This window comes from Pseudomonas sp. NFIX28 (assembly GCF_900107395.1).
GTDB lineage: Bacteria > Pseudomonadota > Gammaproteobacteria > Pseudomonadales > Pseudomonadaceae > Aquipseudomonas.
In genome coordinates this window covers 365,842-421,920 of record NZ_FNPW01000002.1, presented here as the reverse complement: position 1 = coordinate 421,920, position 56,079 = coordinate 365,842, and the positions used below count along the sequence as shown (strand labels likewise).

Here is a 56,079-nt window from a genome sequence, read left to right as displayed (position 1 = left end):
CAGTCAGCGACCTGAAACCTTCCTACTTCTTGCTGGCGATCATCGCCAGGAACTGCGGCATCGCCGCATCTTTATCCGCCGCCACCCGCTGCACGTTGGGCATCTGCTCCAGTCGCGCCATCAAGGCTTTGGCTGCCGGTATCTGCGCCAGCAAATCCACACCGAACACTTTCTGCCCCACTGCGCAGGCCAGGCTCACGCTGTACAGGAAATACAGGTCCGCCACACTCAGGCTGCCGCCCGCCACATAAGGGGCGAACTTGCCGTGCCTGGCCAGTGAGGCGAACCCCAGCAGCAATTCGTTGCGGGACTTTTCCTTGATGGCTTCAGGCACTGCCGTCCCAAAAAATGCCTCGCCGTAACAGGCGCGTGCCGGCAGTTCGATGTAAAGCTCGATTTCCTTGGCCAGCGCCAGCACCTGGGCGCGCTCGAACGGGTCGCTTGGCAACAAGGCAGGCCCTGGCTGGCTTTCGAGGTATTCGAGGATCACGCTGGTTTCATTGATAAAGCCCTGCTCCACCCCAAGCACCGGCACTTTGCTGCGCGGGCTGATGGCCAATGCCTCGGGGCTTTGCCCGGCATAGAACGGCACTTCTTCGAAGGGCAGACCTTTTTCCAGCAATGCCAGTTTCACCATGTTGTAGTAATTGCTGACGGCGAATCCATAAAGCTTGAGCATCACGCAGCCTCCAGGCCGGGTACGGGGTTGGCAGCCACTTTTATAGATCCTCGGCAGCCGACTGGCCAGCAGCATCAGGCTCCTGAATACAGGTAGACTGGCGACCTTTCCTTGAGGAGCCTGCCATGAGCGAGCCAACCCAGCACGACGATAACGACGATGAAGAGTTCGCCGAAAACACCCTGATCGAAGCGATCGAAAACCAGATCGAAAGCGACAACCCGCCAGCGGCCAGGGCCACTTTCAACAAGCTGACCCTGGTCGGCTACGAGCGTGACGAAATCCTCAACCTCATGGCTCACGTCCTGGCAGTGGAAATCGACGCGATCCTCGAAGAAGACCGCGCGTTCGATACCCAATGGTACGAAGCCGCCCTGCGTGCGCTGCCCGAGCTGCCGCCCGAGAAGAAATAAGCCCCGCCCCGCCTCGCGCCGCGACCCGCCGGCGCGATTGCGACCCTTGGCTACACTGATTTGCGCCCTGCGGCCAAATACCGCCGCCCAGAGGCGTAAAAGTCCGCAGCGGACACTGGACAGGCTGCGCAACTGCGGTCACCTTAAGGACGCTGTCGTCTAATTCCTAGAAAGTCTGGAGTCCTTATGTCGTATACCCCTGAGTTGGTTGCCGAACTGGAAATCCTTGCACTCTTCAACCTGGACAGTTCCCAGGAAGGCCTGAAAATCCATCAGACCGCTGCCCCCCAAGCCATCGCCGCCGCACAACGCCTGTTCGAGAAAGAGCTCATTACCCAGCCCGATGGTGGTTACCTGACCAGCCTGGGCCGCGATGCCGCCGAGCATGCCCAAGGCCTGCTGACCATCCTGACAGTCAAAGAAGCCGCCTGACCGCTCTCCCCTACAGCCCTCGGAATCCCCGCCTGTCGGATTCCGCGGGCAAGCTCCAAGCGGACGTTGGGAATCTGACGTCAAAAATCAAATTCAGCTTAAGACTCGCCCTCGACTGGCTGTAAACTCCTTCGCATCCATGCCTCCCACGTTCAAGCTTCGCGAGCCTGTTTGAATGACCCGCACCCATGAAATCCGCCCAGATCTGGACGAGGGAATCGATCGCAAGGTTCTCAGCCAACTGCGCGCGCGCTTTCTCAAGCTCAACGAAGGGCGCCTGGGCCGGGCCATGGAGGGGTTGTCGCCACGCCAGCAACTGGTGCTCAACCTGTTGCCGCTGTTCTTTCACGTCAACCACCCGTTATTGCCGGGTTACGTGTCGGGTGCTACACCGGCCGGGCTGTCGAACTATGAGCCCGATACGCCCACGCTCAACGAAGCCCAGCGCCTGACCCGCTCGTTTTCCTACAAGGCTCGGCCAAGCAATGCGCCGCGTCCTATCCATGGTCTGTTCCTGATGGGCAGCCTGGGTACTCTGGCCCAGGCCGACCAGAGCGATATGGACGTGTGGGTCTGCCATGCGCCCGACCTCGGCGAAAATGAACTCGCCGAGCTGCGCAAGAAGTGCCTGCTGCTGGAAACCTGGGCTGCCGGCCAGGGCGCCGAGGCGCATTTCTTCCTGATCGACCCGAGCCGCTTTGTCCGTGGCGATCGCGACACCCAATTGAGTTCGGACGACTGCGGCACCACCCAGCACTACCTGCTGCTGGACGAGTTCTATCGCACGGCGATCTGGCTGGCCGGGCGCACACCGCTGTGGTGGCTGGTACCGGTGTACGAAGAAGCCCGCTATCAGGAATACACCCATACGCTGCTGTCCAAACGCTTCATCCGCGCCGATGAAAACCTCGATCTTGGCCATCTGGCCCATATCCCGCCGGGCGAATTCATCGGCGCCGGACTCTGGCAGCTGTTCAAGGGCATCGAGTCGCCCTACAAGTCCGTACTCAAACTGCTGCTGACCGAGGTCTATGCCAGCGAGCATCCCCGGGTGGAATGCCTGAGCCTGCGCTTCAAGCAGGCGGTGTTCGCCAACCGCCTGGACCTCGACGAGCTGGACCCGTACATCGTGGTCTACCGACGCATCGAGGAATACCTCAAGGCCCGTGGCGAGCCGGAGCGCCTGGAACTGGTACGGCGCAGCCTGTATTTGAAGGTCAACCGCAAGCTCACCGGCCATAACGGCGCGCGTAATCCGGGCTGGCAGCGCTCGCTGCTCGAACGGCTGGCCCATGAATGGGGCTGGGATCAACGCCAACTGGCGATGCTCGACAGCCGCAGCCAGTGGAAAGTCCGCCAGGTCAGCGCCGAACGCCGGGCCCTGGTCAACGAACTGAACTACAGCTACCGCTTCCTGACCCAGTTCGCCCGTACCGAGCAGACCCTCGGGCTGATCAACAAGCGCGACCTGAATGTCCTCGGCCGCCGGCTGTATGCCGCCTTCGAGCGCAAGGCTGGCAAGATCGAGTTCATCAACCCCGGCATCGCCCCGGACCTGGCCGAAGACACCCTGACCCTGGTCCAGTCGCCCAACAAGAAAGAGCCGGGGCAAACCCATTGGGGCCTGTACAACGGCAGCCTGAATGCCCTGGAGTGGGAACACTTCGCGCCGATCAAGCGCAGCCGCGAACTGCTGGAACTGCTGACCTGGTGCCATCGCAACGGCGTGATCGACAGCAGCACGCGCCTGGCGCTGCATCCGGGCAGCAGCGACCTGAGCGAGTTCGAGCTGTTCAACCTGCTGGGCAGCCTGCAACAGACCATTGCCCTGCCCCTGGGCACCGTCAGCGAAGAGCGCCTGCTGCACACCAGCGTGCCCAGCGAGGTGCTGATCCTGGTGAATGTGGGCCGCGATCCGCTCAAGCATCACCGCGACCTGAACATCCTGATGACCACTGAGCGCACCGATTCCCTGAGCTACGCCGGGGTGCGGGAAAACCTGGTGCTGACCCTCGACCAAGTGACACTCACCAGCTGGAACGAAGTCCTGGTAGGCCGTTACGACGGCACCCATGCCCTGCTCGACTGCTTGCGCGACTACCTCAACAGCCTGCCGCGCGGCCTCGAACAACCGAGACTGAGGGTCCGCTGCTTTTGCCACAACCGGGCCCAGTTCATCGCCCAGCGCGTCGAAGAGCTGTTCGACATGGCGCAGAACCTGCTGCTCAGCCAGCTCAACCACCGCTATCTGATCCAGGTGCAGCAGCATTACCACGTGCTGGAGCTGGTGCCGGGCCAGGTCAATCATGTGGCACTGGCCAGCCTGCCGGCGCTGATCGACTACCTTGGCGAAGAACAATCGAGCTACAGCCCGCTGCACCTGGACCCAATGGCCCTGGAAGAGCACGACCTGGCCCTGATCCTGCCGATGGGCCAGCCCGATTGCATCCAGGTGTTCTACCGCGTCGTCGAGGCCCAAGCCGAGTTGTACGTGCTGGATGAATTCGATGCGCTCTGGCAGCAACGCCTGCCTTATCACGACGAACAAAGCCTGCTGGTTCCCCTGCAACGCTTCCTGCAGTCGATCCTCTACCGGCGCGATGCCCAACTGCCGATGGATGCCGCGCAAGCCCTGGTCCCGCTGGACATTTTGTATTACCAGATATTGCCCTCAGGCGGCACAAGGGCCCGCCGGGTCGAGCCGCGCCCGATGCCGCAGACACCGGCGAACAAGCCGTTCTATGACGTGCAGGGGATTATCGGCAAGGCCGCACCGGGACAGGTGCAGGTCACCCTGTATTGCAATCAACGGGAGTTTTCCGAGCTGGAGCATGGCAACCAGCTGTTTGCCGCGGTCGCCCAGGAGATCGTTGGCCAGCGTCACGCAACCGAACGCTATCGCTGCTACATCACCGACCTGGACCTGTCGGGCCTGCTCGGCGACCACCACGGCTCAAGCAATCTTTACCTGCGCTACAAGGCGGACCTGGAGCGCGCCTTGAACGACGCGCTCGAGCAGGTCTAGCCGGTCAGGAGTAGCGGTCAGAGGTGAAAGTCGCCAGCCGCCTCGGGTTGGTATTCCACTTCCAGCAAGGTCAGTTTCAGGGTCTTGCCGCCGGGGGCCGGCCAGTCGATGTACTGCCCGACCTGCAAGCCGAGCAAGGCGCTGCCCACCGGCGCCAGGATCGAGATCCGGCCTTCGTCGGCATTGGCGTCCTGTGGATACACCAACGTCAGGTGATAGTCCTTGCCGCTGCCCTCTTCGCGGCAATGCACACGCGAATTCATGGTCACGACACCGGCTGGGACTTCATCGTGGCCCACCAGGGTTTCAGCGCGATCCAGCTCGGTCTGCAGCGCAATGACGCCAGGCAGCGTGTCGTCCAGGCTGTCGATCAGGCGCTCCAGACGCTGTACGTCGAGGCGGGTGAGAATGATGGAAGGTGCGGTGCTCATGATCCAGGCAGACTCCTTTTTTCGGCACAAAAAAGCAAAACCCCATCCAGATAGGACGGGGTTTTCACTGGCCTCGATGTGGCGAGGCGTAACCGGACACTACCACAGCAGCACAAATAAACAAGCCGCCGGGCTTCCGTGCCTGCGCTAGCCCAGGCCGGGCGCCGCCGCCCGCTTGCGCTCCAGCGCCTGGCGGCAGATCACTCGCCGTCGCTCGTCGTCCGCCGAGCGCCATTCGCGAATGTCTTCGACATGCCGGAAACAGCCCTTGCAGACTTTTGCCTCATCCAGCCGGCACAGGCTGACGCAGGGCGAGGCCACCGCCGGGCTGACGTTGCTGTACAGCGGCTTGGGCGGGCGCGCGGCGGCGGTCTGCGTCACGGTCTCAGAGCCCTTCGAACTCAAGCTTGATGTCGGCCTGCTCGAGAACGATGCGTTCGAGCATTTCGCCCAGCTGCTCTTCGCTCTTGTCGCACATCCAGCGCTCGCTTTCTTCGTCGTAGTCGAAGTGGAAACCACCGGAGCGCGCGGCCAGCCACAGCTGGCGCAGCGGTTCCTGGCGGCTGAAGATCACCTGGCTGCCGTTTTCGAACTTGACGGTGAGCACACCGGCGGAGCTCTCCAGGTCGATATCCAGGTCGCTGTCCTCGAAAATGTCCTCCAGCGTCTGCTGGGTGGCATCGACCAGATCGTGGAAACGGGCTTCAGTCAAACTCATTGCGGGAACCTCGAAAAGTGTCTACTCACGCTCAAGCGCCGCAAGATACGGGCGCATCCGGGCGAATGCAAAGGATACCGATCAAGGGCGCGGGCAGCGGGGAAAATATCCCCGCAAGTGCCGCGCCCAGCGCCTTCGCCCAGGGCAAAGGCCCGCCGGACGGGTGTTCCAGCGCATAGGCAAGCCGTCGGGTGGCCGGTATACTCGGGCGCAATTAACGCATTCTCAAGGATTTCGCCATGAAGCGCCTGATCTCTTCCCTTGCTGCGCTCGTCGCGGTTGCCTGCCTTGTCACTGCCTGCGGCCAAAAAGGTCCGCTGTATCTTCCCGATGACAGCAAATCCGCTGAAGACCAGGGTCACTCGCAGTCGCACAAGCACGACACCAACTAAGGGAACTCCATGGACGCTTTTAACTACCGCGACGGGCAGCTGTTCGCGGAAGGTGTAGCGTTGTCCGCCATTGCCGAACGCTTTGGCACGCCGACCTACGTCTATTCCCGAGCGCACATTGAAGCGCAGTACCACGCGTACGCCGATGCTCTCGCCGGCATGCCGCATCTGGTCTGCTTCGCGGTAAAGGCCAACTCCAACCTGGGCGTACTCAATGTCCTGGCGCGACTGGGCGCCGGTTTCGACATCGTTTCCCGGGGCGAGCTGGAACGCGTCCTGGCCGCCGGCGGCGCGGCCGACAAGATTGTCTTCTCCGGTGTCGGCAAGACCCGTGACGACATGCGTCGCGCCCTGGAAGTCGGCGTGCACTGTTTCAACGTCGAATCCAGCGACGAGCTGGAGCGCCTGCAACAGGTCGCAGCCGAGCTGGGCGTTCGCGCGCCGGTCTCGCTGCGGGTCAACCCGGATGTCGACGCCGGCACCCACCCGTACATTTCCACCGGTCTGAAGGAAAACAAGTTCGGCATCGCCATCGCCGATGCCGAAGACGTGTACATCCGCGCGGCTCAGTTGCCGAACCTGGAAGTGGTCGGCGTCGATTGCCATATCGGCTCGCAACTGACCACCCTGGCCCCCTTCATCGATGCCCTCGACCGCCTGCTGGACCTGGTCGACCGCCTGGGCGAATGCGGTATCTACCTGCGCCATATCGACCTCGGTGGCGGCCTGGGCGTGCGTTATCGCGATGAAGAGCCACCGCTGGCCGCCGACTACATCAAGGCCGTGCGCGAGCGCCTCGACGGCCGCGACCTGGCACTGGTCTTCGAACCCGGTCGTTTCATCGTCGCCAACGCCGGCGTGTTGCTGACCCGGGTCGAGTACCTCAAGCACACCGAACACAAGGACTTCGCCATCGTCGACGCGGCGATGAACGACCTGATCCGCCCGGCCCTGTACCAGGCCTGGATGGACGTCAGCGCCGTGCGCCCACGCGATGGCCAGGCACGTATCTACGACATCGTCGGTCCGATCTGCGAAACCGGCGACTTCCTGGCCAAGGAACGTTCGCTTGCGCTGGAGGAAGGCGACCTGTTGGCCGTGCATTCGGCCGGTGCCTACGGTTTCGTCATGAGCTCCAACTACAACACCCGCGGTCGCGCTGCCGAAGTGCTGGTCGATGGTGAACAGGCTGTTGAAGTGCGTCGCCGCGAGACGGTAGCCGAGTTGTTTGCTGGCGAAAGCCTGCTGCCGGAGTAAAACCATGCTGCTGCGTTTTACCAAGATGCACGGCCTGGGCAATGACTTCATGGTCCTCGACCTGGTCAGCCAGCACGCGCACATCCTGCCCAAACATGCCAAGCAATGGGGCGATCGCCATACCGGCATCGGTTTCGACCAACTGCTGATCGTCGAGGCGCCGAGCAACCCGGATGTGGATTTCCGCTACCGGATCTTCAATGCCGACGGTTCCGAAGTGGAGCAATGCGGCAACGGTGCCCGCTGTTTCGCCCGTTTTGTCCTGGACAAGCGCCTGACCACCAAGCGCCAGATCCGCGTCGAGACCAAAAGCGGCATCATCGAACTGGATGTGCGCAACGACGGTCAGATCAGCGTCGACATGGGCGCGCCGCGCCTGGTGCCCGAGCAGATTCCATTCGTGGCGCCGGCCCAGGCCCTGAGCTACCAGGTCGAAGTCGACGGCCAGACCGTCGAGCTGGCCGCGGTGTCCATGGGTAACCCCCATGCGGTGCTGCGGGTCAACGACATCAACAGCGCGCCGGTGCATGAGCTGGGGCCGAAGATCGAGCATCACCCGCGCTTCCCGGCTCGGGTCAATGTCGGCTTCATCCAGGTCATCGACCGCCAGCGCGCGCAGCTGCGGGTCTGGGAACGTGGCGCCGGGGAAACCCAGGCCTGCGGTACCGGCGCCTGCGCCGCCGCAGTGGCCGCGATCAGCCAGGGGTGGATGGATTCGCCGCTATTGATCGACCTGCCGGGCGGGCGCCTGTCCATCGAATGGGCAGGCCCAGGCCAACCGGTGAAAATGACCGGCCCGGCAGTGCGCGTATACGAAGGACAGGTGCGTCTTTGAATGAGCGAAAACCATGACTGATCAGCCTCAGGTTCCAGCCGAAAAGCCCGACGAGTCGCCTTCCGAAAACCTCGAAGCGGCGGCGATCGCCGCCTATCTGGAGGCGCATCCGGACTTCTTCGTCGAACATGAAGAACTGCTCCCGGCGCTGCGCATTCCCCATCAGCGTGGCGATACCATCTCGCTGGTGGAACGGCAGATGAAGATCCTGCGCGAGCGCAACATCGAGATGCGCCATCGGCTCTCGCAGCTGATGGATGTGGCCCGGGACAACGACCGGCTCTTCGAGAAGACCCGCCGCCTGATCCTGGCGCTGATGGATGCCAACAGCCTGGAAGACGTGGTGATGAGCGTCGAAGACAGCCTGCGCCAGGATTTCCAGGTGCCTTTCGTGAGCCTGATCCTGTTCAGCGACAACGCCATGCCGGTGGGCCGTTGGGTCACCGCGGCCGACGCCCAGGCCGCCATTGGCGGCTTGCTGACCGAAGGCAAGAGCGTCAGCGGCAGCCTGCGCGAGCATGAACTGGACTTCCTGTTCGGCGAAGAACAGCGCCGGCAGATCGGCTCGAGCGCCGTGGTCGCCATCGCCCACCAGGGCATGCACGGCGTGCTGGCCATCGCCAGCCGCGACCCGCAGCACTACAAAAGCTCGGTGGGGACACTGTTCCTCAGCTATATCGCCGAAGTCATGGGCCGTGTGCTGCCGCGCTTCACTCACTCACTACGCTCGGTTCGCTGACCATGGAACGACAACTGGACGCCTACTGCGAGCACCTGCGCAGTGAGCGCCAAGTGTCGCCCCATACGCTGCAGGCCTACCGCCGCGACCTGGAAAAAGTCCTGGCCTTCTGCGCCAAGCAGCAGGTTTGCAGCTGGTCCGACCTGGACATCCAGGGTCTGCGCAGCATGATCGCGCGCCTGCACCAGCAGGGCCAATCTTCCCGCAGCCTGGCGCGCCTGCTCTCCGCGGTGCGCGGCCTGTATCACTATCTGAACCGCGAAGGCCTGTGCAATCACGACCCGGCCAACGGCCTGGCGCCGCCCAAGGGTGAACGCCGCCTACCCAAGACCCTGGACACCGACCGCGCCCTGCAATTGCTCGACGGCGCCGTGGAGGACGATTTCCTCGCGCACCGCGACCAGGCGATTCTCGAGCTGTTCTACTCCTCCGGGCTGCGCCTGTCGGAGCTGACCAGTTTGGACCTCGAACAGTTGGACCTGGCCGATGGCCTGGTGCAGGTGCACGGCAAAGGCAGCAAGACCCGGGTCCTGCCGATCGGCAAGAAGGCCCGCGAGGCATTGCAGCTGTGGCTGCCGCTGCGGGCGCTGAGCAACCCGCCGGACGACGCGGTGTTCGTCAGCCAACAGGGCCGCCGCCTGGGCCCCCGGGCGATCCAGCTGCGGGTCAAGGCCGCCGGCGAGCGCGAGCTGGGACAGAACCTGCATCCGCACATGCTGCGCCATTCCTTCGCCAGCCACCTGCTGGAATCCTCCCAGGACCTGCGCGCGGTGCAGGAGCTGCTGGGGCACTCGGATATCAAGACCACGCAGATCTATACCCACCTGGATTTCCAGCACCTGGCAGCGGTCTACGACAGCGCCCACCCACGGGCCAAACGCAACAAAGGCGGTGAGTAATGACGATCAAGCTGATCACCTTCGACCTCGACGACACGCTGTGGGATACCGCGCCCGTGATCGTCAGCGCCGAAGCCGTGCTGCGCCAGTGGCTGACCGACCACGCCCCGCAGCTGGGCGGCGTGCCGGTGGAACATCTGTGGGCCATTCGCGAACGGGTGCTGAACAACGACCCGGGGCTCAGGTACCGCATCAGCGCGCTGCGTCGCCGAGTCCTGTTCCATGCGCTGGAGGAAGCCGGCTACGCCCAGGACCGGGCCAACGCACTGGCCGAGCAGGGTTTTGAAGTGTTCCTGCAGGCGCGGCATCAGCTGGAGATCTTTCCCGAGGTGCTGCCGACCTTGGAGGCGCTGGCCAACCACTTCGCACTGGGCGTAGTCACCAACGGCAACGCCGACGTGCGCCGCCTGGGGCTGGCGGATTATTTCAAGTTCGCCCTGTGCGCCGAAGACATCGGCATTGCCAAGCCCGATTCGCGGCTGTTTCACGAGGCCCTGCAACGAGGCGAGGCGACACCGGACACCGCCGTGCACATCGGCGACCACCCCGGCGACGACATTGCCGGGGCGCAGCAGGCCGGCCTGCGGGCCATCTGGTTTAACCCGACCGGCAAGACCTGGGAGGCCGACCGGCTGCCGGACGCGGAAATCCGCAGCCTGACCGAACTGCCGAAACTGCTGGCGCGCTGGCACCGCGGCAGCTGACGGCACCCTCGCGGTTACCGCGACGTCGCGCCATCGCCCAACAGACGCCCATGAAAAAGCCCGCAGCGACGGCGGGCTTTTTCAGCAAGCAAGTGGCTGGCGCTTAGATAGGCCGGCTACCGTACTTGTTATCAGGCTTCTTGGGCGGGTCGGCGACCACATTGGCCTCGACTTCCTGCACTTTACCGCCACGGGCCAGGAATTCTTCCATGGCGCGCGCCAGTGCATCACGCTCTTTGTTCTTGGCTTCGACACTCGGCAGTTCGTCTACCGATACGGCAGCCTTGGCCTTGCCTTTGGCGGTCGGGGCAGGAACATCACTGCCATCGTCTTCCACCACATCGTCGGCGGTCGCTTCAAGACCTTCTTCGGTTTCGTCTTCGTCGCCTACTTCGAGGTCGTCGTTTTCCAGATCATCGTCGCTCATGTTCTACCTCATGACTTGCGAAAAGCAGATTAGTTATAGCCCAGCTGAGCCGACTGTCGAAGGCCGCTGGAAAAAAATCAACATCCGCTGATAACCAGCGGCTTATGCCTTATCACCGTGCAAGGTGGCAAGGACTTTGCGGGCACCGCCATGATCACGGTGCTCGCCCAGATAAACGCCTTGCCAGCTGCCTAACGCCAAGCGACCCGCCGAGACCGGCAAGCTCAATTGACAGCCTAGCAAACTGGCCTTGAAGTGCGCCGGCAGATCATCGGGCCCTTCGTCGTCATGTTCATACCCGGCCATGCCTTGAGGCACCAGGGTGTTGAAAAAGCGTTCGAAGTCACGACGAACCGCAGGGTCGGCATTCTCGTTGATGGTCAACGAGGCCGAGGTATGCTGCAGCCACAAATGCAACAGACCGACCCGACATGCCTTCAGTTCAGGCAGGCCGGCGAGCAACTCGTCCGTTACCAGATGAAAGCCCCGGGGCCTTGCCCGCAGGGTAATCAGAGTCTGTTGCCACATACAGTTCTCCGCACATTCGGCGCGCATTCTAGCGTGCTCTGGAAAAAAACAAAGTGCCGAATATTCCTCCAATGCTGTAAGCCATTGACCCGAAAAAAAAGCGCTCGCCAAACTGGCTGACAAGCTCTGGAAAAAACCTTTCAGCTCTCTCAATGACAAAACGCAGGCAAAAAAATGCCCGGCAAGCCGGGCATTTTTTTCTCGCGGGATTACAGGTTGTAACCGCGCTCGTTGTGTTGCGCCAGGTCGAGGCCGACCGACTCTTCTTCCTCGGTGACACGCAGCCCCATGATCATATCCAGCACCTTGAGAATGACGAAGGTCACGATCGCGGTGTAGATGACCGTGAAGCCCACGCCTTTGCACTGAATCCACACTTGCGCGGCGATGTCGGTCACGGTGCCGAAGCCACCCAGCGCTGGTGCGGCGAACACACCGGTGAGGATCGCGCCGAGGATACCGCCGATACCGTGCACGCCGAAGGCGTCCAGGGAGTCGTCGTAGCCCAGCTTGCGTTTCAGGGTGGTGGCGCAGAAGAAGCACACCACGCCCGCTGCCAGGCCGATCACCAGGGCGCCCATTGGGCCGACGGTGCCGGCGGCAGGCGTGATCGCCACCAGGCCGGCCACCACGCCCGAGGCGATGCCCAGTGCGCTTGGCTTACCGTGGGTCAGCCACTCGGCGAACATCCAGCCCAGCGCTGCGGCGGCGGTAGCGATCTGGGTCACCAGCATCGCCATGCCGGCGGTGCCGTTGGCGGCCGCGGCGGAACCGGCGTTGAAGCCGAACCAGCCGATCCACAGCATGGCCGCGCCCATCAGGGTATAGCCCAGGTTGTGCGGCGCCATCGGGGTGGTCGGGAAACCCTTGCGCTTGCCCAGTACCAGGCAGGCCACCAGGCCGGCGATACCGGCGTTGATGTGCACCACGGTGCCGCCGGCGAAGTCCAGCACGCCCCAGTCCCACATCAGGCCGCCGTTGCCGGACCAGACCATGTGCGCGATCGGTGCATAGACCAGGGTGAACCAGATGGCCATGAAGATCAGCATCGCGGAGAACTTCATCCGCTCGGCGAAGGCACCGACGATCAGCGCCGGGGTAATGATGGCGAAGGTCATCTGGAAGGTGATGAACACCGCTTCGGGGAACAGCGCCGCCGGGCCGGTCAGGCTCGCCGGGGTGACGCCGGCCAGGAATGCCTTGCCCATGCCGCCGACGAAGGAGTTGAAGTTGACGACGCCCTGCTCCATGCCGGTGGTGTCGAACGCAATGCTGTAGCCATAAATGACCCACAGGATGCTGATCAGACCGGTAATGGCGAAGCACTGCATCATCACGGAAAGAATGTTTTTAGAGCGCACCATGCCGCCGTAGAACAGCGCCAGGCCGGGAATGGTCATGAACAGCACCAGGGCCGTCGAGGTCAGCATCCAGGCGGTGTCGCCGGAATTGAGGGCTGGAGCAGCCGCTTCGTCCGCCGCCATGGCCAGGCAGGGCATTACGAAGGTCAACAGGGCTCCTAGCCCTGCGTTTTTACGCAGAGTCATATTGTTTTCTCCTGGGGCGTTGGGTTTGGGGCGGCTTAGATGGCGTCGGTATCGGTTTCGCCGGTACGGATGCGAATAGCCTGTTCCAGATTGACCACGAAGATCTTGCCGTCGCCGATCTTGCCGGTGTTGGCGGCCTTGGTTATCGCCTCGATCACCCGATCAAGATCCTTGTCGTCAATGGCGACATCGATCTTCACCTTGGGCAGGAAGTCGACTACGTACTCCGCGCCGCGATACAGCTCGGTGTGCCCCTTCTGCCGGCCGAAGCCCTTGACCTCGGTAACGGTAATGCCCTGCACGCCGATCTCGGACAGCGACTCGCGCACGTCGTCCAACTTGAACGGCTTAATGATGGCAGTGACTAGCTTCATGAAACTTTCTCCCGAATTGGTGGACTTGCCCCAGGAAAACAAACCCGACTCAAGTCTAAGCGCAGTGCCTGGCTTTGTAACGCATCGTCGGCCTTCCTCGGCCAGACCGACGCCAGCTAACCGCTCCTGACGAAACACTTCCCCGCTCCGCCTGCCGCACTGCATTCGTCACAGCGACTGCATCAGTGCATGGGTCATCAGCGACTAAGCAGAAACCTTGCCATATCGTGAAAACCCACTGATTTCAGTCCCTTGGCCGTCGCAGCGGAAATCACTTCGCCAGCATCACCACGGATACGCACAACAACGGTGCGCCACTGCCCGACGCTATGCGCGAAAAGCGTGCATCTCCGCCTGCCGATTGACTATAGACAGTGCGTGATACACTGCCCGCCATTGTTTTCAGGACACTTCCCATGCTCGCGCCCAAAGACCTCCTCGATGCCCTGAGCGGCCATGCCGCCCGTCTGTTCAGCGGCGACACCCCACTGCCCCGCGCCGAAATCGAAAGCCAGTTCAAGGCCCTGCTGCAAAGTGGCTTCAGCAAGCTGGACCTGGTCAGCCGGGAAGAATTCGACAGCCAGATGGTCGTCCTGGCCCGCACCCGGGCCCGCCTGGAAAGCCTCGAGGCGAAGGTCGCCGAGCTGGAATCGAAGCTCAATCCGAGCGAGCAATAAGCCCATTCAGCCGCACTCCTGCGCCCCGGCTTGACCGTGCAACCTTGCTACCGGTCGCGCCGGGGCCTGCCAACAAAGATTTTCAGCCCTGCCCGTTCATTTCACCCTGCCCTGCCGATAACATGTCTGACGCTTGCGATCCTGGCCCCCTCCGGCGCGCCATGACCCGCAACGCCACAAAATAACGAGAATGCTTGCCCTCGACTTATTTCCGTCGTGTACCAGGTAGCCCCCATGACCGCGCCAAAACCCTTCAGTCGCTTGGCTTTCTTCGTTCATACCGCCGAGATGCTCAATCACTATCAGGCGGTCTGGAGCCTGCTGGGGGCCGACGCTTTCGATGTGGTCCTGCATGGCTCCCGTGAAGAGCGTGCGCAAAGCCGCGAACTGATTGGCGCCCTGGGCTACAGCTGTCACGGCAGCCTGGATGTGATCAAGGCCAGCCACCGCTATGACGTGGTGGTGTCCAACCACAGCATGTACGACCACGGCTCGCAGCCGATGATCAAGGCGCTGGGCCATCGCCAGGTGCGTTTCATGTATGCGCTGGGCAAGTACAAACACAACTTTTCCAGCTGGAACCAGCACTACGACCTGATCCTGTGCTTCGGCCCGTGGCAGGCCGAGCGCTTGCGCGAATGCTGCGATGCGGTGACCTTCCAGATGGGCTACCCGCGCTACGACGCCTACTTCCGCGAAGCCTCGCTGCAAGGCACGCGCCCGGCGGACCTGGCCCTGGACCCGGCGAAAAAGACCGTTCTGTGGCTGCCGACCTGGCTGGAACTGTCGTCGATCAGCCGCTTCGCCGACGCCATGGCCGGGTTGTGCGATCGCTACAACGTCATCGTGAAAACCCACCCGCTGTCGGCCGCGGCCGATCCCGAGGCGCTGGGCATTCTCGGGCAATACCCGTTCACGGCGGTGATCACCCGGGTCTATGACAACCTGAGCCTGTTCCGATGCGCCGACTATGTGGTTTCGGACTACGGCGGAACCGCGTTCGGCGCCCTGTACCTGGACAAAAACCTGCTGCTGTTGAACGTGCCGGGCGCCGAGCGGGATGCGCTGACCGGCGAAGAGTCGCCCGACGTGCTGTTGCGCAACGACATCGTCAACCTCGACCCCGAGGCGCGCTGGCAATTGGCTGACCTGCTGGGGGACGAGGCCCTCTGGCAACAACAGGCTGCGGTCCGCCAGCGTCTGCGCCGCCATTACTTCGCTCCCAGCTACGGTTTCTCGGCGGAGCTGGCGGTATTGGCGCTGCGCAACATCGAAAACATACTCAAGCAGGGGTGAAAGCATGGTGATCTGGCTGGTCGGCATGTCGGGCGCAGGTAAAACCACCATTGGCCAGGCCTTGTACGCCAGCTTGAAAGCGCAACGGCCGCAGACGGTATTCGTCGACGGCGACGAGATTCGCGCGCTGTTTCGCCATGACCAGCAGGCGGACGCCTATAGCGTCGCCGGACGCCGGGTCAATGCCGAGCGGATCCAGGCCCTGTGCGGCTGGCTCGATGGCCAGGGCATCGATGTGGTCTGCTGCATCCTGTCGATGTTCCAGGACATCAGCGACGACAACCGGCAGCGGTTCTCCAGCTACCGCGAAGTGTTCGTCGATGTGCCGCTGAGCACCCTGGTCAGCCGTGACAACAAGGGCCTCTACCAGTCCGCCCTGCGAGGCGAACAGAGCAACGTGGTGGGCGTGGACATTGAATACCCGCCGCCGCAACGTCCGGACCTGGTGCTGCACAACCGTCACCAGCCCGAAGATATCGCCGGTTACGTAGAACGCATTCGCCAGCTCTGCGGGTATCCGTCGCCATGCTGAACTACGCCTACAGCGACGGGGACCTGCTGGAAACCCCGCAAACCTACCGCTACAGCAGTTTCCAGGGCCACGCCTTCGTCGACGCCTGGCGCGCCTCGCGCCTGGCCGCATGTGCCGCCCTGCCGGCGCCGGCCTTGCCCGCGCTGCACCCGCACGGCGCGGCGCATGCCGAAGACAGCAAAACGCTGCTAAGCCACCTGTGCCTGGAAATGCGTGCCGGCGTATCCGGCCCGCTGGCCGCTTACTGGCTGCCGCGCCTGCTGAAGAAGTTCGAAGTGAGCAAACGCCTGTATGCCGGCTACGAAGCCGCAGCGCCGCACCGTCCGCTGCCGCAGAGCAGCTACAGCTGCCTACAGCCTTACCTGTTGCTGGCCGAATGCATGCTCCACGGCTGGCAAGCGAGCGGCGCGGCCTATTACCTCAGCGGCCTGCTGAAACTGACCGACACGCTGGTGTCGCAACAGGCGCGCCTGGAACCGGACCAGGGCGCCTACCTGGCCTGGCTGCTGGGCCAGGAGCAACAGGTACTGGCCAGCGTCGCCCGGCAGGCCGGCTTATGAGTCGCGCGCGCCTGTTGGTCCTCTGCGCCCGCACCGCGCGTTCGGTCGCCTATCTGCAAGGCTTGGCGGCGGCGGGTATCGAGCCTGAAGCCGTGATTGTCTACGGCCAGGGCGGCGGCGCCTTGCAAACTACCCGTGAGCTGCGGGTACAACCGCTTGCCGGGCTTTTCTGCCCAGACCTGAGCCAGGACGTCGAGACCTGCCTGGCCGCGCTGGGCTGGCCCCACGAGGTATGCCCGACCCAGGCGCTCGACGACCCGCAACTGCTGGCATGCATTGCCCGCCAGGCCCCAGACCTGCTGGTCTACTCTGGCTACGGCGGGCAACTGGTGCCCGCGGCCCTGCTGAGCCGCTATCCGGTGCTGCATATCCACTCCGGCTGGCTGCCGGATTATCGCGGCAGCACCACTTTGTATTACCAGATCATCGAACAGCGCGAATGCGCCGCCAGCGCCCTGCTGCTCGATGAGCAGATCGACACCGGCCCGGTGCTGGCGCGCAAGGCCTATCCGCTGCCGCCGCCCGGCATGGACGTCGACTACCTGTACGACAATGCGATCCGCGCCGACCTGCTGGTGGAAGTCTTGCGCCACTGGCGACGCGAAGGCGAGCGAGCCCTGCGGCCCCTGCCGGCCGAGGCCGAGAAGCCGCCCTACTTCATCATCCACCCGCTGCTCAAACACCTGGCGTTGCTGACGGTGGACAAGCATGAGGACGCGTCATGAACCAGGCTGCCGACAACACCGTTCGTTTCGGGACCAAGTCTGAAACCCTGGAGCGCCTGCAACCACGGGTCACCCGCTCGCGGATCCTGCCGCTGTATTTCTTCACCGCGCGCCAGTGGCAAGAGGCCCCCGCGGACGTGCTGCAGAACATTGCCCGGATGGAGCATGGCGGTTGCGTGATCGTGCGCAGCAGCGCGCAAAACGAGGACGGCTTCAACAGTTCGATGGCCGGCCTGTTCACCAGCTGCCTGAATGTCAGCGCCACCGCGCCACAGGCCTTGAGCGCAGCCATCGAGCAGGTGATCGCGTCCTTTGCCGAACACCGCTGCGAGGACAACCAGATCCTGATCCAGCCGATGCTGACCTCGATCCAGATGAGCGGCGTGGTCATGACCCACGACCTGGAGCACGGCGCCCCTTACTACGTGGTGAATTACGACGATGAGAGCGGGCTGACCGACACCATCACCGGCGGCCAGGGCATCCAGAAAACCGTGCTGGTCTACCGCGACACCGCCAGCAGCCAACTGCGCTCCCCGCGCCTGCAGGCAGTGATCGATGCCTGCAGGGAACTGGAAACGCTGTGCGGCAAGGTGCCGCTGGACATCGAATTCGCCGTCGACCGCCACCAGCAGGTGTATGTGCTGCAAGTGCGGCGCATCACCTTGTGCAACACCTGGCACCCGGTCACCGAACGGCGGGTGGCGCGCCAGCTCGAGCACCTCCAGGGCTTCCTCGGCAAACGCCTGGCCCCCCAGGCCGGCCTGTATGGCGACAGCACCTTGCTGGGGGTCATGCCCGACTGGAACCCGGCGGAAATCATCGGCACCACCCCGCGCCCGCTGGCGGCATCGCTGTATCGCCGCCTGGTGACGGATTCGACCTGGCGCGAAGCGCGCGCCCTGATGGGTTATCACCATCCGCGGCACCAGGCGCTGATGGTGATGCTGGGCCATCACCCGTACATCGACGTGCGCTGCAGCTTCAACTCCCTCCTGCCGGCGGGCCTGGAGCCGGGGCTGTGCAGTAAATTGGTCGACGCCTGGCTGCAGCGCCTGCAAGCCCACCCGCAATGGCACGACAAGATCGAATTCGACATCGTCCAGACCTGCCTGGACTTCACCTTCGACGCCGACTTCGCCGAGCGGTACGGCGACTGCCTCAGCACCGCCGAACAACAGGCCTATCGCGCGGCCCTCGACCAGTTGACGCTGCGGGCGCTGACCGGCGCTGGCGCCGGAGCGCTGCCGCCCTTGCTCGATCAGGTGCGCACTCACGAAAGCCGCCAGCAAAGCCGCCGTCTCGATGCCCTGCCGGCAGGTCTCGATAGCATCCAGCGCCTGCTGCACGACTGCCGCGAGGAAGGCACGCTGCCGTTCGCCATACTCGCCCGGCATGCCTTCATCGCCGAAGCCCTGCTGCGCTCGGCCTGTCGCCGAGGCGCCCTGAGCGATGAGCGCCTGCTGGCCTGGAAGCAGTCGATCCGCACCGTCACTACCGAACTGATCGGCGAATACGCCCAGGTCTGCGCCGACGCCCGGGCCCTGCCGGCCTTCGTCGCCAAGTTCGGCCATCTGCGCCCCGGCACCTACGACATCACCTCGTTGCGATATGACGAACGCCACGACCTGTTCGCCGCAACGACCGTCGAGCTGGCACTCGGCGAAGGCCCGCAGGCGACATTCCAATTGCAAACCGAAGAACGCCAGGCCCTGCAACGGCTGATCGACGAGCAAAATTGGCCGCTGACCGCCGAACACCTGCTGGACTATGCCAGCCAGGCCATCCAGGCCCGGGAATACGCCAAGCTGGTGTTCACCCGCGACCTGTCCGATGCCCTGCAACTGTTGGTGAACTGGGGCGCCGACGTCGGCCTGGCCCGGGAAGACCTGTCCTTTCTGGATATCCACCCCTTGCTCGACAGCCTCACCGCACCGCTGATGGACGACACCGACCGCGTCCTGCTGGAGTCGGCCAGCCAGGCACGGCGCAGCTATGAACAGGGCATCTCGCTGAAACTCGGGCATCTGATCAGCACGGTCGACGATGTGTTCGTCGCGCCGCTGCATCGCAGCCTGCCCAACTTCATCACCCGGCAGAACATCGAAGCCAACGGCATGCACTTGCGCCAGGACACCCCGGCCTCGGCACCGCTCAAAGGCAAGATCGTCTGCATCGAAAACGCCGACCCCGGCTACGACTGGGTCTTTACCCGGGGCATCGTCGGGCTCGTCACCCAATACGGCGGGGCCAATTCGCACATGGCCATCCGCTGCGCCGAGTTCGGCATCCCGGCGGCCATCGGCTGCGGCGAGCAGCTGTTCAACCGGATCCTGCGCAGCCCACGGATCGCCCTGAACTGCCGCGACAAGACCCTGAACCCGGTGCAGCCATGAAACGCCTCGGTATCACCCTGCGAACCTGCAACCCGCAGGCCTACCATGAACCGCGCGATGGCCTGGCCAGGGACTGGTACCGCTTTTTCAGCGAGCTGGGCTGCGGCCACCAATGGCTGCTGTTGCCCAACCTGGGCGACGACACCGTGGCCTATGCCCGGGACCAGGGCGTGCAAGGGCTGATTTTCAGTGGTGGCGACGACCTCGGCGACGACCCGTTGCGCGACCGGAGCGAACAGGCGCTGCTTGCCCACTGCCTGGCCGAGCGGCTGCCAGTGCTCGGGGTGTGCCGCGGGCTGCAACTGATCCACAGCTTTTTCGGCGGCCAGCTGACCGAGGCCGACCGCAGCGTGCACGTCGCGCAGCGCCACCGCATCAACTTGCTGGCCGCCGACGGGCTGCCCTGGCTACAGGGCCAGGCCGCTTCGCGCTCGGTCAATTCCTTCCACGGCAAACAGTTGCTCGAGCCGCTGCCCGCCGCCCTGCGCCCCTGGGCCGTGGACGCTGCCGGGAACTGCGAGGCCCTGGTGCATACCCACCTCAAGGTGGCCGGCATCATGTGGCACCCCGAGCGCGAAACAACCCTGCACGAAGCCGATCGACAACTGTGCCAATGGCTCTTTGAGTGACCTGACATGAAAGCCGTAATTCTCGCCGCCGGCCGCGGCTCCCGCCTGAAACACCTGACCGCCACGCAACCCAAGCCCCTGGCCCGCCTGGCTGGCAAGCCGCTGCTCGAATGGCAGCTGCAAGCCCTGGACAACGCCGGAGTCGACGAGGTGCACCTGGTCAGCGGTTATTGCAGCGAAGCCCTCGAAGGCTACGGCCAGAGCCGGCTGTACAACCCGCATTGGGCCAGCAGCAACATGGTGCGCAGCCTGATGCGCGCCGACGCCCTGCTGTCCAGCGGGCCGACCCTGGTGTGCTACGGCGACATCGTCTACCGCCCGGACATCGTCCGCGACCTGATGGCCTCCCAGGCGCCCCTGAGCATCACCTACGACCTCGATTGGTGGGACCTGTGGTCGGCGCGCTTCGATGACCCCCTCAGCGATGCCGAAAGCTTCCGCCAACAGGCCGGCCAGTTGCTGGGCATCGGTGAAAAAACCGCCAGCCGCGAGGAAATCGAAGGCCAATACATGGGCCTGCTGAAATTCACCCCCGACGGCTGGAGCCAGGTCCGGACACTGCTGTCCGGCATGAGCCAGCAGCAGATCGACCAGCTGGACATGACCAGCCTGCTGCGCGCCCTGCTCCAGGCCGGCACCGCCATCACCGCCGTGGCCATTCGCGGCGGCTGGGTGGAAGTCGACAATCAGTCGGATATCGCCCTGTACGAAGCGCGCATCGCACAGCCGGGCTGGTCCCACGACTGGCGCGGCTGAGCCGCCCGCTGCAACATCCTGAGCCGATTTTCCGGCGCGACGAAGCTCCGGCCGGGGCTAGGCTTGCACAACCGCAGGACGCGGTTTCCCAGCCTCAAGGAACGAGTCATGTCTCTGGCCATTGTCCACAGCCGTGCCCAGACCGGCGTGCAAGCGCCGGCGGTGTCGGTCGAAGTCCATCTGGCCAACGGCCTGCCGGCCCTGACCCTGGTGGGCCTGCCCGAAGCGGCGGTCAAGGAAAGCAAGGACCGGGTGCGCAGCGCCATTCTCAATGCCGGCTTCGACTTTCCGGCCCGGCGCATCACCCTCAATCTCGCCCCGGCCGACCTGCCCAAGGACGGTGGGCGCTTCGACCTGGCCATCGCCCTGGGCATTCTCGCCGCCAGCGTGCAGGTGCCGACCCTGGCCCTGGAGGACGTCGAGTGCCTGGGCGAGCTGGCGCTTTCCGGTGCGGTCCGCCCGGTGCGCGGGGTCTTGCCGGCGGCCCTGGCGGCGCGCCAGGCCGGGCGCACGCTGATGGTGCCGCGCGCGAATGCCGAGGAAGCCTGCCTGGCCTCAGGGCTGAAAGTGATCGCGGTCGACCATTTGCTGGAAGCCGTGGCCCACTTCAACGGCCATACGCCGATCGCGCCTTATGCGTCGGACGGCCTGCTCTACCAGGACCGCCCCTACCCCGACCTGAATGAAGTGCAGGGCCAACTGGCCGCCAAGCGTGCGCTGCTAGTGGCCGCGGCCGGGGCGCACAACCTGCTGTTCAGCGGCCCGCCGGGCACCGGCAAGACCTTGCTGGCCAGCCGCCTGCCCGGCCTGCTGCCACCGCTGGAAGAGCAGGAAGCCCTGGAAGTGGCAGCCATCCAGTCGGTCACCAGCCATGTTCCCCTGAGCCATTGGCCACAACGGCCCTTCCGCCAGCCTCACCACTCGGCGTCGGGGCCGGCGCTGGTCGGCGGCGGTTCGAAACCGCAACCCGGGGAAATCACCCTGGCCCACCACGGCGTGCTGTTCCTCGACGAGTTGCCGGAGTTCGACCGCAAAGTGCTGGAAGTGCTGCGCGAGCCGCTGGAGTCCGGGCAGATCGTTATCGCCCGCGCCCGCGACCGGGTGCATTTTCCGGCGCGCTTCCAACTGGTGGCGGCGATGAACCCCTGCCCCTGTGGATATCTTGGCGAGCCCAGTGGCCGCTGCCGCTGCACCCCGGAGCAGATCCAGCGCTATCGCAACAAGCTCTCCGGGCCGCTGCTCGACCGCATCGACCTGCACCTGACGGTGGCCCGGGAAAGCACGGCCCTCAACCCCAAGCCCCAGGCTGGGGATAACACCGCGCAAGCCGCGGCCCTGGTGGCCCGCGCCCGGGAGCGGCAACAACGGCGCCAGGGCTGCGCCAATGCTTTTCTCGATCTCCCGGGCCTGCGCCGGCATTGCCAGTTATCCACAACCGACGAGCACTGGCTGGAAAGCGCCTGTGAACGCCTGACCCTGTCCCTGCGCGCCGCCCACCGCCTGCTCAAGGTTGCCCGTACCCTGGCGGACCTCGAGCAGGTCGAGCAGATCAGCCGCGAACACCTGGCCGAGGCCCTGCAATACCGGCCGGCCGCGAGTTGAAAGCGCTTATTCCTTGCTCAGGTCCACCAGCGGCGTCGGCCGCACTTCAGTCTGGCGGCCGTTCTGGATCTGGCGAATCTCGGCCAGGGTTTTATCCACAGCCGCCTTGTCGGCCAGCAAGCTGTAATGGATCTGGAACTGCCGTTGCTCCTTGGCGCCAATGGTCGGCACCAGGCCCAGCGGGCGCTGGTAGCGGCGGTTGTAGGAAAAACTGGTGCCCGGCTCCAGGCCGGTCACGTAGCCCTGGCCCTGGGTATCGGTGTTTTTCCACAGGGAGAACACCGGCAACTGCCGGGTATTGAAGCCCACCGCCACGCCCAGGCTACCGGCCTTGTTGTGCAGCACCGTCAGGGTGTCGCCCTGGGCATCGGCGTAGGGCACCACGTTGTAGACGGTCTCATCGTAATCCCGGGTCGGGCCGCGGTAGGCCTGCCAATCGGCAAGATCGCCCTTGGCCTTGTCATTGAACGGCGACACCTGCTTCACCGGCGCGGCGAACTTCGCCCCCTCTTCGAGGAACGGCGTGCTGAAGTTGCTGTGGTACAGCGCCTGGTATTCCTTCGGGTAGTCGCCGTTGTTGGTCAGGGTGTCGTTGAGGGCGAAACGGGTGCTGCCCGGCTCGGTTACCAGCTCGGTGGCCACCGAGAAATCGACCTTCTTGAACGCCTGCTCCTTGAGCTCGCCGCGCAGGCTGATGGCGTATGGCGGCTTCTCGTCGATATGCAGGGTGACCTTGTTCGCCGGGATATTCGCCGCCCGACCGTGCAAGGTCAGCAGCTCGCCGTTATCCATGCCCGGATGCCCGACCCACTCATAGCCGCAGCGGGTCACCAGCTCGTTGAAACCTTCCAGCCAGCCCAGGCCGCCGCGACCGTTGAGCTCGATGAACACCGGGTTGACCACCTCCTTGACCGGCGAATCCCAGCCCATGCGCACCTGGCCGACGGAAGCCTGCAGCACGTTCATGCCGCGGGTCGGCACCACCGAGAGCTGCATCGCCCCGTTGTCGATGTCGACAATGCTCACGCCCTCCTGCCGCCCGCCATGCAGGGTGCGCAGGGTCACGGAAAAAGGTGGGTCGGTCTTCACGCCCAGCTGTTGGCTGGTGACACGAAAATCCTCGGCGGCCTTATCGGTATCGAGCAGAACGTAGTCCCAGGCCATGGCATGGGAAGCAGCGGTGAATGCGGAAGTAGCGAGCAGCAAACGGAGCGGGGTCATGAGCAGGTGCCTTTATTGGAGTTGTGGGAATTTTTATAGCGCTGATGAAACGTTTCAGCAACTTAATTTCCGCAACAGGCGAGCTCACGTGAACGCCTACCCAGGACTCAGCGAATCTTCAATTGTCGCGGCTGCGGATCTGGCTGCCGGATCGCGAGGCGGCGGCCTGGATGAAGCGCCGACCAGGGTCGACTAACTGGCGCGCTTGCGGGATATCGGCAAGCGCGTGGATCCGGGGCCAGGGGGACAAGGCTGAGGAATGCGCTGGCAGGTCTGATGTGATCGCGGGCAAGCCTCGCTCCTACGGAGGATGGGATTGCCCGCGATGCGGTCAGCGGAAGCGGTCGACCTCCTGGCGCAGGTCGGCCGCCAGCTTCTCCAGTTCCTTGGCGGTGATCGCCAGGTTCGACACCACTTCGCGCTGTTCGCTATTGGCCAGGGCGATGCTCTGCAGGTTGCTGCTGAGCAGGGTCGCGGTGCTGCTCTGCTCCTGGGTCGCGGTGGTGATCGCGGCGAACTGCTCGCCGGCCGAGCGGCTCTGCTCGTCGATGCGCGCCAGGGCCGAGGCGACATTGGCGTTGCGCGACAGGCCTTCGCGCATCAACACGTTGCCCTGCTCCATGGTGGCGATGGCGTTGCCGGTTTCCTGCTGGATGCTGTTGATCATCACCGAGATTTCGTCGGTGGCTTCGCGGGTTCGCGACGCCAGGTTGCGCACCTCGTCGGCAACCACGGCAAAGCCGCGGCCTTGCTCGCCGGCACGCGCGGCTTCGATGGCGGCGTTGAGCGCCAGCAGGTTGGTCTGGTCGGCAATCGCGGTGATCACCCCGACGATGCCGCCGATTTCCTCGGAGCGCTGGCCCAGGGTATCGATCACCGTGGCGGTGCTGTTCAAGGCGCCGGCGATTTGCTCCAGCGAGGCCGAGGCTTCCTCCATCGAGGTGCGGCCGATCCGGGTCTGCTGGGCATTTTCCTGGGCCAGGCGCTCGGTGTTGCCCATGTTGTCGGCGATGTTCAGCGAGGTGGCGCTGAACTCTTCCACCGCCCCGGCCATGCTGCTGATCTCGCCCGACTGCTGCTCCATGCCCTCGTATGCCCCACTCGATAGCCCGGACAGCGCCTGGGCCCGGCCATTGACTTGCGCGGCGGCCTGGCGGATGTGCTCGACCATGGTCGACAGGGCCTGGCCCATCTGGTTGAAGCTGCCCGCCAACTGGCCGATCTCATCCTGGCTGGAGACATTCAGGCGCGCACTCAGGTCGCCTTTGCCCAAGGCGTCGGCCTGGCGCACCAGGTCACCCAGCGGCGCAAGCTTGCTGCGCAGCAGCCAGACCGTGGCACCCACCGCCAGCAGCATCGCCAACAGGCTGCCGATGACCAGGCGCGTACCGACGCTCCAGGTCACGGCGCGAATCTCGGCCTTCGGCATGCTCGCCACCACCGACCAGGGGCCGCCCTCGAAAGGGACGGCGACGCTGTAGAAGTCCTCGGCCTTGTCGCTCCAGAAACGCCCCTTGCCTGATTGCCCGGCCAGTTCGGTGACGGTCGCCGCCTGCTCCAGGGCTTGTACGCCGGCCGGCGGGACCAGCCATTTTTGCTGTTCGTCGAGCAATGCCAGGGAACCGGTCTGGCCGATGCGGAAGCGCTTGAGGTTGGCGAACTGGGCGTTCTGCGCGTCGGTGTAGTCGAAGCCGACGAACAGCACCGCGATCACCTGGCCGGCGCTGTCCCGCACTGGCGTGTACTGGGTCATGTACAGGCGCTCGAAGAGCAGCGCGCGGCCGACATAACTCTGCCCCGCCATGAGTTTCTGGTAGGCCGGGTGCGCGTGGTCCAGCAGGGTGCCGATGGCCCGGCTGCCGTCCTGCTTGCTCAACGAGGTGCTGACGCGGATGAAGTCGTCGCCGCTGCGCACGAACACGGTCGCCACGCCGGCGGTCATCTGCTTGAACTCGTCGACTTCCTCGAAGTTGTTGTTCAGCACCACGTCACCCAGGTACAGGCCCGGGGTCCGGGTACCGGCCACGGTCACCGGCTGGTCCGGGTGCAGGCTCAGGCCGCCGCTGAAACGCTTTTCGAACAACCCGCTCAGGCGCTGGGTGCTTTCGCGCAAGGTGCTGTGGAAGGTGTTGAGCTGGTCGGCCAGCAGCCGGGCCTCACTGGCCAGGTGTTCTTCCCGGGTGGCGAGGTTGGCGGCGTCCAGCGAGCGCAGGGCGAAAACGGTACTGCCGCTGATCACGATCGCCAGTACCACGGCGAGTGCGAGACCAAGCTGCGAGGCGATCCGGGCACGAGGTTGAGACATGACAGCTCCTGGCCGAGAGACCGGATCGTCCTGATCGCGTCACACGCTCGGCAATGGTTCTAATAAGAATGAGGTCTCGGAACCGGTCAGAACGAAGGTTCCACTTCCAAGGATTCGGCGGCACCGATCAATACTTGAGCGAAGCGCACAGGTATCGCGCGGCCCCGTGGTCATGGGGCCTTCATCGTTTCAGCCAAGGCGCTCGACGGCGGGCAATTGCATGGCCCGCACCTCGTTCTGGAGAAAGTCGCTGAGGCGGCGCAAACGTTCGCCGCCAGGACGGGTCTTGGGCCAGACCAGATAGTAATTCTCGCCACTGGCCACCGCCGTCGGCCAGGGCAGGCTCAGGCGCCCCTGGGCCACATCCTCGGCCACCATCAGCAAATCGCCCATGGACACGCCGTAGCCCCGGGCCGCGGCGATCATGCCCAGCTCCAGGGTGTCGAAGACCTGCCCGCCCTTGAGCGAAACCTGTTCGGACAACCCCATGCGCTCCAGCCAGTTGCGCCAGTCGCGGCGATCCGGGGTCGGGTGCAGCAGCTCGGTGGCGGCCAGTCGCGCCACATCCCACGGCTGGTCGTTGAGCAGGTTCGGCGCGCCCACCGGAATCAGCAGTTCGGGAAACAGGTAGCTGGCCTCCCAGCCCGGCGGGAAATGGCCATTGCTCAGCAGCACCGCGCAGTCGAAGGGCTCCTGGTTGAAGTCCACCGAATCGACGTCCATCCAGGCGCTGGTCAGTTGCACCTCGTTGCCCGGCTGCAAATGCCGGAACCGGCTCAGGCGCGCCAGCAGCCAGCGCATGGTCAGGGTCGAGGGCGCCTTCATGCGCAGGATGTCGTCTTCGGCGCGCAGGGTATTGCAGGCACGCTCAAGGGCGGTGAAGCCCTCGCGAATGCCCGGCAGCAGCAGGCGCGCGGCTTCGGTCAATTGCAGGTTGCGCCCGCTACGCTGGAACAGCCGGCAGGCGAAGTGATCTTCCAGGGTGCGGATATGCCGGCTGACTGCGCTCTGGGTGATCGACAGTTCCTCGGCCGCGCGGGTGAACGAGCTGTGCCGCGCGGCGGCTTCAAAGGCACGCAAGGCATACAGGGGCGGAAGACGACGGGGCATGGCAGCTCTCCACGGGCGCGATGGCGGCAACTTACCAGAATCCGCCTTGCATGAGTTTTAATCATGCTACCAATCGTTTTTATCCCTTTGTGCAAGTCGCCGAGAGCGCCGAGAATCAACCCTCTTCACTCCCTCCTCGGAATCGAGACCGATGACCATGCAGCATCCAGCACGCACCGAACTCTGGGCCATCCTGCGGCTGGCAGGGCCGCTGATCGCCTCGCAGTTGGCGCACATGCTGATGGTGCTGACCGACACCCTGATGATGGCCCGCCTCAGCCCCGAAGCCCTGGCCGGCGGCGGCCTGGGCGCGGCCACCTATTCGTTCGTGTCGATCTTCTGCATCGGCGTGATCGCGGCGGTCGGCACCCTGGTCGCGATTCGCCAGGGTGCCGGCGACATCGAAGGCGCCGCCCGCCTGACCCAGGCCGGGCTCTGGCTGGCATGGCTGATGGCGCTGGTCGCCGGCCTGCTGCTGTGGAACCTCAAACCGGTGTTGCTGCTGTTCGGCCAGACCGAAACCAACGTGCAGTCCGCCGGCCAGTTCCTGCTGATCCTGCCGTTCGCCCTGCCCGGCTACCTGAGTTTCATGGCCCTGCGCGGCTTCACCAGCGCCATCGGCCGCGCCACGCCGGTGATGGTCATCAGCCTGGCCGGCACCGTGGCCAACTTCCTGCTCAACTACGCCTTGATCACCGGCATGTTCGGCCTGCCGAAACTGGGCCTGGTGGGGGTCGGCCTGGTCACCGCCATCGTCGCCAACTGCATGGCCCTGGCGCTGGCCTGGCACATCAAGCGTCACCCAGCCTATGCCGCCTACCCGCTGCGCCAGGGCCTGGCCCGGCCCAACCGCCACTACCTGCGGGAGCTGTGGCGCCTGGGCCTGCCCATCGGCGGTACCTACGCGGTGGAAGTCGGGCTGTTCGCCTTCGCCGCGCTGTGCATGGGCACCATGGGCAGCACCCAACTGGCGGCGCACCAGATCGCCCTGCAGATCGTCTCCGTGGCGTTCATGGTGCCGGCCGGGATCTCCTACGCGATCACCATGCGCATCGGCCAGCACTACGGCGCCGGGCAGTTGCTGCATGCGCGCCTGGCCGGTCGGGTCGGGATTGCCTTTGGCGGCGCGGCTATGCTGGGTTTCGCCATGGTCTTCTGGCTGCTGCCGAACCAGTTGATCGGGCTGTTCCTCGACCATGACGACCCGGCCTTTCGCGATGTCATCAACCTCGCGGTCAGCCTGCTGGCGGTCGCGGCCTGGTTCGAGCTGTTCGACGGCACGCAGACCATCGCCATGGGCGCGATTCGCGGGCTCAAGGATGCCAAGACCACTTTCCTCGTGGGCCTGGGCTGCTACTGGCTGATCGGTGCACCGGCAGCCTGGTTGATGGCCTTCACCCTGGGCTGGGGCGCGACCGGCGTGTGGTGGGGCCTGGCATCGGGGCTGGCATGCGCCGCCATCAGCCTGACCCTGGCCTTTGAATGGAAAATGCAACGGATGATTCGCCGGGAAGGCGCGGAGCCTGCGCCGCGGGATAACTTCCAGGCCGCCCGGGACATCCCGTAGCCGCAAGGAGCAGTTGGGCTGCCGCCCATTGCCCGCGCCTGCCGGGAAGTGCCCTCAGATAACCTCGCCGAGCAGGACCTGCTGGCTTCTGCCGAACGTCAGATATTCCACCAGTTCCGCCAACGGCAGCGGCTTGCTGATCAGGTAACCCTGGGCCTGGTCGCAACCGAAGCTGCGCAGCAAGGCCAGTTGCTCGGGGGTTTCCACGCCTTCGGCCACCACTTCGAGATGGAGGTTGTGGGCCAGGTTGATCATGGCGTGCACCAGCTTGCGGTTCTCGTCGCGCTGCTCCATGCCGCCGACAAAACTCTTGTCGATCTTCAGCAGGGCAATCGGCAGGCTGTTGAGGTGCACGAAAGACGAGAAGCCGGTGCCGAAATCGTCCAGGGAAAACCGCACCCCCAACCGCCCCAGCGCATCCATGGTCTGCTTGACCAGGTCGCTGCGGCGCATCACCGCGGTCTCGGTCAGCTCGAATTCCAGCCATTGCGCCTCGACGCCACGCTCGGCAATCAGCCGGCTGAGGGTCGACAGCAGCTGGCTGTCCTGGAACTGGCGGAACGACAGGTTGACCGCCATGTGCAGCGGCGCCAGGCCGCGTTCGCGCAGGGCCTGCATGTCGCGCAGCGCCCGGGAAATCACCCAGTAGCCCAGCGGCACGATCAGGCCGCTCTGCTCGGCCAGCGGCACGAATTCGCTTGGCGGCAACAGCCCGCGCTCGCCGTGGCGCCAGCGCACCAAGGCCTCGAGGCCGACAATCTGCCCGTCATGCAGGTTCAGGCGCGGCTGGTAATGCAGCTCCAGCTCGTCGCGGCGCAGGGCCCGGCGCAGTTCGCTTTCCAGGTCGGCGAGGCTGCGGGCATTGCGGTTGATGCGTTCGTTGAAGATATGAAAGGTACAGCCCTGGGTACTTTTGGCCTGCTGCATGGCGATGTGCGCGTGCCACATCAGCGGGTCGGCGCCGGCATTCGCCCGGGCATGGGCAATGCCCAGGCTGCAGCCGATCAACAGACTTTCGCCATCGATCCAGTACGGCTCGGCCATGACTTCGACGATGCGTTCGGCCATCCACTCAGCGCGTTGCGGCGCCCGGCGAGTGTCGATCAGCAAGGCGAATTCGTCGCTGCCCAGGCGCGCCAGCTGGTCCCCGGCCTCAAGCTGGCTCTTGAGCCGCGAGACCACTTGCAGGATCAATCGGTCGCCGGCCTGGTGGCCCAGGGCATCGTTGGCGTGGCGGAAGTTGTCGAGGTCCAGGTGCCCCAGGGCCAGGCCGCGCCCTTCGTTTTCCGCCAGGCGCGCCGCCAGCAGGGTCTGGAAACCCTGGCGGTTGGCGATGCCGGTCAGCGGGTCCTGCTCGGCCAGGCGCAGCAGGGTATTTTCCAGCACCCCGCGCTCGCGCACATGGCGCAGGCATCGGCGCACCGTATCGGCGGTGAGGTTCTTGTTCACCAGCCAGTCGCTGGCGCCGGCGGGCGTGCTCTGCGGCTCCTGCTCCAGGAGCAATACCGTTGGCAAGCTGCAACGGCCGGGAGCCGGTTGCAGTTGGGGAACGGTTAACAGAATTGCGGAGCGATCTTCGTCGAACAGACGGCTGACGGATTCCCAGGTCGGGGCACTGATCAGCACCACCGAGTCTCCCAACGGAGCGAGACACTCGCGCAACAACGCTGCCCACGCCGGCTCTTCGGCCAGCAGCAGCAAGCGCAAGGGTTCGACAGGCTTGGACAAGCTAGCTCCCTAGACTCTGGAATAGAAGTTGGCGGCGGGCATTATGACGCGTCGATAAGCAATGACAAATGATATTGATTATCAAACGCAATTTATTGTACCGCTCTAACTCGAACATTAGACGCATATTCAGCGCGCATCCTGAGGGAAAGTATCAAAACCGGCAAATTTAGATAGCGTGCTGCGTCACAAGTCGGAGATAGCAGCAGAATCCGTCCAGCCTGTTAAAATGCCCGCCCATTTCGTTACAGACCCCTTTTTTCGTCATGTCCCGACTCAATCCCCGGCAGCAAGAAGCCGTGAACTACGTCGGCGGCCCTCTTTTGGTGCTCGCCGGTGCTGGCTCCGGCAAGACCAGTGTAATCACGCGCAAGATCGCCCACCTGATCCAGAACTGCGGCATTCGCGCGCAGTACATCGTCGCCATGACCTTCACTAACAAGGCCGCGCGGGAGATGAAGGAACGGGTCGGCACCCTGCTGCGCAGTGGCGAGGGCCGCGGGCTGACCGTGTCGACCTTCCACAACCTGGGGCTGAACATCATCCGCAAGGAGCATGCGCGGCTGGGCTACAAACCCGGTTTCTCGATCTTCGACGAGACCGACGTCAAGGCCCTGATGACCGACATCATGCAAAAGGAATACTCGGGCGACGACGGCGTCGACGAAATCAAGAACATGATCGGCGCCTGGAAGAACGACCTGATCCTGCCGGCCCAGGCCCTGGAAAACGCGCGCAACCCCAAGGAACAGACCGCGGCCATCGTCTACACCCACTACCAGCGCACGCTCAAGGCGTTCAACGCGGTGGACTTCGACGACCTGATCCTGCTGCCGGTGAAGCTGTTCGAGGAGCACGCCGACATCCTCGAGAAGTGGCAAAACAAGGTGCGCTACCTGCTGGTGGACGAATACCAGGACACCAACGCCAGCCAATACCTGCTGGTGAAAATGCTTATCGGCAAGCGCAACCAGTTCACCGTGGTGGGCGACGACGACCAGTCGATCTACGCCTGGCGCGGCGCCCGCCCGGAAAACCTGATGCTGCTCAAGGAGGACTACCCGTCCTTGAAGGTGGTGATGCTCGAGCAGAACTACCGCTCCACCAGCCGCATCCTGCGCTGCGCCAACGTGCTGATCTCCAACAACCCCCACGAATTCGAAAAGCAGCTGTGGAGCGAGATGGGCCACGGCGACGAGATCCGCGTGATCCGCTGCCGCAACGAGGACGCCGAGGCCGAGCGGGTGGCCATGGAAATCCTCAGCCTGCACCTGCGCACCGACCGGCCGTACAGCGACTTCGCGATCCTCTACCGTGGTAACTACCAGGCCAAGCTGATCGAGCTGAAGCTGCAGCATCACCAGGTTCCCTATCGCCTGTCCGGCGGCAACAGCTTCTTCGGGCGCCAGGAAGTGAAGGACCTGATGGCCTACTTCCGCCTGATCGTGAACCCGGACGACGACAACGCCTTCCTGCGGGTGATCAACGTGCCGCGCCGGGAAATCGGCTCCACCACCCTGGAAAAACTCGGCAACTACGCCACCGAACGCAAGATCTCGATGTACGCCGCCACCGATGAAATCGGCCTCGGCGAGCACCTGGACAGTCGCTTCACCGACCGCCTGGCGCGCTTCAAGCGCTTCATGGACAAGGTGCGCGAGCAGTGCGCCGGCGAAGACCCGATCTCCGCCCTGCGCAGCATGGTCATGGACATCGACTACGAGAACTGGCTGCGCACCAACAGCTCCAGCGACAAGGCCGCCGACTACCGGATGGGCAACGTCTGGTTCCTCATCGAAGCCTTGAAGAACACCCTGGAAAAAGACGAAGACGGCGAAATGACCGTCGAGGACGCCATTGGCAAGCTGGTGCTGCGCGACATGCTGGAGCGCCAGCAGGAAGAGGAAGACGGCGCCGAAGGCGTGCAGATGATGACCCTGCATGCCTCCAAGGGCCTGGAATTCCCTTATGTGTTCATCATGGGCATGGAGGAGGAAATCCTCCCCCACCGCTCCAGTATCGAAGCCGACACCATCGAGGAAGAACGCCGCCTGGCCTACGTGGGCATTACCCGCGCGCGCCAGACCCTGGCCTTCACCTTTGCCGCCAAGCGCAAGCAATACGGCGAGATCATCGACTGCGCGCCCAGCCGCTTCCTCGATGAATTGCCCCCGGACGACCTGGCCTGGGAAGGCAACGACGACACGCCGACCGAAGTCAAAGCCGTTCGCGGCAATAGCGCACTGGCGGATATACGCGCGATGTTAAAGCGCTAGAATCGACTACTTTTTAATCTACTTTCGGCGCCCATCGCGCCAACAGAGGAAGCTGTTGTGGAAGCACTGCACAAGAAAATCCGCGAAGAAGGCATCGTGCTTTCCGACCAGGTCCTGAAAGTCGACGCCTTTCTGAACCATCAGATCGACCCGGCCCTGATGAAGCTGATCGGCGACGAATTCGCCACGCTGTTCAAGGATTCGGGCATCACCAAGATCGTCACCATCGAAGCCTCGGGCATCGCCCCGGCGATCATGACTGGCCTGAACCTCGGCGTGCCGGTGATTTTCGCGCGCAAGCACCAGTCCCTGACCCTGACCGAAAACCTGCTGTCGGCGACCGTCTACTCGTTCACCAAGCAGACCGAAAGCACCGTGGCGATTTCCCCGCGCCACCTGACCAGCAGCGACCGCGTGCTGATCATCGATGACTTCCTGGCCAACGGTAAGGCGTCCCAGGCGCTGATTTCGATCATCAAGCAGGCGGGCGCCACCGTCGCCGGCCTGGGCATCGTCATCGAGAAGTCGTTCCAGGGCGGCCGTGCCGAACTGGATGCGCAGGGCTATCGCGTGGAATCCCTGGCCCGGGTCAAATCCCTGGCCGGTGGCGTGGTGAGCTTTATCTAAGAGGCTTCGCCTCTGATCGCGGGCAAGCCTCGCTCCTACAGAGACCACCCGCGCCTGTAGGAGCAGCCGGTCGACGCTCGATTGCCCGCGATGACGCGGGCAGGCGTCGACCTCACGCCTGCGCCGTCTCCTGCAGCGCCGCCAGCAGCAAACGCTGATAGATCTCCTCGCGCCAGCCATCGGGCTTCACCAGCTGCATGCGCTGCAAATGCGCCGGGAAAGCCTCGGGCGGCGGCGCATCCAGCGCCGCCTTGCCCAGCTCAAGAATCTCGCTGAGCTTGAACTTGCTCTTCAGCCAGTTCAGCGCCCGCAGCAGGTCCCGCTCCTCTGCGCTGAAATCGCTGCCCAACGGATACTCCGGAAACAGATGCCGGTGCTGCGCCTGGATCGTCAGCAGGCGTTGCGGGTGGTTGTCGGTAAAACGCGGATCGAGGCGGAAATCCCTGGGCAGCTTGCCGGCCTTCTGCGCTTGTTCGATCAGGCCCGGCTGGAAACGCGAGTCGCTGACATTGAGCAGCGCTTCGATGACCTTTGCATCGCTCTTGCCACGCAGATCGGCAATGCCGTACTCGGTGACCACAATGTCCCGCAGATGCCGCGGGATGGTGCAGTGGCTGTATTCCCAGACGATGTTGGAGCTGACCAGGCCTGCGGATTCGCGCCAGCTGCGCAGGATCAGGATCGAGCGCGCGCCATGCAACGCATGGCCCTGGGCGACGAAGTTGTACTGCCCGCCGACGCCACTGAGCACCCGGCCGCCTTCCAGTTGGTCCGCGACCCCGGCTCCCAGCAGGGTGACCATGATCGAACTGTTGATGAAGCGCGCATCCTGGCGCTGCAAGCGCTTGAGTTCTTCGTCGCCGTACAGCTCGTTGATGTAGCTGATGGCGGTCATGTTGAACTCGGCGAGCTTGCTCTTGGGCAGCTCCCTGAGGCGCTGATAGAAGCTGCGCGGCCCAAGGAAAAACCCGCCATGCACCGACACCCCGCCCAGCGCCTGGGCCTCATCCAGCGTCCCGGCATTGGCTTGTTGCTGCAGCGCCACCGAGGGGTAGACCTTGCGCCGCACAATGCCGGCATCGGCCAGGGCCAGCAGGCCGTTGACGAACATCTCGCTGCAGCCATAAAGCCCCTTGGCGAAAGGCTCCACTCCGCCTTCGCGCTCGATCAGCGGCTTCCAGCACTGGATCTCCAGGTCCGCCAGCAGGGCCCGATAACCGACGTTGTCCGCCTGGCGCGCCAATAATGCCGCCGTCAGCGCATCGCCCATGGAACCGATGCCGATCTGCAACGTGCCGCCGTCGCGCACCAGGGTGCTGGCATGCAGGCCGATGAAGTGATCCTGGAACCCCACCGGCATGTTCGGCGTGGAAAACAGCGTGCTGGCTTCCTCTTCGTCGAGCAGCAGGTCGAAGGTGGCGGCGTCGATCTCAGCGTCGCCCGGCATGTAGGGCAGGTCGCGATGCACCTGGCCCAGCAGCAGGATGGTTTCGCCGGCGGCGCGCCGCTGTTCGATCATCGGTAACAGGTCGAGGGTGATATCCGGGTTGCAGCTCAGGCTCAGGCGACCGGCCTGCTGCGGGTCCCGGGCCACCAACTGGGCAACCAGGTTCAGGCCTGCGTTATTGATGTCGCGCGCGGCATGGCTGTAGTTGCTGCAGACGTAATCCTGCTGCGCCGCCGGGCTGTTGAGCAGGCTGCCGGGCTGCATGAAGAACTGTTCGATATGGATATTGGCCGGCACCTGGCTACGGTGCAGGTCGGCGAGGAACTCCAGCTCGGGGTAATCACCGAATACCTGCTCGATGAACGGCTCGAGGAAGCGCCGTTGCAGGCCATCGCCCAACGGCGGGCGGCCCAGGCTCAGGGCGGTGTAGATGGTCAACCGGCGCTCGGGCAGTTGCGCGATGCGACGATACAGGGCATTGGCAAACCGGTTGGGTTTGCCCAGCCCCAGCGGCATGCCCATGTGAATATGCGCCGGCAAGCGTGCCAGGACCTCATCGACCGCCTGCTCGATAGAACATGACTGCACCATCCGATCCTCCTGAAGCCTTCCATGAATTGAGGTTGGATCGAGCTTGCCGGGTCTTCGCCGCGATGAACAGTCCCAGCCGAATCGCAGGCATGAAAAAAGCCGCTCGTAAGCGGCTTTTTTGCGGAAAATGCAGGCTTATTTCAAGCCGGACATTTTCTGGATGGCGCCTTTGAGCTCGTCGTCGGAGCAGTCGGCGCAAGTGCCTTTAGGCGGCATTGCGTTCAAGCCAGTGATGGCCTTGGCCAGCAGGCCGTCGAGGCCGCCCTGGTGATCGGCACGTTCTTTCCAGGCTGCGGCGTCGCCGATTTTCGGCGCTCCCAGCAGGCCGGAGCCGTGGCAAGCATTGCAATGCTTGGCGATCACTTCGTCTGGAGTCTTCGCACCGCCGCCACCTGCGGCAACAGCGACTTCCATGCCCTTGCATTCCTGCCCCTGGACGCAGACCTGGCCAACCGGCTCGAGGCGCTTGGCAATGTCGTCGTTGGTTGCAGCTTGAGCGCTGACAGCCCAGAGGGCCAATACGGTTGCTGGTGCAGCCAGCATTTTCATAATTAGGTTCACGCGTACACCCTCAATGGTGGCTAGTCACGCCCACGGCCACGGTTTCGCGGGCGGGCGCAAGTATAACGGTTAGCCCGTCACTCCGAAACAACCCTAGATTCAAAGGGGAATTAGAGCAGGGCAAAAGGCTGCTTCGGGCACCGCTGCAATCCTTGCAGGACGCCTCTTCTATTAGAAGTTCGCGGGCGTGGCTGCGCTGATTAGTCGCGCTGGGGCATCGAAGGGATTACGGAAACGGTGCGGCTTGGTGCTTTCGAAATAGTAGCTGTCACCGGCTTCGAGCACGAATGTCTCGAGGCCTACCACCAGTTCCAGGCGTCCTTCCACGAGAATCCCGGTTTCTTCGCCTTCATGGGTGAGCATTTCTTCACCGGTATCGGCACCCGGCGGATAGATCTCGTTGAGGAAAGCGATCGCCCGGCTCGGATGCGCCCGACCGACCAGCTTCATGGTCACCGCACCATCGGAAATATCGATCAACTCGTTGGCTTTGTAGACGATCTGAGTAGGTTTTTCCTGGAGGATTTCTTCCGAAAAAAACTCGACCATCGACATGGGAATGCCGCCAAGAACCTTTCTCAGCGAACTGATCGAGGGGCTGACGCTGTTCTTCTCGATCATCGAAATAGTGCTGTTGGTGACGCCCGCGCGCTTGGCGAGTTCACGCTGGGAAAGGCCTTTGAGTTTACGGATGGATTGCAGTCGTTCACCGACGTCCAATGCGGCAGCCTCCTAGGGATCAGGCGTTGTTGTAGTTGAGCGTTATCATGGCGATAGCGTTCAGTATTTACAACACTTGGGCCCCAATCCCGGAGGGGAAGGCGACTTCCGGCGCGGCATCGAGGTATTCAGCCCTCGGAATAGATGCGCGGCACCCGGCGCAGGTTGCAAAACAGCTGGTACGGAATGGTATCGGCGGCTGCCGCCAGCTCGCTGGCGAGGATATTCCTGCCCCACAGCTCGACGGTCGAACCCAGCCCGGCCTGCGGCACGTCGGTCAGGTCGATGCACAACATGTCCATGGAAACCCGGCCGAGCAGCTGGGTACGCTGCCCCGCCACCAGCACCGGCGCACCGGTCGGCGCATGCCGCGGATAACCGTCGGCGTACCCCATGGCCACCACGCCGATACGCATCGGCCGTGGCGTGACGAATTTGGCGCCATACCCCACCGGCTCGCCGGCCGGCAATTCGCGCACGCAGATTACCTTCGATTCCAGGGTCATCACCGGTTGCAGACGTGCCGCCAGCGGATGCGCCTCTTCGAACGGGGTCGAGCCGTACAGCATGATGCCGGGGCGCACCCAGTCGCTGGGGATATTCGGCCAGCCCAGCACGGCCGGCGAATTGCGCAGGCTGATCTCGGCCGACAAGCCCTGGCGCGCCGCCTCGAACACCGCGACCTGCTCGTCGCAGCTGCTGCAGCTGAGCTCGTCGGCGCGGGCGAAGTGGCTCATCAATACGATCTTCGCCACCTTGCCGCTGGCCAGCAGCCGTTGATAGGCCGGCTGGTAGTCCTTGGGGTGCAGGCCCACGCGGTGCATGCCCGAATCCAGCTTGAGCCATACCGTCAGCGGTTTGGCGATCGTGGCTTGCTCGATGGCGTCCAGCTGCCACAACGAATGCACCACGCACCAGAAATCGTGCTCGACGATCAGGTCCAGTTCGTCGGCCTCGAAAAACCCTTCGAGCAGCAATATCGGCGCGCGAATCCCCGCCGCCCGCAACTCCAGGGCCTCTTCGATACAGGCCACGGCGAAACCGTCGGCCTCGGCTTCCAGCGCCTGGGCGCAGCGCACCGCGCCATGGCCATAGGCATCGGCCTTGATCACCGCGAGCGCACGGGCGTCCGGCGACGCTTCGCGGGCCAGTTGGTAGTTGTGACGCAGGGCTTGAAGATCGATCAGGGCACGGGCAGGACGCATGGCGGCAGACTTCTAGGCGGTCATGTGGGAAGAAAAAACCGGTGCCGGCCGACAACGTTAACCATCAGTGGCACCGGGAGAGGGATCTTGCTTAAGGCAGAGCAGCCACGACGGACAGCTCGACCAGGATTTGCGGTTCGCAGAGCTTGGCTTCGACAGTCGCGCGGGCTGGGGCGACGCCTTTTGGCAGCCACTGGTCCCATACGCTGTTCATCCCGGCGAAGTGCGCATCGATGTCCTTCAGGTAGATGGTCACCGACAGCAAGCGCGACTTGTCGGTACCGGCCAGATCCAGCAAGCGCTCGATGTTGGCGAGGGTCTCGCGGGTCTGCTGCTCAATCCCGGCGTTCAGGTCGTCGCCGACTTGCCCGGCCAGATACACGGTACCGCTGTGAACGACGATCTGGCTCATGCGCTCATTGGTGAGCTGGCGCTGGATTGACATGTTTTGCAGGCTCCTGAGGATTACCGTAACGAGAAATATCGAGACCTTCGGCGCTGATCTGCGGCTTTTTCTTCGCCATCAGATCGGCCAGCAGACGACCGGAACCACAGGCCATGGTCCAGCCAAGCGTGCCGTGGCCCGTATTCAGGAACAGGTTGCGCATTGGCGTGGCGCCGACGATAGGCGTGCCGTCCGGGGTGGTAGGACGCAGGCCGGTCCAGAAACTGGCCTGGGACAGGTCACCGCCCTGAGGATAAAGATCGTTGACGATCATCTCCAGCGTTTCACGCCGACGCGGGTTCAGCGAGAGGTCAAAACCGGCGATTTCCGCCATGCCGCCAACACGAATACGGTTGTCGAAACGGGTGATCGCGACCTTGTAGGTTTCGTCGAGGATGGTCGAAGTCGGAGCCATCGCCGGGTTGGTGATCGGCACGGTCAACGAGTAACCCTTGAGCGGATACACCGGGGCCTTGATGCCCAGCGGCTTGAGCAGTTGCGGCGAATAGCTGCCCAGGGCCAGCACGTAGCGGTCGGCGGTTTCCAGCTTGCCGTCGATCCATACGCCGTTGATGCGGTCACCGGCGTAATCAAGGCGCTGGATGTCCTGTTCGAAACGGAATTCCACGCCCAGCTTGATGCACATTTGCGCCAGGCGCGTGGTGAAGATCTGGCAGTCGCCGGTCTGGTCGTTCGGCAGGCGCAGGGCACCGGCCAGGATGTCGGTGACCTGACCCAGGGCCGGCTCGACGCGGGCGATGCCCTCGCGGTCCAGCAACTCGAATGGCACGCCGGACTCCTTGAGCACGGCGATATCCTTGGCCGCACCATCCAGTTGCGCCTGGGTACGGAACAGCTGGGTGGTGCCCAGGCTGCGGCCTTCGTAGGCGATGCCGGTCTCCAGGCGCAACTCGTCGAGGCAGTCGCGGCTGTACTCGGACAAGCGGACCATGCGCTCCTTGTTCACGGCGTAGCGGGCAGCGGTGCAGTTGCGCAGCATCTGCGCCATCCACAGGTATTGGTCGATGTCGGCGGTGGCCTTGATCGCCAGCGGCGCGTGGCGTTGCAGCAGCCACTTGATGGCCTTGAGCGGCACGCCCGGCGCGGCCCAGGGCGAGGCATAACCGGGCGAAACCTGGCCAGCGTTGGCGAAGCTGGTTTCCATGGCTACGGCCGGCTGACGGTCGACAACAGTCACTTCGAAACCGGCACGGGCCAGATAGTAGGCACTGGTGGTACCGATTACGCCGCTACCCAAGACCAGAACGCGCATTTTCATATCCCTCATCGCGGACAACCGCTGACGTTTGTTATTCAGAGCGAAGATGCGCGCAGTATAAAAAGCAATGACCAGTGCTTTTCACTATATAAACGCCTATATTTGGCGAGAATTCTCGGCAAAAACCCTTTTCACGGAGGCGCATCCCCTATGCGTACCAACCATCAGACAAAGCGCGAGCTAGACAAGATAGATCGCAATATCTTGCGCATCCTGCAGGCAGATGGACGCATCTCTTTTACCGAGCTCGGGGAGAAGGTCGGGCTGTCGACCACGCCGTGCACCGAACGGGTCCGCCGCCTGGAGCGCGAAGGCATCATCATGGGCTACAACGCCCGGCTCAACCCGCAGCACCTCAAGGGCAGCCTGCTGGTGTTCGTCGAGATCAGCCTGGACTACAAGTCCGGCGACACCTTCGAGGAATTTCGCCGTGCCGTGCTGAAGCTGCCTCACGTACTGGAATGCCACCTGGTGTCGGGGGACTTTGACTATCTGGTGAAGGCACGGATATCCGAAATGGCCTCGTACCGCAAACTGCTGGGCGACATCCTGCTCAAGCTGCCCCACGTGCGTGAGTCCAAGAGCTATATCGTGATGGAAGAGGTGAAAGAGAGCCTGAACCTGCCGATTCCGGATTGACTACAACGAGCTGAGACCAGTGTTGTCAGGGTAATCGCTACGCGGGCAATCGAGCGTCGACCGGCCGCTCCTACGGGACCGGTGCAATCTGTAGGAGCGAGGCTTGCCCGCGATGGCTTCGGGTCAGACCAGCACCTGCCGGGTGCTCGCCATGTATTCATGGATCTGTTTTTCCACCCGCGGGTGGATCATTTCCACCGGACGCCGACCGTTGGGGCATGGCAGGCTCGGCGTGGTGCCGAACAGGCGGCAGATCAGCGGCCGCTCGTCATACACCGTGCAGCCGTTGGGCCCCAGGTGCACACAGTTCAGCTCCTCCATCGCCGCGTCCTGCTCGGCCCGGGTCTTGCGCGGCAGGCGCGACATTTCTTCGGTCGAGGTGGTAACCGGGCCGCAGCAGTCATGACAGCCGGGCACGCATTCGAACGAGGGGATCTGCTGTCGGAGCATGCGGATTTTCTGGCTGTTGCAGCTCATCGGAGCGTTTACCGGGGGTATGGGGAAGCGGCGATTCTGCCCTAAAAGCCTTGTTGCAGACAGCACTGGCCGACCAGTGTTGCCGCGCCGGAAAGGTCCGGCTTATGCTCCGTCAAATTTTCCAAACACTACGAATCAGGATGATCCACATGAACACCCGTGTTCAGCCGTCGGGGCCAGGCCATTCGCACCCCGCTTCCTATTACGCCGCCAGCAGCCTGCCGCAGCCCGACTATCCGGCGCTGGCTGGCGAGCATACGGCGGACGTATGCGTGGTTGGCGGCGGCTTCTCCGGGCTCAACACCGCAATCGAGCTGGCCGAGCGCGGGCTCAGCGTGATTGTGCTGGAGGCGCGCAAGATCGGCTGGGGCGCCAGCGGGCGCAACGGCGGGCAATTGATTCGCGGGGTGGGTCACGGCCTCGAACAATTCGCCCCCATCATCGGCGAAGACGGCGTACGCCAGATGAAACTGATGGGCCTGGAAGCGGTGGAAATCGTCCGCCAACGCATCGAGCATTTCCAAATTCCCTGCGACCTGACCTGGGGCTATTGCGACCTGGCCAACAAACCGCGCGACCTCGAAGGTTTCGCCGAAGATGCCCAGGAGTTGCGCGACCTGGGCTATCGCCATGAAACACGCCTGCTGCAAGCCGATGAAATGCACAGCGTGGTGGGCTCCGACCGATATGTCGGCGGCCTGATCGACATGGGCTCCGGCCACCTGCATCCGTTGAACCTGGCCCTGGGCGAAGCCGCAGTGGCGCAACAGCTGGGCGTACGCCTGTTCGAACACTCGGCCGCGACCCGCATCGACTACGGGCCGCAGATCAAGGTCCATACCGCCCAGGGTGCGGTGCGCGCCAACACCCTGGTGCTGGGGTGCAACGCCTACCTCAACGACCTCAACCCGCAACTGGGTGGCAAGGTCCTGCCGGCCGGCAGCTACATCATCGCCACCGAACCCTTGAGCGAGGAGCTGGCCCATTCCCTGTTGCCACAGAACATGGCGGTCTGCGACCAGCGCGTGGCCCTGGATTACTACCGCCTTTCGGCTGACCGCCGCCTGCTGTTCGGCGGTGCCTGCCATTATTCCGGCCGCGACCCACAAGACATCGCCGCTTATATGCGCCCGAAGATGCTGCAGGTATTCCCGCAGCTGGCAGCAGTAAGGATCGACTATCAGTGGGGCGGCATGATCGGCATCGGCGCCAACCGCCTGCCGCAGATCGGCCGCCTCAAGGACCAGCCCAATGTGTATTACGCCCAGGCCTATTCGGGCCACGGGGTGAATGCCACGCACCTGGCCGGCAAGTTGCTGGCCGAAGCCATCAGCGGCCAACAGAGCGGCGGTTTCGACCTGTTCGCCCAGGTCCCGCACATCACCTTCCCAGGCGGCAAGCACCTGCGCTCGCCGCTGCTGGCACTGGGGATGCTCTGGCATCGGTTGAAAGAGCTGGTCTGAACCTGTAGCCGCTGGCGCCAGGCTGCGATCGACTGCGCAGCAGGCGAAAAAAAGGCCGCATCCGGTTTCCTGTGAAATCGGATGCGGCCTTTTGCGGTTGCCGCGCAACCGATCGCAGGCTGCGCCAGCGGCTAAACCGCGGGGACTTTCAAAGCCGCCAGAACGGCTTGAGCCCTTCCTGCCGCGCCTGTTCGCGACTCAGGCCGATATCGCGCAACTGTTCGGTACTCAGTTCAAGCAGCGCCTTGCGTGTACGCAGTCGATGCCAGTACAGGCCCCAGGCGCCGAGGCCGGATGGCGCATTGCGCGCGGACGTCGCCCCTGCTGCCCGCTCCTGCCCAGCCGCCAGTTCCTGACTGTGTAACGACAGACGCACATCGCTCAAGCCGTTCATTTTTGCTGCTCCTGTTTACTTGGGTCGCTATGAGCAGACATCATGCGCGGGTGCCAAAAACCATTACAGATTCAAAGAGCCGCTATTATTTCCATACAGAATTTCCCCTATCCGGGCTGAATCCTGTAATTTTGCGCCATCTGTACTGGTCACCCGAATCAATTATCCCGAGGCTGCGCCATGACCCTGTATGTCAATCTCGCCGAACTGCTGGGCACCCGTATCGAACAAGGCTTCTATCGCCCCGGCGACCGGCTGCCGTCGGTGCGCGCCTTGAGCGTCGAACACGGGGTCAGCCTGAGTACCGTGCAGCAGGCTTATCGGATGCTGGAAGACAGCGGCCTGGCGACGCCCAAGCCCAAGTCCGGTTATTTCGTGCCGGTCAGTCGCGAGTTGCCGGCATTGCCCGCGGTGGGCCGGCCGGCGCAGCGGCCGGTGGAGATTTCGCAGTGGGACCAGGTGCTGGAGCTGATCCGCAGCGTGCCGCGCAAGGACATCGTCCAGCTGGGCCGCGGCATGCCCGACGTCACCAGCCCGACCCTCAAGCCCCTGCTGCGCGGGCTGGCCCGCATCAGCCGGCGCCAGGACATGCCCGGCCTGTATTACGACACCATCTACGGTGTGCACGAACTGCGTGAACAACTGGCGCGCCTGATGCTCGATTCCGGCTGCCAGATCGGCGCCAACGACCTGGTGATCACCACCGGCTGTCATGAAGCCTTGTCCACCAGCATCCGCGCTACCTGCGAGCCCGGGGATATCGTCGCCGTCGACTCGCCGAGCTTTCACGGCGCCATGCAGACCCTCAAGGGCCTGGGCATGAAAGCCCTGGAAATCCCCACCGACCCGCTCACCGGCATCAGCCTCGACGCCCTCGAACTGGCCCTGGAGCAATGGCCGATCAAGGCCATACAGTTGACCCCCAACTGCAACAACCCGCTGGGCTATATCATGCCGGAGTCGCGCAAGCGGGCCCTGCTGACCCTGGCCCAGCGCTTTGACGTGGCGATCATCGAAGACGATGTGTATGGCGAGCTGTCCTACACCTACCCGCGCCCGCGGACCATCAAGTCGTTCGATGACGATGGCCGGGTGCTGCTGTGCAGTTCCTTCTCCAAGACCCTGGCGCCGGGGCTGCGCATTGGCTGGGTCGCCCCCGGGCGCTACCTGGAACGGGTGCTGCACATGAAGTACATCAGCACCGGCTCCACCGCGCCGCAGCCGCAGATCGCCATCGCCGAGTTCCTCAAGAGCGGCAATTTCGAGCCGCACCTGCGGCGCCTGCGCACCCAATACCAGCGCAACCGCGACCTGATGATCGACTGGGTCAGCCGCTACTTCCCCGCCGGCACCCGCGCCAGCCGACCGCAGGGCGGGTTCATGCTGTGGGTCGAACTGCCGGAAGGTTTCGACACCCTGCGCCTGAACCGCGCGCTGCTCGGCCAGGGCGTGCAGATTGCCGTGGGCAGCATTTTTTCGGCCTCGGGCAAGTACCGCAATTGCCTGCGGATGAACTACGCTGCCAAACCAACGGCACAGATCGAGGAAGCCGTGCGCAAAGTGGGCGCCGCCGCCATCAAGCTGCTGGCTGAAGATTGCGCAACGGACTGACCTTTTTCCGTGAAAGCGGCGTCACAGCTAGAACACCGCTGCGATTCGAGACGAGCTGACTTGAGACCCAGACAGGCCCTGGCCTTCCTTATGCTGATCGCGCTGTGCCTGAGCGGCTGCGCCAGCCTCGACGTGCCCCATGAGCCCAGCCAGGCGCTGCCGGCCGCCGAGTCGGCCTTTGGTCGCTCGATCCAGGCTCAGGCCGCCCCTCATCAGGGACGCTCAGGTTTCCGCCTGCTGTCCGACAGCGGCGAAGCCTTCATGGCTCGCGCCGAGCTGATCCGCAACGCTCAAAGCAGCCTCGACCTGCAGTACTACATCGTCCATGACGGCATCAGCACCCGGATGCTGGTGGACGAATTGCTCAAGGCCGCCGACCGTGGCGTGCGCATCCGCATCCTGCTGGACGACACCACCAGCGACGGCCTGGACCAGATCATCGCGACACTCGCCGCTCATCCGCAGGTGCAGATCCGCCTGTTCAATCCCCTGCACCTGGGGCGCAGCACCGGCGTGACTCGCACCATTGGCCGCCTGTTCAACCTGTCGCTGCAACACCGGCGGATGCACAACAAGCTGTGGCTGGCGGACAACAGCGCGGCCATCGTCGGTGGGCGCAACCTGGGGGATGAATACTTCGACGCCGAGCCCAACCTGAACTTCACCGACATCGACATCCTCGGGGTCGGCCCCGTGGCCGAGCAGCTCGGGCACAGCTTCGACCAATACTGGAACAGCGCCTTGAGCAAACCCATAGGCAAGCTCCTGTCGCGCCTGCCATCGGCCAGGGAGCTGGCCAACACCCGGCTACGCCTGGAGCAATCGCTGGACGATGCCCAGCAGCAGAACCATGCACTGTTCCAGGAGCTCAAGGCCTATCGAACCCAGCCGCGCCTGGACGCCTGGCGCACGGAGCTGATCTGGGCCTGGAACCAGGCGCTGTGGGATGCCCCGAGCAAAGTCCTGTCCAAGGGCGAGCCCGATCCGCACCTGCTGCTGACCACCCAGCTGGCGCCGGAGCTACAGGCCGTCAGCAAAGAGCTGATGATGGTTTCGGCTTATTTCGTCCCTGGCCAGCCGGGCCTGGTCTACCTCACAGCACGTGCCGATGCCGGGGTTGCGGTGAGCCTTTTGACCAACTCCCTGGAGGCCACCGACGTGCCGGCGGTCCACGGCGGCTACGCGCCGTATCGCAAGGCGTTGCTGCAACATGGCGTGAAGCTCTACGAACTGAGACGCCAACCCGGCAATGGCGACAGCAGCGGCCCTTACCTGTTCCACGGCTCTTCGTATCCTGCTTCGGATTCCAGCCTGCACAGCAAGGCGATCATCTTCGACCGCCAGAAGTCCTTTATCGGTTCCTTCAATTTCGACCCGCGCTCGGTGCTGTGGAACACCGAAGTCGGGGTGCTGGTGGACAGCCCCGAGCTGGCCGAACACGTTCGCACCCTGGCCCTGCAAGGCATGGCGCCGGCCCTGAGCTACGAAGCGAAGCTCAAGGACGGCAAACTGGTCTGGGTCACCGAAGACAACCAGCAACTGCACACCCTGACCCGCGAACCAGGCAGTTGGTGGCGACGCTTCAATGCCTGGATGAGCAATACCATCGGCCTCGAACGGATGCTCTGAGCCCAGCCCTGTAGGAGCGAGGCTTGCCCGCGAAAGGGTTCTGCCAGTCAACATCTTGATTGAATGTAGTTCCGCTATCGCGGGCAAGCCTCGCTCCTACAACGCTTGGGGCTGGGGCGCGCCAAATGCGCCCTCGCGCAGCAACAGCACGATCAGCCCCAGCGCTCCGGCCGCCATCAGCAACAGCAAGGCATGCCCGCTGACCCACTGGCTGCCCGCCCCCGCCACCAACGGCCCGATCAGGCAGCCAATGCCCCACAGCTGGGCGACATGAGCGTTGGCACGCACCAGCGCATCGTCGCGGTAGCGTTCGCCGATCAGGATCAACGACAAGGTAAACAGGCCGCCGGCACTGGCGCCGAACAGCACCCACAGCGGCCAGATCAGCAGGGTGTCGAGTAGCAATGGAATGGCCAGGCTCGACAGCAGCAGGATTACCGCGCAGCCGGCAAACAAGGCGCGCCGCGACAGACGATCGGCCAGGGCGCCAATCGGCAGTTGCAACAAGGCATCGCCCACCACGACGGTGCTGACCATGGCCAAGGCGATGTCCTCGGTAAACCCCTGGCGCAGGCAATAGACCGGCAGCAAGGTCAGGATCATCGCCTCGAACGCGGCGAACAGCGCCACCGCCCAGCCGATGGCCGGCAGGCCGCGACAGAACCGCCACAGATCGCCAAAAGTCACGCTGCAAGACTCGCTGCTCGGCGCACCGCTGCGGCCCATCAGCAGCAACGGCGACACCACCAGCAGCGCCACGCCAACCCAGAAACCGTAGTCATGCTCGGTGCCCAGCACTCCCAGCAACAGCGGGCCAGCCAATTGGCTCAGGGCATAGCTGCTGCCATACAGCGCCACCAGGCGACCGCGCCATTGCTCCACCACCAACTGGTTGATCCAGCTTTCGCCCAGGATGAAGACGATGGTCAGCACCACGCCGATCATCAGCCGCAGCACCAGCCACAATGGATAACTCGGCAACAGCGCCAAAAGGCCGATGGAGATCGCCCCGCCCCACAGGCACAGGCGCATCAGCCCCGCGGTGCCGAAGCGCGCCGCCAGGCGGCTGGAAACCTTCGCCCCGAGCAAGACGCCAATCGCCGGCATCGAGGCCATCACGCCGATTGCAAAGGGCCCATAACCCCAGCTTTCCAGGCGAAACGACACCAGGGGCATGCTCACGCCCAAAGCCAAGCCCACACTCAGGACAGCCGCCAACACGGCGAAATACGTTGCCCAGCGCATCTCCACGCTCCTGTGGATTGTTTTTTCAGTACACAGACAACGCAGCCGGACCTCCCTTGCGGTAAGTCCGGCTGCGCGATGGACCGGTAACGGCGCGCGGGAGGGCGTCAGTCTGGACGCCCGCCCTGCGCGCCTCTTGAGTTACAGCTTGATCCAGGTCGCCTTCAGTTCGGTGTACTTGTCGAACGCATGCAGCGACTTGTCGCGACCGTTGCCCGACTGCTTGAAGCCGCCGAACGGCGCGGTCATGTCGCCGCCGTCGTACTGGTTGATCCACACGCTGCCGGCGCGCAGCGCCTTGGCGGTCAGGTGAGCCTTGGAAATATTGGCCGTCCACACCGCCGCGGCCAGGCCATAAGGCGTGTCGTTGGCAATCTGGATAGCTTCTTCCACCGTGTCGAAGGCGATGACCGAAAGCACCGGGCCGAAGATCTCTTCCTGGGCGATTTTCATCGCATTGCTAACGCCGTCGAAAATGGTCGGCTCAACGTAGGTCCCGCCGGTTTCCTGCAGGGTGCGCTTGCCGCCCACCACCAGCTTGGCGCCGTCGGCATGGCCGGATTCGATGTACGACAGCACGGTGTTCATCTGCTGGGTATCCACCAGCGCACCGACGTTGGTGGCCGGGTCCATCGGATTGCCCGGTTTCCAGGCCTTGAGGGCCTCGATCACCAGCGGCAGGAATTTGTCCTTGATCGAACGCTCCACCAGCAGGCGCGAACCAGCGGTGCAGACTTCGCCCTGGTTGAAGGCAATGGCGCTGGCCGCGGATTCGGCCGCGGCTTGCAGGTCCGGAGCATCGGCGAACACGATGTTCGGGCTCTTGCCGCCAGCTTCCAGCCAGACGCGCTTCATGTTCGATTCGCCGGAGTAGACCATCAGTTGCTTGGCGATCTTGGTCGAGCCGGTAAACACCAGGGTATCGACATCCATGTGCAGGGCCAGGGCCTTGCCCACGGTGTGACCATAACCTGGCAGCACGTTGAGCACGCCAGCCGGGATCCCGGCCTCGACGGCCAGCGCGGCGATGCGGATAGCGGTCAGCGGCGATTTTTCCGATGGCTTGAGAATCACCGAGTTACCGGTGGACAGCGCCGGGCCGAGCTTCCAGCAGGCCATCATCAACGGGAAGTTCCACGGCACGATGGCGCCGACCACGCCCACCGGCTCGCGAGTCACCAGGCCCAACTGGTCGTGGGGCGTAGCGGCGACTTCGTCGTAGATCTTGTCGATGGCCTCGCCGCTCCAGCTCAGCGCTTGCGCCGCGCCCGGAACGTCGATACCCAGGGAGTCGCTGATCGGCTTGCCCATGTCCAGGGTTTCGAGCAGGGCCAGTTCTTCGGCATGCTTTTTCAGCAGGCCGGCAAAACGAATCATGGTGGCTTTACGCTTGGCCGGCGCCAGGCGCGACCAGACACCGGAATTGAAAGTGGCGCGGGCGTTTTCCACGGCACGTTGCGCGTCGGCGGCATCACAGCTGGCAATTTTGGCCAGCAGACGGCCATCGACCGGGCTGATGCATTCGAAGGTTTCATTGGAAACGGCGGCGGTGTATTCGCCATTGATATAGGCGCGGCCTTCGATTTTCAGCTCGCGGGCACGTTGTTCCCAATCGGCTCGAGTCAGGGTGGTCATGCGAGTGTCCTCCTCTTGTTGGATACAGGCGCCACGCGATCAACACCGGCACCTTCAGGAATTCTGCCCGGCCAGCCTGCTTCGGCCCATGGCATTCGCCACCCTAAACCAGCGGCACCCGAAGTTTCAATATATTTGACAGAGGCCGGGCAAACGCCATTGCCATGTTCATTTTAATAAACATAGACTTTGGGCTTTCCAGCCAATCGCAGCGTAATCAGGGGGGAATACCAGCATGAGCATCCAGGACATCGTCGACTTCAACCAGGCCGGCACTGCGGCCGAACGCTACCGCCCCGCCCAGGAAAAGGTCCTCAAGGGCGACCCCGAACAAACCGTCTTCAACCATTACAACAGCCCGTGCGGGCAGATGAATGCCGGGGTCTGGGAAGGCGCGGTCGGCCAGTGGACGGTGAACTACACCGAGCATGAATACTGCGAGATCGTGCAGGGGGTCTCGGTATTGCGCGACGGCGAAGGCAATGCCAAGACGTTGCGCGCCGGCGATCGTTTCGTCATTCCCGCCGGCTTCCGTGGCACCTGGGAGGTGCTGGAGCCGTGCCGCAAGATCTATGTGATCTTCGAACCGAAAGCCTGAATTGCAGGCACAAAAAAACCCGCTTGAAGGCGGGTTTTTTTGTCAGAAGAAAAATCAATTACTTGATTTTGCCTTCCTTGTAGATCACGTGCTTGCGAACAACCGGATCATATTTCTTGATCTCGATTTTGTCCGGAGTAGTGCGCTTGTTCTTGTCGGTAGTGTAGAAGTGACCAGTACCGGCGCTCGAAATCAAACGAATCAATTCACGCATGATTAGCTCCCTTAAACCTTGCCATCGCGACGAAGTTCGGCCAGCACGACATCAATGCCACGCTTGTCGATGATACGCATGCCCTTGGCAGATACGCGCAGACGCACAAAACGTTTCTCGGACTCAACCCAGAAGCGGTGATGCTGCAGGTTCGGCAGGAAACGACGACGGGTTTTGTTGTTTGCGTGGGAAATGTTATTCCCAGTCACCGGACCCTTACCGGTAACTTGACAGACTCTCGACATGCCTCAGCCCTCTAAAACCACATGCCCAACCCGGCATGGGTTGGCCGCTTAATCTCTCAGTCATTTGGCGCCAGGCGCCGCGTTTCTTTAGGGTCTTACCGGCTACACCTACAAGCGAAGGAACCGGGCCCCTAGAAAAGAGCGCTGCTTTATACCAGAAAGACCCCGTAGCAACAACAGCCGGTGTGCTTTGGATTTCGAAAAGTCCCGACTTTCTTGCTCCGGATGCCAGCACCAAAGGCTGGCGGCATGACTGACCGCTCGTCGCAGAATAAATTTTCCGCGGATGAAACGGGCGGCAAAACCATCATGAACAACCGCCGCGAAGCTCGTTGCGAGCCAATATATGGAAAAACCGCTGTCAATTCATGCCTAATGTGGCCATCCCCGCCAGCCGCAGGCAGGCTCGACGCCCCAATAAACGCAAAAAAAGGGGATAGTCATTTTTCAGCGGGGCCACTAGGGTAAGCCTTTTCCAGACTGCACTCGCAGATGGGCCTTCGATCTGCAAAGGAAGCCAAACATGCGCCTCGCTGCCCTCCCGCTCCTGTTCGCCCCTCTTCTTCTGAGCCCGCTGGCCCACGCCGCCACATTAAGCGTGTGCACCGAGGCCAGCCCGGAAGGTTTCGACGTAGTGCAGTACAACTCGCTGACCACCACCAACGCTTCGGCCGACGTGCTGATGAATCGCCTGGTGGAGTTCGACGCCAGCAACGGCAAGGTGGTACCGAGCCTGGCCGATAGCTGGGAAGTCTCGGCCGACGGCCTGACTTATGTGTTCAAGCTGCACCCGAAAGTGAAGTTTCACCGTACCCCGTACTTCAACCCGAGCCGCGAGCTGACCGCCGAAGACGTGAAGTTCAGCTTCGATCGCATGCTCGACCCGGCCAATCCCTGGCATAAAGTGGCGCAGAGCGGCTATCCACATGCCCAGTCGCTGCAACTGCCGGTGCTGATCAAGAAGATCGACGCCCTGGATCCGCTGACCGTGCGCTTCACCCTTGACCATGCCGACGCCACCTTCCTTCCCACCCTGAGCATGGGATTCGCGTCGATCTACTCCGCCGAATATGCCAACCAACTGCTCAAGGCCGGTGCCCAGGACAAGCTCAACAGCCAGCCGATCGGCACCGGCCCCTTCGTTTTCAGCCGTTTCCAGAAAGATGCGTCGATCCGCTACAAGGCCAACCCCGACTACTTTGCCGGCAAGCCGGCGGTGGACTCGCTGATCTTCGCCATTACCCCGGATGCCAACGTGCGCCTGCAGAAACTGCGTCGCAACGAATGCCAGATCGCCCTGTCGCCTAAACCGCTGGACGTGAATGCCGCGCTTCAGGAACCGGCGCTCAAGGTCGAGAAAACCGCGGCCTTCATGACCGCCTTCGTTGGCATCAACAGCCAGCACCCACCTCTGGACAAGCCAGAAGTGCGCCAGGCCATCAACCTTGCCTTCGACAAGACCCACTACCTGAAAGCGGTGTTCGAAAACACCGCCGAACCCGCCAACGGCCCCTTCCCGCCCAACACCTGGAGCTATGCCAAGGAGTTGCCGGGCTACGCCCATGACCCAGCAAAAGCGCGCCAGTTGCTGGCCAAGGCCGGCCTGAAAGACGGCTTCCAGACCACGATCTGGACCCGCCCTTCCGGCAGTTTGCTGAACCCCAACCCGAGCCTGGGCGCGCAACAGCTGCAAGCGGACCTGGCGGAGGTCGGGATCCAGGCGGAGATCCGCGTGATCGAGTGGGGCGAGCTGATTCGGCGGGCCAAGGCCGGCGAGCACGACCTGCTGTTCATGGGCTGGGCCGGCGACAACGGCGACCCGGATAACTTCCTGTCCCCGCAGTTCACCTGCGCGGCGGTGAAGTCCGGGACCAACTTCGCCCGCTACTGCGACCCCGGCCTGGACAAGCTGATCACCGCCGGCAAAACCACCACCGAGCAGGGTGTACGCAGCAAGCTCTACCAGCAGGCGCAAACCCAGATCCAGCAGCAGGCCCTGTGGCTGCCGCTCGCGCATCCGACCGCATTCGCCCTGACGCGCAAGGATGTCCACGGATACCAGGTCAGCCCATTCGGTCGCCAGGACTACTCGAAGGTCAGCCTAAAGCCCTGAACCCCGGCTAAATCCAGCCGTACTCGGCCATCGACAGCGGCTCACCCTCGCCGACGATGAAGTGGTCGAGTACGCGCACATCCACCAGGTCCAGCGCTTCCGTGAGCCTGCGGGTCAGCACCCGATCCGCCTGGCTTGGCTCGGAAACGCCCGAAGGATGGTTGTGGCACAGGATCAGGGCCGCCGCGTTGTGCGCCAGGGCACGCTTGACCACCTGCCGCGGATAGACGCTGGTGGTGTTGATGGAGCCCTGGAACAACGCCTCGAACGCCAGCACCCGGTGCTTGGAGTCGAGAAACAGGCAACCGAACACCTCATGCGGCTCATGCCGCAACATCGCCTTGAGGTAATCGCGGACCGCCACCGGGCTTTCCAACACCGAATTGCGACTGAGCTTTTCCGCCAGATGCCGCCGCGCCATTTCCAGCACGGCCTGCAGCTGTGCGAATTTCGCCGGCCCCAGGCCCAGTTGCCGGCTGAAGGTCAATTGGTCCGCCTCAAACAGGCCGCGCAGGCTGCCGAACTGATGCAACAGGTGTCGCGCCAGGTCGACGGCGCTTTTTCCAGCCACCCCGGTACGCAGGAAGATTGCCAGTAATTCGGCATCGGAAAGGGCCAGCGCGCCCTGCTCGAGAAGCTTCTCCCGCGGGCGCTCTGCCGCAGGCCAGTCGCGAATGCTCATAGCACCTCCATGTGTGTGGGCGCCGCTGTTCCATAGCGGTCGCTGTGCTATCTTAGCCCATCTTTTTGCGTGGGATTTCCCCTGGGGAGGGGGTGTTACACGCAGCAATCATTGAACTGAAAGGCAGGCCTATGCAGCGGCTGTATCGGAAACGCATTGTTCTCGGCGTCGGCGGCGGCATCGCTGCCTATAAGAGCGCCGAGCTGGTTCGCCGACTCCTCGACCAGGGCGCGGAAGTGCGTGTGGTCATGACCCGTGGCGGCAGTGAATTCATCACCCCGCTGACCATGCAGGCCCTGTCCGGGCACCCGGTCCACCTGGACCTGCTCGACCCTGCGGCCGAAGCCGCCATGGGCCATATCGAACTGGCCAAATGGGCCGACCTGGTACTGATCGCCCCGGCCACGGCCGACCTGATCGCCCGCCTGGCCCAAGGCATCGCCGATGACCTGCTGACCACCCTGGTCCTGGCCACCGATGCCACCGTCGCCATCGCCCCGGCCATGAACCAGGCCATGTGGCGCGACCCGGCCACCCAGGCCAACACCCAGTTGCTGCAAAGCCGCGGCCTGAAAGTCTTCGGCCCGGCTTCCGGCAGCCAGGCCTGCGGCGATGTCGGCCTGGGCCGCATGCTCGAAGCCAACGATCTGGCGCTGTGCGCCGCCGAGTGCTTCCAGCACCTGGCACTGACCGGCAAGCACGTGCTGATCACTGCCGGCCCGACCCAGGAAAACATCGACCCGGTGCGCTACATCACCAACCACAGCTCCGGAAAAATGGGCTTCGCCCTGGCTGAAGCGGCGGTCGAAGCCGGTGCCCGGGTGACCCTGATCACAGGCCCCGTGCACTTGCCAACCCCGGACCGCGTGACGCGGATCGACGTGGTCAGCGCCCGCGACATGCTCGCCGCCTGTGAAGCCGCCATCCCGTGCGACCTGTTTATCGCCTCCGCAGCCGTCGCGGATTACCGCCCGGAAGTCGTCGCCCCACAGAAATTGAAGAAAGACCCTACAAACGGCGACGGCCTGCTGCTGCAGATGGTGCGCAACCCGGACATCCTGGCCACCATCGCCACCCGCCCCGACCGCCCTTTCAGTGTCGGCTTCGCCGCTGAAACCGAACATTTGCTCGACTACGCTGCACGTAAACTCAAAGACAAGAACCTCGACCTGATCGTCGCCAACGACGTGGCCAACCCGAGCATTGGCTTCAACAGCGAGGAAAACGCCTGCAGCGTGATTGACCGGGAGTTGCACGCAACTCTCTTCGCCCAGACCAGCAAGGGCAAGATTGCCCGCCAGCTGATCTCTTTCATCGCCGAACGGCTGAACCAGGTTTAACTCGCATGCACGCTTTACAAGCCAAGATTCTCGACCCACGCATCGGCAACGAATTCCCCCTGCCGCAGTACGCCACGCCTGGCTCCGCCGGCCTCGACCTGCGCGCCATGCTCAAGCAGGACACCATTCTGGAGCCGGGCCAGACCCTGCTGATTCCTACCGGCCTGTCCGTCTACATCGGCGACCCCGGCCTGGCGGCGCTGATCCTGCCGCGCTCCGGCCTGGGCCACAAGCACGGCATCGTCCTGGGCAACCTGGTCGGCCTGATCGACTCCGATTACCAGGGCGAACTCATGGTTTCGTGCTGGAACCGCGGCCAGACCGCCTTCAACATCGCGGTGGGCGAGCGCATTGCCCAACTGGTCTTGGTGCCCGTGGTCCAGGCGCACTTCGAAGTGGTCGAGGCCTTCGACGAAAGCCAGCGCGGCGCGGGCGGTTTCGGGCACTCCGGCAGCCATTGAGCAAAAAAAGCGGGCCGCGCCAGCGGCTCGCCTAAGATTGGTGGGTTGTGTTCAACACAAAAACTCAGCGGATTTATTCACGGACTTAACCACCGGGAATCACGGCAGAAGGTGATCGAAAAAGAGCCGATGCTCATCAGATGGCATTTTTGCACCATGAACCCAAGGGCAAAAACGCCGTCTTACCCTTCAGTTTGAGCCTTCCGGCCAGTATTCCGGCCTGTCCTGCCTCTTTTAGACGGAGCACCCCCAGTGATGAGCAATGCAGCCCAAGTCGTACCCAAGTTCCCTGAAAGCATCTTTCGCGCCTACGACATTCGTGGAACCGTTCCAGAAACCCTGAACGCCGAAACCGCCTACTGGATCGGTCGCGCCATCGGCTCCGAGAGCCTGGCCCAGGGCGAGCCGAACGTTTGCGTAGGTCGTGACGGTCGCCTGTCCGGCCCTGAGCTGGTGGCGCAATTGATCCAGGGCCTGCACGACAGCGGTTGCCACGTCAGCGATGTCGGCCTGGTACCGACACCGGCGCTGTATTACGCGGCCAACGTGCTGGCCGGCAAATCCGGGGTGATGTTGACCGGCAGCCATAACCCGTCGAACTACAACGGCTTCAAGATCGTCATTGCCGGCGACACCCTGGCCAATGAACAGATCCAGGCACTGCACGATCGCCTCAAGACCAACAACCTGAGCAGCGGCCAGGGCAGCATCACCAAGGTCGATATCCTCGATCGCTACGGCAAGGAAATCACCGCCGACGTCAAACTCGCTCGTCGCCTGAAAGTGGTGGTCGACTGCGGCAACGGTGCGGCCGGCGTGATCGCGCCTCAGCTGATCGAAGCGCTGAATTGCGAAGTCATCCCGCTATTTTGCGAAGTGGACGGCAACTTCCCCAACCACCACCCGGACCCGGGCAAGCCCGAGAACCTGGAAGACCTGATCGCCAAGGTCGCCGAAACCAACGCCGATATCGGCCTGGCCTTCGACGGTGACGGCGACCGCGTTGGCGTAGTGACCAACAGCGGCAGCATCGTCTTCCCCGATCGCCTGCTGATGCTGTTCGCCAAGGACGTGGTTGCGCGCAACCCGGACGCGGAGATCATCTTCGACGTCAAATGCACCCGCCGCCTGATCCCGTTGATCAAGGAATACGGCGGTCGCCCACTCATGTGGAAGACCGGCCACTCCTTGATCAAAAAGAAAATGAAGCAGAGCGGTGCCTTGCTGGCCGGTGAAATGAGCGGGCATGTGTTCTTCAAGGAGCGCTGGTTCGGTTTCGATGACGGTATCTACAGCGCCGCGCGGCTGCTGGAGATCCTCAGCAAGGAAAAATCCAACGCGGAAGAGCTGTTTGCCACCTTCCCGAACGATATTTCTACGCCGGAAATCAATATCCATGTGACCGAAGAGAGCAAATTCAGCATCATTGATGCGCTGCACGACGCGCAATGGGGCGAAGGCGCCGACCTGACCACCATCGACGGCGTACGAGTCGACTACCCCAAAGGCTGGGGCCTGGTTCGCGCCTCCAATACCACGCCGGTGCTGGTGCTGCGTTTCGAAGCCGATGACGAAGCCGAACTGCAGCGCATCAAGGATGTGTTCCACACCCAGCTGAAACGTGTTGCACCTGACCTCCAACTACCGTTTTGATTTTCTTCAAGCGCCTTTATTGAAG

54 protein-coding genes and 1 pseudogene are annotated in these 56,079 nt (G+C 63.4%); 30 read left to right on the top strand and 25 right to left on the bottom strand.

What is annotated here, in order from left to right:
* Positions 1-22 precede the first annotated feature (22 nt).
* Positions 23-679, bottom strand: coding sequence for a glutathione S-transferase family protein (locus BLV20_RS05415; RefSeq protein ID WP_092298001.1), 657 nt, complete (start codon positions 677-679; stop codon positions 23-25).
* A 125-nt stretch (positions 680-804) separates the two neighbouring features.
* Here BLV20_RS05415 and BLV20_RS05410 point away from each other — a divergent pair, with 125 nt between their 5' ends.
* From BLV20_RS05410 to BLV20_RS05400, 3 genes are all read left to right on the top strand, one after another.
* Positions 805-1,092 (top strand): hypothetical protein, encoded by a 288-nt coding sequence (locus tag BLV20_RS05410; protein WP_092297998.1) that lies wholly within the window; start codon positions 805-807, stop codon positions 1,090-1,092.
* A gap of 186 nt (positions 1,093-1,278) precedes the next feature.
* The gene (locus tag BLV20_RS05405) at positions 1,279-1,524 is read left to right on the top strand and encodes a TIGR02647 family protein (protein WP_092297995.1); all 246 of its coding nucleotides are present in this window, start codon (positions 1,279-1,281) and stop codon (positions 1,522-1,524) included.
* A gap of 175 nt (positions 1,525-1,699) precedes the next feature.
* Entirely contained in the window at positions 1,700-4,549 is a 2,850-nt protein-coding gene (locus BLV20_RS05400; RefSeq protein WP_092297992.1) for a class I adenylate cyclase, read from the top strand.
* Between the two features lie 17 nt (positions 4,550-4,566).
* On the opposite strand, the gene rnk is transcribed toward BLV20_RS05400, so the two are convergent.
* The 3 genes from rnk to cyaY all read right to left on the bottom strand — a co-directional run bounded on the left by rnk (position 4,567) and on the right by cyaY (position 5,698).
* Positions 4,567-4,980: a nucleoside diphosphate kinase regulator gene (gene rnk / locus BLV20_RS05395; RefSeq protein ID WP_092297989.1), complete on the bottom strand. Its 414-nt coding sequence runs from the start codon at positions 4,978-4,980 to the stop codon at positions 4,567-4,569.
* Between the two features lie 147 nt (positions 4,981-5,127).
* The gene (locus BLV20_RS05390; RefSeq protein ID WP_092297986.1) at positions 5,128-5,361 is read right to left on the bottom strand and encodes a DUF1289 domain-containing protein; all 234 of its coding nucleotides are present in this window, start codon (positions 5,359-5,361) and stop codon (positions 5,128-5,130) included.
* A 4-nt stretch (positions 5,362-5,365) separates the two neighbouring features.
* Positions 5,366-5,698: an iron donor protein CyaY gene (gene cyaY, locus BLV20_RS05385; RefSeq protein ID WP_092297983.1), complete on the bottom strand. Its 333-nt coding sequence runs from the start codon at positions 5,696-5,698 to the stop codon at positions 5,366-5,368.
* 239 nt (positions 5,699-5,937) lie between these two features.
* On the opposite strand from cyaY, the gene BLV20_RS05380 reads away from it, so the two are divergent.
* The 6 genes from BLV20_RS05380 to BLV20_RS05355 are packed head-to-tail and all read left to right on the top strand — an operon-like array spanning position 5,938 to position 10,524.
* Positions 5,938-6,090, top strand: coding sequence for an LPS translocon maturation chaperone LptM (locus tag BLV20_RS05380; protein WP_092297980.1), 153 nt, complete (start codon positions 5,938-5,940; stop codon positions 6,088-6,090).
* 9 nt (positions 6,091-6,099) lie between these two features.
* The gene (gene lysA, locus BLV20_RS05375) at positions 6,100-7,347 is read left to right on the top strand and encodes a diaminopimelate decarboxylase (RefSeq protein WP_092297978.1); all 1,248 of its coding nucleotides are present in this window, start codon (positions 6,100-6,102) and stop codon (positions 7,345-7,347) included.
* 4 nt (positions 7,348-7,351) lie between these two features.
* Entirely contained in the window at positions 7,352-8,182 is an 831-nt protein-coding gene (gene dapF / locus BLV20_RS05370) for a diaminopimelate epimerase (protein WP_092297975.1), read from the top strand.
* A gap of 13 nt (positions 8,183-8,195) precedes the next feature.
* Positions 8,196-8,921, top strand: coding sequence for a DUF484 family protein (locus BLV20_RS05365; RefSeq protein ID WP_092297972.1), 726 nt, complete (start codon positions 8,196-8,198; stop codon positions 8,919-8,921).
* A 2-nt stretch (positions 8,922-8,923) separates the two neighbouring features.
* On the top strand, positions 8,924-9,820 hold the full coding sequence (xerC, locus tag BLV20_RS05360; protein WP_087087575.1) for a tyrosine recombinase XerC: 897 nt from the start codon (positions 8,924-8,926) through the stop codon (positions 9,818-9,820).
* The gene (locus BLV20_RS05355; protein WP_092297969.1) at positions 9,820-10,524 is read left to right on the top strand and encodes an HAD family hydrolase; all 705 of its coding nucleotides are present in this window, start codon (positions 9,820-9,822) and stop codon (positions 10,522-10,524) included. The genes xerC and BLV20_RS05355 overlap by 1 nt, the downstream gene beginning before the upstream one ends.
* Positions 10,525-10,627: 103 nt before the next feature.
* Here the strand turns inward: BLV20_RS05355 and sutA are convergent, their stop codons facing one another.
* The 4 genes from sutA to glnK form a co-directional block, all read right to left on the bottom strand.
* Positions 10,628-10,951, bottom strand: coding sequence for a transcriptional regulator SutA (sutA, locus tag BLV20_RS05350; RefSeq protein WP_092297966.1), 324 nt, complete (start codon positions 10,949-10,951; stop codon positions 10,628-10,630).
* A 102-nt stretch (positions 10,952-11,053) separates the two neighbouring features.
* Complete coding sequence (locus BLV20_RS05345; RefSeq protein WP_016703180.1) at positions 11,054-11,479, bottom strand: secondary thiamine-phosphate synthase enzyme YjbQ; 426 nt, start codon at positions 11,477-11,479, stop codon at positions 11,054-11,056.
* A 209-nt stretch (positions 11,480-11,688) separates the two neighbouring features.
* Positions 11,689-13,026: an ammonium transporter gene (locus BLV20_RS05340; protein WP_092297963.1), complete on the bottom strand. Its 1,338-nt coding sequence runs from the start codon at positions 13,024-13,026 to the stop codon at positions 11,689-11,691.
* 35 nt (positions 13,027-13,061) lie between these two features.
* Complete coding sequence (gene glnK, locus BLV20_RS05335) at positions 13,062-13,400, bottom strand: P-II family nitrogen regulator (protein ID WP_002555808.1); 339 nt, start codon at positions 13,398-13,400, stop codon at positions 13,062-13,064.
* Positions 13,401-13,816: 416 nt separating this feature from the next.
* Here glnK and BLV20_RS05330 point away from each other — a divergent pair, with 416 nt between their 5' ends.
* The 9 genes from BLV20_RS05330 to BLV20_RS05290 all read left to right on the top strand — a co-directional run bounded on the left by BLV20_RS05330 (position 13,817) and on the right by BLV20_RS05290 (position 22,573).
* On the top strand, positions 13,817-14,077 hold the full coding sequence (locus BLV20_RS05330; RefSeq protein WP_092297960.1) for an accessory factor UbiK family protein: 261 nt from the start codon (positions 13,817-13,819) through the stop codon (positions 14,075-14,077).
* Positions 14,078-14,311: 234 nt separating this feature from the next.
* Complete coding sequence (locus BLV20_RS05325; RefSeq protein WP_092297957.1) at positions 14,312-15,373, top strand: CDP-glycerol glycerophosphotransferase family protein; 1,062 nt, start codon at positions 14,312-14,314, stop codon at positions 15,371-15,373.
* 4 nt (positions 15,374-15,377) lie between these two features.
* Entirely contained in the window at positions 15,378-15,905 is a 528-nt protein-coding gene (locus BLV20_RS05320; RefSeq protein WP_092297954.1) for an adenylyl-sulfate kinase, read from the top strand.
* Positions 15,899-16,465, top strand: a complete 567-nt coding sequence (locus BLV20_RS05315) for a hypothetical protein (RefSeq protein WP_092297951.1) — start codon at positions 15,899-15,901, stop codon at positions 16,463-16,465. The genes BLV20_RS05320 and BLV20_RS05315 overlap by 7 nt, the downstream gene beginning before the upstream one ends.
* Complete coding sequence (locus BLV20_RS05310) at positions 16,462-17,190, top strand: formyltransferase family protein (protein WP_092297948.1); 729 nt, start codon at positions 16,462-16,464, stop codon at positions 17,188-17,190. The genes BLV20_RS05315 and BLV20_RS05310 overlap by 4 nt, the downstream gene beginning before the upstream one ends.
* A complete protein-coding gene (locus BLV20_RS05305; protein ID WP_092297945.1) occupies positions 17,187-19,586 on the top strand; it encodes a PEP/pyruvate-binding domain-containing protein in 2,400 nt (799 codons plus the stop codon). The genes BLV20_RS05310 and BLV20_RS05305 overlap by 4 nt, the downstream gene beginning before the upstream one ends.
* On the top strand, positions 19,583-20,215 hold the full coding sequence (locus BLV20_RS05300; protein ID WP_092297942.1) for a gamma-glutamyl-gamma-aminobutyrate hydrolase family protein: 633 nt from the start codon (positions 19,583-19,585) through the stop codon (positions 20,213-20,215). Before BLV20_RS05305 ends, BLV20_RS05300 begins: the two co-directional genes overlap by 4 nt.
* Positions 20,216-20,221: 6 nt before the next feature.
* Positions 20,222-20,971: a phosphocholine cytidylyltransferase family protein gene (locus BLV20_RS05295; RefSeq protein ID WP_092297939.1), complete on the top strand. Its 750-nt coding sequence runs from the start codon at positions 20,222-20,224 to the stop codon at positions 20,969-20,971.
* A 108-nt stretch (positions 20,972-21,079) separates the two neighbouring features.
* A complete protein-coding gene (locus BLV20_RS05290; protein ID WP_092297937.1) occupies positions 21,080-22,573 on the top strand; it encodes a YifB family Mg chelatase-like AAA ATPase in 1,494 nt (497 codons plus the stop codon).
* Between the two features lie 6 nt (positions 22,574-22,579).
* On the opposite strand, the gene BLV20_RS05285 is transcribed toward BLV20_RS05290, so the two are convergent.
* The 3 genes from BLV20_RS05285 to BLV20_RS05270 all read right to left on the bottom strand — a co-directional run bounded on the left by BLV20_RS05285 (position 22,580) and on the right by BLV20_RS05270 (position 27,209).
* Complete coding sequence (locus BLV20_RS05285; RefSeq protein ID WP_092297934.1) at positions 22,580-23,794, bottom strand: aldose 1-epimerase family protein; 1,215 nt, start codon at positions 23,792-23,794, stop codon at positions 22,580-22,582.
* 331 nt (positions 23,795-24,125) lie between these two features.
* Complete coding sequence (locus BLV20_RS05280) at positions 24,126-26,099, bottom strand: methyl-accepting chemotaxis protein (RefSeq protein ID WP_092297931.1); 1,974 nt, start codon at positions 26,097-26,099, stop codon at positions 24,126-24,128.
* Between the two features lie 189 nt (positions 26,100-26,288).
* Positions 26,289-27,209, bottom strand: a complete 921-nt coding sequence (locus BLV20_RS05270) for a LysR substrate-binding domain-containing protein (protein ID WP_092297928.1) — start codon at positions 27,207-27,209, stop codon at positions 26,289-26,291.
* 157 nt (positions 27,210-27,366) lie between these two features.
* Between BLV20_RS05270 and BLV20_RS05265 the strand changes: the two genes are divergently transcribed.
* Positions 27,367-28,776: a NorM family multidrug efflux MATE transporter gene (locus BLV20_RS05265; protein ID WP_175540141.1), complete on the top strand. Its 1,410-nt coding sequence runs from the start codon at positions 27,367-27,369 to the stop codon at positions 28,774-28,776.
* Positions 28,777-28,830: 54 nt separating this feature from the next.
* On the opposite strand, the gene BLV20_RS05260 is transcribed toward BLV20_RS05265, so the two are convergent.
* A complete protein-coding gene (locus tag BLV20_RS05260; RefSeq protein WP_092297922.1) occupies positions 28,831-30,504 on the bottom strand; it encodes a putative bifunctional diguanylate cyclase/phosphodiesterase in 1,674 nt (557 codons plus the stop codon).
* A 266-nt stretch (positions 30,505-30,770) separates the two neighbouring features.
* Between BLV20_RS05260 and rep the strand changes: the two genes are divergently transcribed.
* A complete protein-coding gene (gene rep, locus BLV20_RS05255; protein WP_092297919.1) occupies positions 30,771-32,780 on the top strand; it encodes a DNA helicase Rep in 2,010 nt (669 codons plus the stop codon).
* 57 nt (positions 32,781-32,837) lie between these two features.
* Positions 32,838-33,407 (top strand): xanthine phosphoribosyltransferase, encoded by a 570-nt coding sequence (locus tag BLV20_RS05250; RefSeq protein ID WP_009051549.1) that lies wholly within the window; start codon positions 32,838-32,840, stop codon positions 33,405-33,407.
* A gap of 112 nt (positions 33,408-33,519) precedes the next feature.
* Here the strand turns inward: BLV20_RS05250 and BLV20_RS05245 are convergent, their stop codons facing one another.
* The 6 genes from BLV20_RS05245 to dadA all read right to left on the bottom strand — a co-directional run bounded on the left by BLV20_RS05245 (position 33,520) and on the right by dadA (position 39,649).
* Positions 33,520-35,445: an acetyl-CoA hydrolase/transferase C-terminal domain-containing protein gene (locus BLV20_RS05245; protein ID WP_092297917.1), complete on the bottom strand. Its 1,926-nt coding sequence runs from the start codon at positions 35,443-35,445 to the stop codon at positions 33,520-33,522.
* 135 nt (positions 35,446-35,580) lie between these two features.
* Positions 35,581-35,994, bottom strand: coding sequence for a c-type cytochrome (locus tag BLV20_RS05240; protein ID WP_063433388.1), 414 nt, complete (start codon positions 35,992-35,994; stop codon positions 35,581-35,583).
* A gap of 183 nt (positions 35,995-36,177) precedes the next feature.
* Positions 36,178-36,726, bottom strand: a complete 549-nt coding sequence (locus tag BLV20_RS05235; protein ID WP_007932420.1) for a cupin domain-containing protein — start codon at positions 36,724-36,726, stop codon at positions 36,178-36,180.
* A gap of 128 nt (positions 36,727-36,854) precedes the next feature.
* The gene (gene alr / locus BLV20_RS05230; RefSeq protein WP_092297913.1) at positions 36,855-37,931 is read right to left on the bottom strand and encodes an alanine racemase; all 1,077 of its coding nucleotides are present in this window, start codon (positions 37,929-37,931) and stop codon (positions 36,855-36,857) included.
* Between the two features lie 91 nt (positions 37,932-38,022).
* Positions 38,023-38,376 carry a RidA family protein gene (locus BLV20_RS05225; protein WP_092297910.1) on the bottom strand — a complete coding sequence of 118 codons (354 nt, stop codon included), beginning with the start codon at positions 38,374-38,376 and terminating at the stop codon, positions 38,023-38,025.
* Positions 38,348-39,649 carry a D-amino acid dehydrogenase gene (gene dadA / locus BLV20_RS05220; protein ID WP_092298503.1) on the bottom strand — a complete coding sequence of 434 codons (1,302 nt, stop codon included), beginning with the start codon at positions 39,647-39,649 and terminating at the stop codon, positions 38,348-38,350. Before dadA ends, BLV20_RS05225 begins: the two co-directional genes overlap by 29 nt.
* A 156-nt stretch (positions 39,650-39,805) precedes the next feature.
* Here dadA and BLV20_RS05215 point away from each other — a divergent pair, with 156 nt between their 5' ends.
* The gene (locus BLV20_RS05215) at positions 39,806-40,294 is read left to right on the top strand and encodes an Lrp/AsnC ligand binding domain-containing protein (RefSeq protein WP_017125528.1); all 489 of its coding nucleotides are present in this window, start codon (positions 39,806-39,808) and stop codon (positions 40,292-40,294) included.
* A 123-nt stretch (positions 40,295-40,417) separates the two neighbouring features.
* On the opposite strand, the gene BLV20_RS05210 is transcribed toward BLV20_RS05215, so the two are convergent.
* A complete protein-coding gene (locus BLV20_RS05210; protein WP_092297907.1) occupies positions 40,418-40,771 on the bottom strand; it encodes a YkgJ family cysteine cluster protein in 354 nt (117 codons plus the stop codon).
* 149 nt (positions 40,772-40,920) lie between these two features.
* On the opposite strand from BLV20_RS05210, the gene BLV20_RS05205 reads away from it, so the two are divergent.
* Positions 40,921-42,234, top strand: coding sequence for an NAD(P)/FAD-dependent oxidoreductase (locus BLV20_RS05205; RefSeq protein ID WP_092297904.1), 1,314 nt, complete (start codon positions 40,921-40,923; stop codon positions 42,232-42,234).
* A 148-nt stretch (positions 42,235-42,382) separates the two neighbouring features.
* Here BLV20_RS05205 and BLV20_RS05200 read toward each other — a convergent pair whose 3' ends face one another.
* Complete coding sequence (locus BLV20_RS05200) at positions 42,383-42,628, bottom strand: DUF1127 domain-containing protein (protein WP_092297901.1); 246 nt, start codon at positions 42,626-42,628, stop codon at positions 42,383-42,385.
* 180 nt (positions 42,629-42,808) lie between these two features.
* Here BLV20_RS05200 and BLV20_RS05195 point away from each other — a divergent pair, with 180 nt between their 5' ends.
* A complete protein-coding gene (locus BLV20_RS05195) occupies positions 42,809-44,239 on the top strand; it encodes an aminotransferase-like domain-containing protein (protein WP_092297898.1) in 1,431 nt (476 codons plus the stop codon).
* Positions 44,240-44,299: 60 nt separating this feature from the next.
* Entirely contained in the window at positions 44,300-45,868 is a 1,569-nt protein-coding gene (locus BLV20_RS05190) for a phospholipase D family protein (protein WP_092297895.1), read from the top strand.
* A 96-nt stretch (positions 45,869-45,964) separates the two neighbouring features.
* On the opposite strand, the gene BLV20_RS05185 is transcribed toward BLV20_RS05190, so the two are convergent.
* Together BLV20_RS05185 and BLV20_RS05180 are read right to left on the bottom strand one after the other, a co-directional pair.
* On the bottom strand, positions 45,965-47,113 hold the full coding sequence (locus BLV20_RS05185; protein WP_092297892.1) for an MFS transporter: 1,149 nt from the start codon (positions 47,111-47,113) through the stop codon (positions 45,965-45,967).
* Positions 47,114-47,254: 141 nt separating this feature from the next.
* The gene (locus BLV20_RS05180) at positions 47,255-48,748 is read right to left on the bottom strand and encodes an aldehyde dehydrogenase (RefSeq protein ID WP_092297889.1); all 1,494 of its coding nucleotides are present in this window, start codon (positions 48,746-48,748) and stop codon (positions 47,255-47,257) included.
* Between the two features lie 235 nt (positions 48,749-48,983).
* Between BLV20_RS05180 and BLV20_RS05175 the strand changes: the two genes are divergently transcribed.
* The gene (locus BLV20_RS05175; protein WP_092297887.1) at positions 48,984-49,346 is read left to right on the top strand and encodes a cupin domain-containing protein; all 363 of its coding nucleotides are present in this window, start codon (positions 48,984-48,986) and stop codon (positions 49,344-49,346) included.
* 58 nt (positions 49,347-49,404) lie between these two features.
* On the opposite strand, the gene rpmG is transcribed toward BLV20_RS05175, so the two are convergent.
* Positions 49,405-49,560, bottom strand: a complete 156-nt coding sequence (gene rpmG, locus BLV20_RS05170) for a 50S ribosomal protein L33 (RefSeq protein WP_003177274.1) — start codon at positions 49,558-49,560, stop codon at positions 49,405-49,407.
* Positions 49,561-49,571: 11 nt separating this feature from the next.
* The gene (rpmB, locus tag BLV20_RS05165) at positions 49,572-49,805 is read right to left on the bottom strand and encodes a 50S ribosomal protein L28 (protein WP_007921114.1); all 234 of its coding nucleotides are present in this window, start codon (positions 49,803-49,805) and stop codon (positions 49,572-49,574) included.
* Positions 49,806-50,328: 523 nt separating this feature from the next.
* Here rpmB and BLV20_RS05160 point away from each other — a divergent pair.
* Complete coding sequence (locus tag BLV20_RS05160) at positions 50,329-51,918, top strand: ABC transporter substrate-binding protein (RefSeq protein ID WP_092297884.1); 1,590 nt, start codon at positions 50,329-50,331, stop codon at positions 51,916-51,918.
* Between the two features lie 7 nt (positions 51,919-51,925).
* On the opposite strand, the gene radC is transcribed toward BLV20_RS05160, so the two are convergent.
* Positions 51,926-52,600, bottom strand: coding sequence for a RadC family protein (gene radC, locus BLV20_RS05155; RefSeq protein WP_092297881.1), 675 nt, complete (start codon positions 52,598-52,600; stop codon positions 51,926-51,928).
* A gap of 131 nt (positions 52,601-52,731) precedes the next feature.
* Between radC and coaBC the strand changes: the two genes are divergently transcribed.
* From coaBC to BLV20_RS05140, 3 genes and pseudogenes are all read left to right on the top strand, one after another.
* A complete protein-coding gene (gene coaBC / locus BLV20_RS05150; protein ID WP_092297878.1) occupies positions 52,732-53,940 on the top strand; it encodes a bifunctional phosphopantothenoylcysteine decarboxylase/phosphopantothenate--cysteine ligase CoaBC in 1,209 nt (402 codons plus the stop codon).
* 5 nt (positions 53,941-53,945) lie between these two features.
* On the top strand, positions 53,946-54,401 hold the full coding sequence (gene dut, locus BLV20_RS05145) for a dUTP diphosphatase (protein WP_016703155.1): 456 nt from the start codon (positions 53,946-53,948) through the stop codon (positions 54,399-54,401).
* A gap of 249 nt (positions 54,402-54,650) precedes the next feature.
* Positions 54,651-56,054, top strand: a pseudogene (locus tag BLV20_RS05140) (phosphomannomutase/phosphoglucomutase); the annotation flags it as partial.
* Positions 56,055-56,079 lie beyond the last annotated feature (25 nt).

Bases quoted from the DNA above. Each gene is read 5' to 3' on its own strand.
- rpmB (WP_007921114.1), bottom strand. From the start codon at position 49,805: ATGTCGAGAGTCTGTCAAGTTACCGGTAAGGGTCCGGTGACTGGGAAT.
- alr (WP_092297913.1), bottom strand. From the start codon at position 37,931: ATGCGTCCTGCCCGTGCCCTGATCGATCTTCAAGCCCTGCGTCACAAC.
- BLV20_RS05205 (WP_092297904.1), top strand. From the start codon at position 40,921: ATGAACACCCGTGTTCAGCCGTCGGGGCCAGGCCATTCGCACCCCGCT.
- BLV20_RS05330 (WP_092297960.1), top strand. From the start codon at position 13,817: ATGCTCGCGCCCAAAGACCTCCTCGATGCCCTGAGCGGCCATGCCGCC.
- BLV20_RS05195 (WP_092297898.1), top strand. From the start codon at position 42,809: ATGACCCTGTATGTCAATCTCGCCGAACTGCTGGGCACCCGTATCGAA.
- BLV20_RS05305 (WP_092297945.1), top strand. From the start codon at position 17,187: ATGAACCAGGCTGCCGACAACACCGTTCGTTTCGGGACCAAGTCTGAA.
- BLV20_RS05400 (WP_092297992.1), top strand. From the start codon at position 1,700: ATGACCCGCACCCATGAAATCCGCCCAGATCTGGACGAGGGAATCGAT.
- BLV20_RS05200 (WP_092297901.1), bottom strand. From the start codon at position 42,628: ATGAACGGCTTGAGCGATGTGCGTCTGTCGTTACACAGTCAGGAACTG.
- BLV20_RS05215 (WP_017125528.1), top strand. From the start codon at position 39,806: ATGCGTACCAACCATCAGACAAAGCGCGAGCTAGACAAGATAGATCGC.
- BLV20_RS05380 (WP_092297980.1), top strand. From the start codon at position 5,938: ATGAAGCGCCTGATCTCTTCCCTTGCTGCGCTCGTCGCGGTTGCCTGC.
- sutA (WP_092297966.1), bottom strand. From the start codon at position 10,951: ATGAGCGACGATGATCTGGAAAACGACGACCTCGAAGTAGGCGACGAA.
- BLV20_RS05295 (WP_092297939.1), top strand. From the start codon at position 20,222: ATGAAAGCCGTAATTCTCGCCGCCGGCCGCGGCTCCCGCCTGAAACAC.
- BLV20_RS05345 (WP_016703180.1), bottom strand. From the start codon at position 11,479: ATGTGGCAACAGACTCTGATTACCCTGCGGGCAAGGCCCCGGGGCTTT.
- BLV20_RS05405 (WP_092297995.1), top strand. From the start codon at position 1,279: ATGTCGTATACCCCTGAGTTGGTTGCCGAACTGGAAATCCTTGCACTC.
- BLV20_RS05175 (WP_092297887.1), top strand. From the start codon at position 48,984: ATGAGCATCCAGGACATCGTCGACTTCAACCAGGCCGGCACTGCGGCC.
- BLV20_RS05180 (WP_092297889.1), bottom strand. From the start codon at position 48,748: ATGACCACCCTGACTCGAGCCGATTGGGAACAACGTGCCCGCGAGCTG.
- xerC (WP_087087575.1), top strand. From the start codon at position 8,924: ATGGAACGACAACTGGACGCCTACTGCGAGCACCTGCGCAGTGAGCGC.
- BLV20_RS05240 (WP_063433388.1), bottom strand. From the start codon at position 35,994: ATGAAAATGCTGGCTGCACCAGCAACCGTATTGGCCCTCTGGGCTGTC.
- BLV20_RS05310 (WP_092297948.1), top strand. From the start codon at position 16,462: ATGAGTCGCGCGCGCCTGTTGGTCCTCTGCGCCCGCACCGCGCGTTCG.
- radC (WP_092297881.1), bottom strand. From the start codon at position 52,600: ATGAGCATTCGCGACTGGCCTGCGGCAGAGCGCCCGCGGGAGAAGCTT.
- rep (WP_092297919.1), top strand. From the start codon at position 30,771: ATGTCCCGACTCAATCCCCGGCAGCAAGAAGCCGTGAACTACGTCGGC.
- BLV20_RS05365 (WP_092297972.1), top strand. From the start codon at position 8,196: ATGACTGATCAGCCTCAGGTTCCAGCCGAAAAGCCCGACGAGTCGCCT.
- BLV20_RS05160 (WP_092297884.1), top strand. From the start codon at position 50,329: ATGCGCCTCGCTGCCCTCCCGCTCCTGTTCGCCCCTCTTCTTCTGAGC.
- BLV20_RS05325 (WP_092297957.1), top strand. From the start codon at position 14,312: ATGACCGCGCCAAAACCCTTCAGTCGCTTGGCTTTCTTCGTTCATACC.
- BLV20_RS05415 (WP_092298001.1), bottom strand. From the start codon at position 679: ATGCTCAAGCTTTATGGATTCGCCGTCAGCAATTACTACAACATGGTG.
- BLV20_RS05285 (WP_092297934.1), bottom strand. From the start codon at position 23,794: ATGACCCCGCTCCGTTTGCTGCTCGCTACTTCCGCATTCACCGCTGCT.
- BLV20_RS05245 (WP_092297917.1), bottom strand. From the start codon at position 35,445: ATGGTGCAGTCATGTTCTATCGAGCAGGCGGTCGATGAGGTCCTGGCA.
- BLV20_RS05280 (WP_092297931.1), bottom strand. From the start codon at position 26,099: ATGTCTCAACCTCGTGCCCGGATCGCCTCGCAGCTTGGTCTCGCACTC.
- lysA (WP_092297978.1), top strand. From the start codon at position 6,100: ATGGACGCTTTTAACTACCGCGACGGGCAGCTGTTCGCGGAAGGTGTA.
- BLV20_RS05265 (WP_175540141.1), top strand. From the start codon at position 27,367: ATGCAGCATCCAGCACGCACCGAACTCTGGGCCATCCTGCGGCTGGCA.
- dadA (WP_092298503.1), bottom strand. From the start codon at position 39,649: ATGCGCGTTCTGGTCTTGGGTAGCGGCGTAATCGGTACCACCAGTGCC.
- rpmG (WP_003177274.1), bottom strand. From the start codon at position 49,560: ATGCGTGAATTGATTCGTTTGATTTCGAGCGCCGGTACTGGTCACTTC.
- BLV20_RS05315 (WP_092297951.1), top strand. From the start codon at position 15,899: ATGCTGAACTACGCCTACAGCGACGGGGACCTGCTGGAAACCCCGCAA.
- dut (WP_016703155.1), top strand. From the start codon at position 53,946: ATGCACGCTTTACAAGCCAAGATTCTCGACCCACGCATCGGCAACGAA.
- BLV20_RS05290 (WP_092297937.1), top strand. From the start codon at position 21,080: ATGTCTCTGGCCATTGTCCACAGCCGTGCCCAGACCGGCGTGCAAGCG.
- BLV20_RS05300 (WP_092297942.1), top strand. From the start codon at position 19,583: ATGAAACGCCTCGGTATCACCCTGCGAACCTGCAACCCGCAGGCCTAC.
- cyaY (WP_092297983.1), bottom strand. From the start codon at position 5,698: ATGAGTTTGACTGAAGCCCGTTTCCACGATCTGGTCGATGCCACCCAG.
- BLV20_RS05270 (WP_092297928.1), bottom strand. From the start codon at position 27,209: ATGCCCCGTCGTCTTCCGCCCCTGTATGCCTTGCGTGCCTTTGAAGCC.
- BLV20_RS05225 (WP_092297910.1), bottom strand. From the start codon at position 38,376: ATGTCAATCCAGCGCCAGCTCACCAATGAGCGCATGAGCCAGATCGTC.
- BLV20_RS05340 (WP_092297963.1), bottom strand. From the start codon at position 13,026: ATGACTCTGCGTAAAAACGCAGGGCTAGGAGCCCTGTTGACCTTCGTA.
- rnk (WP_092297989.1), bottom strand. From the start codon at position 4,980: ATGAGCACCGCACCTTCCATCATTCTCACCCGCCTCGACGTACAGCGT.
- glnK (WP_002555808.1), bottom strand. From the start codon at position 13,400: ATGAAGCTAGTCACTGCCATCATTAAGCCGTTCAAGTTGGACGACGTG.
- BLV20_RS05410 (WP_092297998.1), top strand. From the start codon at position 805: ATGAGCGAGCCAACCCAGCACGACGATAACGACGATGAAGAGTTCGCC.
- BLV20_RS05320 (WP_092297954.1), top strand. From the start codon at position 15,378: ATGGTGATCTGGCTGGTCGGCATGTCGGGCGCAGGTAAAACCACCATT.
- coaBC (WP_092297878.1), top strand. From the start codon at position 52,732: ATGCAGCGGCTGTATCGGAAACGCATTGTTCTCGGCGTCGGCGGCGGC.
- BLV20_RS05210 (WP_092297907.1), bottom strand. From the start codon at position 40,771: ATGAGCTGCAACAGCCAGAAAATCCGCATGCTCCGACAGCAGATCCCC.
- BLV20_RS05185 (WP_092297892.1), bottom strand. From the start codon at position 47,113: ATGCGCTGGGCAACGTATTTCGCCGTGTTGGCGGCTGTCCTGAGTGTG.
- dapF (WP_092297975.1), top strand. From the start codon at position 7,352: ATGCTGCTGCGTTTTACCAAGATGCACGGCCTGGGCAATGACTTCATG.
- BLV20_RS05355 (WP_092297969.1), top strand. From the start codon at position 9,820: ATGACGATCAAGCTGATCACCTTCGACCTCGACGACACGCTGTGGGAT.